The following is a 53195-nucleotide window of genomic DNA, read 5'->3' as shown; positions in this document are numbered from 1 at the left end:
GCCCCCTCGCGCAGGCCGCTGCTGTCCCTGCGTGGCGTTCGCGCGTTTGCCGATGGTCCGCAAAGCGATATCGACGTCTATGAGCATGAGATTCTCGGCATCACGGGACTGCTGGGCGCGGGGAAAACCGAATTGGTCTCTCAGATCGTCGGCGCCAGCCCGCTGATCGACGGCACGGTGACGTGGAAGGGGCGTCCCTTGGTGGTGAGGCATCCGGGCCAGGCCATCAAGCGCGGTATCGGATTCGTGCCTGAGGACCGCAGCCGGCTGGGGGAGATACCCGGGTGGACCATAGCGCAGAACCTCACGTTGCCGGATCTCGGTCGTTATCGCGGACCATTCGGGTTGTTGAGCGCGCGCAAGGAGCGCCATGAGGCGGCGTCCATCATCGACAGGCTGCATATCCGCAGCGGCCGGCCGGATGCGCCGATCGAATCGCTGTCCGGCGGCAATCGCCAAAAGGTGATTGTGGGGCGTTGGGTGGCCGCGCAATCCGATCTGCTGATTTTCGACGAGCCCTTCCGCGGCATCGACATCGGCGCCCGCCGGGACATCGCGCAGATGCTGCATGCTTCGAAAACCGCCATCGTGGTGTCTTCCGACCCCGAGGAAATCATGGAAATCGCCGATCGCGTGCTGGTGTTCGCCAATGGCGGCGTCGTCGGCGACATCGACCCCCGTGAGACCACAACCGAGGAGTTGGCGAGTCTGATCGCCTCTTCGGGACGGTGGGAACCTGTTGACGCCGCTGAAGATCTGGAAGGAGCCGCATGATGCGCAACATCGGAGGATTCGTCAATAGATATGGCCTGATCGTGTTGTTCGTCGCGGTGGTGGGGGTGTTCGCCGCGTTCCAGCCGGCCTTCCGCACCACCGTCAATGCGTTCATCATCTTGCAGTCGGTGGTGGCCACCGCGTTGGTCGCGCTCGGGCTGACCGTTTCATTGACGGTCAACGGCTTCGACATGGCAGTCGGCTCGACGGTTTCGTTCACCGTGATGGTGGCCGCCGCCACCCAGATTTTCCTTGCGTGGCCCTGGTGGCTGTCGCTGGTCGCCGCCTTGCTGGGCGGTGTGCTGATCGGGCTGTTCTCCGGTCTGCTGATCGTGTTGGCGAAAGTGCCGGATATGATCGCCACCTTGGGCACGATGTTCGTGTTCTCCGGACTGTCGCTGATTTTGACCGCCGGCAAATCCGTGTCCAACGGCAACGGGTACAACGGGACCCCGGCCAAGGGCGAATTCGCCCGGGAGTTCCTGTGGATCGGGCGCGGGAAGATCTCCGGCGTGCCGTTCAGCGTGATCGTGCTGGTGGCGGCGACCGTACTGGTGGTTGTGTTTCTGGGGCGCACGCGGACGGGGCGTATCATGCAGTCCATCGGCGGCAACGAGGAGGCTGCGCGACTCGCCGGCGCGAACACCAAGGTGTATCGCGTGCTCGCCTACATGATCTCCGGTTTTCTGGCATCCCTCGGTGGCGTGATCCTGGTGGCGCGCGTGGGCCGTGGCGACGTCAATGTCGGAAGCTCCTATCTGCTCGAGGCCGTGGCCGCCGCGCTGGTTGGCTACACGCTGCTCGGCGCCAACCGGGCGAATGCCCTGGGCTCGGTGGTCGGCGCACTGTTCATCGGCGTGGTCGTCAATGGCCTGACCATGTTCAATGTGCCGTACTACACGCAGGATTTCATCAAGGGGGCGTTGCTCGTGCTGGCGCTGATCGTCAGTTTTTCCACTCGTTCGCATGCCTCGCGTGCGCGTGCGACGTCGGATGAGGAGCAATCCGGACGACGGAAGGCGATTGTCGCCTGACGGTGGCGGCGATCCATATCAAGGAGGAACAAACCCATGAGCGCAGAACTGCTCACCACATCCACCATCGCCGACTACATCGCGTCGCGTCCTGAATTGCGCGACTTGGTGGACACCGCGACGCTGAGCGCCAGGGAAATCGGCGACGGCAACCTCAATCTGGTGTTCCTGGTCGAGGACGCGAGGGATCGTTCGCTGATCATCAAGCAAACCCTGCCGTATGTCCGTTCCGACCATTCGTGGAAGGTCACCGAGGACAGCATTTTCCGCGAGGCCCGGGGGCTTGCGACCAGTGCCAAATACGCCGCCGGATTCAGCCCCGAATATTACGGACTGGATGAGAGTCGTCGTTTGGTCGCCATCGAGGATCTGTCCGATTGGACCGTGTGGCGTTCGGCGCTGGACAACGAGCAGGTGGCGCCCGGCGCGGCATATGACGTCGGTCGGTTCGAGGCGCGCTTCGCGTTCGGCACCTCGTATTTCGCCAACGATCCGCAGTCGGTGCAGCGCGACGCCGCGGATGCCATCAATCCGGAGTTGGAGCAGATCACCGAGGATCTGGTGTTCACGGAGCCGTATTTCGAGCATGAGCACAATTCCTGGGAGCCGGAGGTGACCCCGGAGGTGCTTGCATTGCGCGACGACCATGTGCGCGCGCAGGCCGCCCGGCTCAAGTATGCGTTCCTCACCTCGCCGGAGGCGCTGATCCATGGCGACTTGCATACCAGCTCGATATTCGTCAGGCCCGAGACGCCCACGGCGGCGAACACCGCCGAATTCGCAGGTGGCCGTGACGACGATGCGTCGCATGTGAAAGTCTTCGACTTCGAGTTCGGTTTCTACGGGCCGGTGGCCTTCGACTTGGGCATTCTACTCGGCAACTACGCGCTTGCCCAGGCCCGCGACATCGCCCTGCACACCGCGGAGTACCGGACTGCAGCCGATACGGGCGACCATGCGGCGTTGCCGTATTTCTCGCAGTGGCTGCTCGGCGCCTATGGCGAAACATGGCGGGGATTCTCGTCGCAATGGCGCACGCTGTGGAAGGACCGCGTCGACCCGTTGTTCGGCGATGAGTTCCTGGAACGCTGGCTTGCCGATACCTTCCGCAAATCTCTGGGATTCGCCGGCGCCGAGATCATCCGGCGCACCATCGGCTGGGCGCAGATGGCGGATATCAACACGCTGGACCACGACGGCAAGGTGATTGCCAGTCGCTTCGCGCTCGACCTTGGCAAGGCGCTGCTGGAACGTCATGAAACGGTGTCCGCCAGTCGGGCCTTCGCACGTCTGGTGATGCACCATGTGCCGCGTTGACCGATGCGACGACGTTCGGGACGATAAGGAGGACATATGACGGCTGATGGGGAAATAGGCGAACTGCACGCCATTGACTGGGACGCCTCGCGGCAGGTGCTGCGCATCATCGATCAGCGGCGGCTTCCCGGTGCGTTGGCGTATGTCGATCTGCAATCGTCGGAATCGGTGATTGACGCCATCCGCACGCTGGCCATCCGCGGCGCGAATTCCATCGGAGCGGCGGGAGCCTTCGGATATGCGTTCGCGTTGCGTGAGGGGTTGGCCGAGCGGGAGGCCGGGTCCGTGGTGTCCGGGGCGCGTCCCACCGCGGTCGCGCTACGGCATGGCGTGACGCAGGCAGCCGGGGCGGTCGCCGACGGGAACGACGGCTGGCTGGATGCCGTTCGCGCGGGCATCGCCATTCTGGAGGATGACAGGGCGAATTGCAGGGCGATCGGCGAGTATGGCGCCGATGAGCTTGCCGGACGAAACCGCATCCTGACGCACTGCAACACCGGCATTCTCGCCACTGCCGGCATCGGCACCGCGCTTGGCGTGATCTACACCAAGGCGTGGCGCGGGCAACCGGTGACGGTGTATGCCAGCGAAACGCGCCCCCTGCGCCAAGGACTGCGTCTGACCGTATGGGAGCTGCGCAGGAACGGCATCGACGTCACCGCGCTGGTTGACGCCGCCTCGGCTGCCGCATTGCACGAAGGGCTGATCGACGCGGTTGTCGTGGGCGCCGATCGTATTGCGCTGAACGGCGACACCGCCAATAAAATCGGCACTTTCGCGCATGCGCTCGCTGCCAGGGATGCGGGCGTGCCGTTCTATGTGGCGGCGACGCTGTCGGCGTTCGACCCCTCATTGGCTGACGGGGCGGGAATTCCCATTGAACAGCGCGCCTCGTCCGAGGTCCTTGACGTACCGGGAGTCGATCCGACGGTGCCTGTGTACAACCCAGCGTTCGACGTGACGCCTGGCCGGCTGATCGCCGGCATCATCACCGAAGCGGGCGTGCTCAGGGCGCCGTATGAGGTGTCCATTTCCCGAGCGTTGCAAGCCGCTGGCATTGCAGTGGACGGTGCCGGCCGAGCCGGCAGTCGCGACAAGGAGGCATGATGGCCGACGTCATCACCGCACGATATGTGTTCTATGGGGATCCGGACGAAGCGGAGGCCCGGGCGGAAGCCCTCGCGGTCGAACAGAGTCACGAATTCCCCCGCGCCTATGCGCCGGCCGTGGCGGACCGATCCCTGGCCCACGTGGTGGCGCTGCGCCGCACGGCCGATGATGCCGTCGAAGCGTCCATCGCCTATCCGCAGGAGCTGAGCGCCTACGAAATCCCGCAACTGCTGGTGGTGCTGCTGGGCAACGGTTCGTTGTTGCCCGACCTGCGGTTGGTGGGCGTCGATTTGCCCGACAAGGTGCTGAGGGCCCTGGGAGGTCCTCGCCTGGGCATCCGGGGCGTCCGCGATCTCGTGCACGCCGACGGGCAGCGTGCCCTGCTGGCCACCGCATTGAAGCCGGTCGGTTTGGGTGTCGCCGATCTGGCCGAGGACGCCTATCGTTTCGCGAGAGGCGGCATCGACGTCATCAAGGACGATCAGGGGCTGGGCAACCAGGTATGGGCGCCGTTCGACGAACGTGTGCCCGCGGTTGCGCAGGCGGTGCGTCGCGCGGTGGATGAAACCGGTGTGCCGTCGCTGTATCTGCCCACGTTCAACCCTCCAGCCGGCCAATGGGACCATGCCATCGAACTGGCGGTCGAGTCGGGCGCCCACGGCTTTCTGGTGCTGCCCGGCGTCACGGGTTTCGACTCGGTGCGATATGTGCGCGACCATACGCCGGAGGATTTCGTCGTGTACGCCCATCCGGCGTTCCTCGGCGGGTGGACGGCTTCAAGGCGCCATGGCATCGAGCCGGGGCTGTTGTTCGGCGAGCTGGAACGCCTGGTGGGGGCGGATGCCGTGATCTTCCCCAGCTTCGGCGGGCGGTTCAGTCTCAGCGAGGGGGAATGCCGGTCCATCGCGGCCCATGCCCGGGCAGGCATTCCGGGCATCCGACCGGCTCTTGTCTCTCCTGGAGGCGGTATGAATCTGGAACGCCTGCCGCAGCTGCTTGAGTGCTACGGGCCCGATACGCTGCTGCTCATCGGCGGCGCGCTGCATGCCGACGGGGATGTGGAATCGGCGGCCAGGGCGTTCCGTGCGGCCGCGACGCTGGATTGAGCGTTCGGGAACCCGGCGAATACCTCCACGAACACTACCTCCACGAATATTACCGTCACGAATGTCACAAGCGATGAAGGAGCGATATGGCCGACACCGAATATGGATTTGAAACCCGCGCCGTGCACGCGGGCAATATTCCCGATCCGACCACCGGCGCGCGGGCGCTGCCGATCTACGAATCGGCCGCGTTCGTTTTTGAGAATTCCGATGATGCCGCGGCGAGATTCGCGCTGCGCAAATACGGCGAAATCTACTCACGCATCGTCAATCCGACGGTTGCGGCGTTGGAGGAGCGCGTGGCCAGTCTGGAGGGTGCGTTGGGCGCCGTGGCCACGTCAAGCGGCCTGTCAGCGCAGTTCGTCACCTTTCTGTCGCTGGCCGGGGCGGGCGACCATGTGGTGGCCTCCGCGCAGCTGTATGGCGGTAGCATCACGCAGCTTGACGTGACGCTTCGTCGTCTCGGCATCGACACCACCTTCGTGGATGACGGCGATTCGCAGGCCTATGCCGCGGCGATTCGGCCGAACACCAAGTTCATTCACGTGGAAAGCATCGCGAATCCCTCCGGTGACATCGCGGACATCGAGGGATTGTCCAAGGTGGCCCACGAGGCGGGTATCCCGCTGATCGTCGATTCGACCATCGCCACTCCGTATCTGTTGCGTCCAATGGAATTCGGCGCGGACATCGTCATTCATTCGGCCACGAAATTCCTCAGCGGCGCGGGCACGGTCCTCGGCGGCGTGGTTGCGGAGTCCGGTTCGTTCCCGTGGAATCCCGAACGTTTTCCTCTGTTCTTCGAACCCGTGGCCTCATATAACGGGCTGACCTGGTCGGGTAATTTCGGCAAATACGCCTTCCTGACCAAATTGCGCGCCGAGCAGCTGCGTGATGTCGGACCCGAGTTGTCGGCGCATTCCGCGTTTCTGATCGCGCAGGGCATCGAGACCTTGCCATTGCGCGTCCAGCGTCAGGTGGACAACACCCGTCGGATCGCCACGTGGCTGGAGTCGCATCCGCAGGTCGAATCGGTGGCATGGGCCGGGCTGCCGTCGCATCGTCACTATGAACGGGCGAAAAAATACCTGCCGAAGGGCCCTGGATCGGTCTTCTCGTTCACTATCAAAGGCGGGCGCGCCGCGGGCAAGGCGTTCATCGATTCGCTCGAACTGGTCAGCCATGTCGCCAATATCGGGGATGTGAAGACGCTGGCCATTCATCCGGCGTCCACCACGCACGGCCAGCTGAGCGAGGAGCAGTTGCGCGAGGCGGGCATCGGCGCGGGAACCATCCGATTGAGCATCGGCATCGAGAACGTGGACGACATCATACGGGACATCGATCGCGCGCTTCGAATCAGCGCGAAGGAGGCATGACATGGCGCAGGATGCGAAACCAGGGCTTTCCCTCGACGTGCCGGCGGGCGGTGGGCTGCTGTCGGCGCCGAAGCCGGCCTACGTATGTGAGGTGCCCACGCCGCCCGACCGGCGTCGCTGGATTGAGCCTGGCGCCTCGGTGCGGCGCGACATTCTCGCCAGGGCGCGTTCCATAGCCATCGTCGGGGCGTCGGCGAATCCGGCCCGGGCCAGCTATTTTGTGGCCACGTATTTGCTGCAGTCCACCGGATATGACGTGTACTTCGTCAATCCCACGGTTCGGGAGATTCTGGGGCATCCGGTGTATCCCGACCTGGCGTCGCTGCCGGTGGTGCCGGATATCGTGGATGTGTTCCGCCGGCCGTCGCAGATCCGCCCGATCGTCGACGAGGCCGCCGCCGTCGGCTCGCCGGTGTTTTGGATCCAGCTGGGGATTTGGGACGACGACTTGGCGGAATACGCCGAATCAAGGGGATTGCAGGTGGTGATGGACAGATGTGTCAAAATCGAACACGCGCGGTTCCACCGGGGGCTGCATCTGTTCGGCTTCAACACCGGTTACATCACGTCGAAGCGCTAGCCTCGGCCGTCGTCGACGCATATACGGTGTGGGGACGGCACCTCAACGGGCGTCGCCCCCACACCGTATAAGCTGGCGGCATGCGCAGGCGAACTTATTCGGCCAGCGCCTTGTCGACCACTTCGGTGGCCTCGGCCAGCACCTTGTCCAGCGCGTCGGGGGAGACGAAGGACTCCGCGTACACCTTGTAGATGTTTTCGGTGCCGGAGGGTCGGGCGGCAAACCAGTTGTTCCTGGTGGTGACCTTGAGACCGCCGATTTTGGCATGGTTGCCCGGAGCCTCGGTGAGCTTGGCGGTGATGTCCTCGCCGGCAAGCTGCGTGGCGGTCACGTCGTCGCCGGTGAGCTTGGCGAACTTCTGCTTCTGTTCAAGCGTGGTCGGCGTGTCGATGCGCTTGTACCAGCTTTCGCCGAAGCGGGCGACCTGCTCCTGATGCAGCTGGGCCGGGTTCTTGCCGGTCTTCGCGGTGATTTCCGCGGCCAACAGGTCGGGGATCAGGCCGTCCTTGTCGGTGGTCCACACGCGGCCGTCCTTGCGCAGGAAGGACATGCCGGAGCTTTCCTCGCCGCCGAAGGCCACCTCGCCGGTGAACAGCGGATCGACGAACCATTTGAAGCCCACCGGGACTTCGACGAGCTTGGCACCGATGGAGGCCGCCACACGGTCGATCAGCGAGGAGGACACGAGCGTCTTGCCGATGCCGGCGCCGTCGGGCCAGCCCGGGCGGGCGCCGCCGAAGAGATACTCCACGACCACGGCGATGTAGTGGTTCGGATTCATGACGCCCCAGTTCGGGCAGACGATGCCGTGGCGGTCGGCGTCCGGATCGGTGCCGCCCACCAGGTCGTATTTGTCCCATGCGCCGTTGTTCAGGGAGTCGACCAGGCCCTTCATGGCGTACGGTGACGAGGGGTCCATGCGGATCTTGCCGTCATGGTCGATCGTCATGAACTTCCACGTCGGATCCACCTCGGGGCGGACCACGTCGATGCTCAGGCCGTACTTTTCGTTCATCAGCGGCCAGTAGTTCACGGATGCGCCGCCGAGCGGGTCGATGCCGAGACGCACGCCGGAGGAGCGGATGACGTCGAAGTCGATCACGTTCTCCAGGTCGGAGACGTAGTGCTCGCGGAAGTCGAAGCCCTCGACCAGATCGGATTTGATGGCCTGCTCATACGGCACGCGCTTGACGGACTTGAAATCGCCGAGCAGTTCGTTGGCGCGGGCGGCGATCGCGTTGGTCACATCGGCGGGGGCGGGGCCGCCGGTAACCGGATCGTATTTGAAGCCGCCGTCGGTGGGCGGGTTGTGGGACGGGGTGACCACGATGCCGTCGGCCAGTCCCTCTCCTTCGAAGCGTTGGGTGCCGTCCGCCGCACGGTTGTGGGTCAGGATGGCCTGGGAGACCACCGGGGTGGGCACGTAGTCGCCGCGCGAATCGACGCGCACGTGCACGCCGTTGGCGACCAGCACCTCGATGGCGGTTTTCTCCGCCGGGCCGGACAGTGCGTGCGTGTCGCGGCCGAGGTACAGCGGGCCGGTCACGCCGGCCTTTTTGCGGTATTCGGCGATGGCCTGGGTGATGGCGACGATATGGGCCTCGTTGAACGAGGTCTTGAGCGACGATCCGCGGTGTCCGGAGGTGCCGAACGACACGCGCTGTTCGGGAATGGACGGATCGGGAACGACGTCATAGTACTTGCCGATGACTTCGTCGACGTTGATCAGATCAGCTGGGGTGGCGGGCATGCCCGCATTGTTTGCAACCATGGCCCCATTTTGCCACGCAGAAACGACCGGACGACGTTACAGCGCCATCAGTCCGGTTGGCTTGGCCGGGACTTCGGGCACGCGCACGCACAGAGCCTGCTTCTGGATGGAGAACGCGATGTGCCGCGTCTCGCCCAGCACATCGCCGTCCACCTGTGCGAGCGCCGGTTTTTCCAGTGTGATTTCGGCCCGGATCCCCTTGAACTGGTCGATGGTGGAGTTGGTGGACAGCGGGCTCTGCTTGGCTTTGCCGGTGATGGTCTGATGCACCACGTCGCCGAGGAGGTTCGCCCATCCGATGATGCCGCCGGTGGTGTCGATGATCTCGAAATCCAGGTACCCGTCGTCGCTGACCGCTTCGGGCATCAGGCTCAGCGCGGGGATCCGCCCGCAGTTGCCGGCCATGAAGGTGCGGAACGACAATCCTGTGGTGGTGTGCGCGTTGCCGTGCGGGTCGACCATGGTCACGTCGCCGCGGTATTTGGGCGAGAACAGGTGTTTGGTGGCGGAGGCGAAGTAGGCGAGCCAGCTGATGTTTTTTTTCAGGGTGGGGTTGGTGTCGTCGATCATCAGCGCGTCGAAGCCGATGCCCGCCACGATCAAAAAGCCGTGGTCGTGCTCCGGCTCGTCGGAATCAAGGACGCACAGGCGTCCCATGTCGATGTGGCGCGATCCGTGCGAGGTGGCGACGGTGAGGGCTGCGTCCACGTCGTCGAGTGGGATGCCCATGTTGCGTGCGAAGAGATTGGCGGTGCCGATCGGCACGATGCCCATGGGGATGCCGTCGTATTTTGCCATGGCGCTGGCCACGGTGCGCACGGTGCCGTCGCCACCCACCGCCACCACGGCCGTGGCGCCGCGCCGGATCGCCTCGTGGGCGCAGGCGTTGCCGTCCTTGTCGAGCTGGGTGTCCACGAAAAAGAAGTCGATGGCCTTCTGCGCGCAGAACGTTTCGATTTTGCCGCGCAATTCGTCGGCTGACGGCTTTGACGGATTGATGACGAAGGCGTATCTGACTTTCTCGGCGTCGCCGTCGCGCTGCTCGACCACGGCGTTGAGCCGCCGGTGCCTGCGCAGTTTGAAAAGCGCCACCGCGATGACGGCAAGCGCGGCGACGGCGACCAGGGCGGCGATGGCGAGCGGAAGCGGTTTGGGCATGTCTCCCATTGTGGGACGCGCCCGTGGCCATGTCGCCGATTGCGCGTCGACGTGAACAGTACCTGCACCATTGGAGGGCGAATATCCGCATCGGGCATGGGGTCGCCGAAGTGTCGGCTTGCGGCACTAGTCTGGGCATCATGCTTGATATTCAATTCATTCGTGAACACGCTGACATCGTCAAGGAGTCCCAGCGCAAGCGCGGCGAGTCCGTCGAACTGGTCGATGAAGTGCTTGCCGCCGACGCCGCCCGCCGCGACACCCTGAAGGAATTCGAGGCCGCCCGCGCCCAGCAGAAGGAGATCGGCAAGAAGGTCGCCGCCGCTCCCGCCGATCAGAAGGCCGCCCTTATCGCCGAGACCAAGGAACTTGCGGCCAAAGTGTCCGAGTTCAAGGCCATCGCCGACAAGGCGACCGGCGATTACACCACCGCCATGTGGAAACTGTCCAACATCGTCGAGCCGGAGGCCCCGGAAGGCGGCGAGGACGATTACGTGGTGGTTAAGAAGGTCGGCCAGATCCGTGATTTTGCGGCCGAGGGATTCGAGCCCAAGGACCATCTGACGCTTGGCCGTGGTGTGGCCGGCATCGATATGGAGCGCGGCGTGAAGGTCGGAGGCTCCCGGTTCTACTTCCTGCGCGGCGCCGTGGCCCGTCTGCAGATCGCCATGCTCACCATGGCGGTTGACCAGGCCGAGGAGCACGGCTTCGTGCTGGCCATCACCCCGACGCTGGTGCGCCCCGAAGTGATGCGCGGCACCGGCTTCCTCAACGCCCATGCGGATGAGATCTACCGTCTGCGCGAACCCGACGACCAGTATCTGGTGGGCACCTCCGAGGTGGCGCTCGCCGGCATGCATGAGAACGAGATCCTTAATCTTGAGAACGGTCCGTTGCGCTACTGCGGCTGGAGCTCCTGCTACCGTCGCGAGGCGGGCGCGGCCGGCAAGGACACCTCCGGCATCATCCGCGTGCACCAGTTCGACAAGGTTGAGATGTTCGTGTACGCCAAGCAGGAGGATTCCTACAAGGAGCATGAGCACCTGCTGGCCATGGAGCAGGAGATGCTCGGCAAGGTCGAGGTGCCGTACCGCATCATCGACACCGCCGCCGGCGACCTCGGTTCCTCCGCCGCTCGCAAGTTCGACTGCGAGGCCTGGGTGCCGACCCAGGGTCGTTACCGCGAGCTCACGTCCACCTCGAACTGCACCGAGTACCAGGCGCGTCGTCTCAACATTCGCGAGAGGACCGAGGATGGTTCCACCCGTGCCGTCGCCACGTTGAACGGTACGCTGGCCACCACTCGCTGGCTGGTCGCGATCCTCGAGAACCATCAGCAGTCTGACGGTTCCATCGAGATTCCGAAGGCCATGCGTCCCTACATGGGCGGCCGTGAGGTGATCGAGCCGACAAAGTGGGAGGCCTGACGGCCGTCGTCACCGACGTGTCGATGACGCATTCCGAATACCTGCGCGACGCGCCGTTGTGCTATCATCGGTAGGCGCGCAAATGGACAGATGTCTGAGCGGTCTAAAGAGACGGTCTTGAAAACCGTTGAGGCGCAAGCCTCCGCGAGTTCGAATCTCGCTCTGTCCGCAATCCGGGGTTCCGGGCACTTGGTCTGCTCGGAACCCCTTTTGTTTTTTCGGCCGGGTAACCATAAAACAACGTAGTTTTCCGGGCTTTCGGCGTCCGTGGATCGTTGGCGCCCGCCCCATCAGCCCGGTCCGCCCTGTCGTGTCCCGCTATGCCCCGCCGCGACCTGCCGCGGTTACCAACCATTAATATTCATCTCCGCTTGTTAACTGCAACGTAACAGCTTCAGGGCGCCGCCATGACCCTGCGCCTGCCACAATCTGAGATATCGATTTTGAAATGATCGGCCGATCGCGCCGGAGGCGGCTGCGTCGGCCGGTCGCGAGCGACCTTGTGGCCGGGACTGGAGAACGCAATGGCACAGCAGTTGATGAGCTTGCTCGACACACCCACCGTGGCGGTGAGCCTCGATACCTTCGCCGGCTTGAAGAAAGGCGATCCGGCGCCCTTCTGGCTGTTCCAGGGTGTGTGCGGCGCGTGGGGCATCGACCACAGCCGCGCCGAGCTCAACCTGATCACCGTTTCCGAAAACGCCACCTTCGTGCTGCTGCTCGACGGCAAGCCGGAGGGCGTGGTGCGTGTGTCCCAGCCCGGTTACGTGGGCGGCCCCGAGGCCGTGGCGTCCGAGATCAGCTGGCTTAACGCGCTGCATGATATCGACGGCATCAAACTCATCAACCCGGTGCCGACGGTGCGCGGGACCTTCGTGACCAAGATCCACGACGCCAATGGCGTGGCCTGGACCGTCATCTCCACCAAGTTCGTCGTCGGAACCGTGCTTGAGGATCTGGACAACCCGGCGCCGTACTACGTGACCATCGGCCAGTGGGCCGCCAAATTCCATGCCCTGTCCCGCACCTGGCAGCCGCCGTACGGTTTCACCCGCTTCAATTGGGATATTTCCAACATGGTCGGACCGTCGCCGCGCTGGGGTCGTTGGGAGACCGCCGATCTCACCGATGCGGAGAAGGAGCTGTGCAACAAGGCCCTTTGGAAGGCTTTGGACGTGATGATGAAGGTTCCCCGCACCAATGAGACCTGGGGGCTGATCCACGCCGATCTGCGTCCGAGCAATGTGATCAAGGGGCCGGATGGCAGTCTGACCATCATTGATTTCGACGACGCCGGGTACAGCTGGTATCTCTACGACTACGCGAGCTCGCTGAGCTTCATCGAGCACAAGCCGTACGCGCCGCAGCTTGCCAAGGCCTGGGTCAGGGGCTACCAGTCGGTGGCCGGCGACTTCACCGATGACGAGTTCGAGGCCATGAGCGCGCTGTCGATGATCCGCCGTCTGCAGATGCTGGGGTGGACCACCAATCACCGCGCCGACGCCCTGCCCGATGGCATGGCGGCCGAGGAGGCGCCCGGCAGCGTGATGTGCGCCCGGCGCTATCTCGACGATTCCCTCTGGCTGCTGCGCTGACCGCCGGTCGGAGTCGAGGCTTTCAAGATTTCACAACTGAACATCGATCCATCATCCACTGAATCATCAAGGGCATTATCGGCCATATATCGACCATATAGAGAGGAAGGCGATCCGTATGTCCGCGACAACAACATCGGGTTCCGGTCTGGGCAGTGTCACCTATCGGGCCACTGACAAGGATTATTTCGAAAAGAGGCAGCTCAAGCGGACCGCCGGGGCCTTCGGACTGTGGTCCATCGGCGTCGCGGCCGTCGTGTCGGGCGATTTCTCCGGTTGGAACGGCGGCATCGCCCAGGCCGGCTGGGGCGGCATGCTCATCGCCGCGATCGTGGTGTATCTGATGTATGTGCTGATGCTGAATTCGATTTCCGAAATGGCGTCCGCCATGCCGCACACCGGTGGCGCGTACTCCTTCGCCCGGGCCGCGATGGGACCGTGGGGCGGTTTCTTCACCGGGCTGGCGGAAACGATCGAATATGTGATGACCGCAGCCACCATCGTGTACTTCTCGTCGGCATATGCCGACGCCATTCTGGCGGATCTGACCGGCTACTCGCTGGACGATCATGGCATGCAGTGGGTCTGGTGGCTGATTCTCTACGTGGTGTTCGTACTGATCAATTGGGCCGGTGCGGAAACCTCCTTCCGCTTCGCCAGCGTGGTGTCCATTGCGGCGCTTGCCATTGTGGCCATTTTCGGTATCGGCGCGTTCGTGTCCGGCAAGGTGGATTTCTCCACGCTGCTCAACATCGCTCCGCAGGCCGGCGGCTCCAGCTTCCTGCCCTTCGGCGCGGGGGCGATTTTCTTCGCGATGCCGTTCGCCATGTGGCTGTTCCTCGGCATTGAGCAGCTGCCGCTGAGCGCCGAAGAGGTGCGCGACCCCGAACGCAACATTCCGAAGGCGTCGCGTCTGTGCATTTTCACGCTTGGCCTGTCCGCGCTGATCATCGTGTTCCTCAACCCGGCCGTGGTGGGCTCCGAGGCGCTTTCCGGTTCCGACGAGCCGCTGCTGGACGGCTATCGTGCGATTCTTCCGGGCAATCTGGCGTCCGTGCTGTCGATTTTCGCGCTGGTGGGGCTGCTCGCCTCCGTTCAGGGCATCATGTACGCCTATGGGCGCAACCTGTACAGCCTGTCTCGCGGCGGTTACTATCCGGCCTTCCTGTCGCTCACCGGCAAGCGCAAGACCCCGTACTGGGGCTTGATCGTTGGAGCGATCATCGGCTTCGCCGCCCTGTTCATCATCGCGTATGGCGGTGCGGGCGCCGGTTCCGTGGTGTTGAACATCGCCGTGTGGGGTGCCGTACTGGCCTATCTGCTGCAGATGGTCTCGTATGTGCTGCTCAGGAGGAACATGCCCGATATCGAGCGCCCGTTCGTGTCTCCCTTCGGCGTCGTCGGCGCCGTGATCGCGGGCCTGCTGGCCCTCTGCATCTTCGTGGCGGTGCTGCTCAATCCCGATTATCGTCTGGCCGTGTATGCGATGGTCGCCATCTATGTGCTCGCCACGATTTTCTTCGCGGTGTATGGGCGCAAGCATCTGGTGCTCTCCCCGGAGGAGGAGTTCGCCGCCTCCGGTGGCAAGGCCGTGTACCATACCGACGACTGACCGCTGCCGTGCCGGGAGGCCCGGCACGGGTGGAATCCTGACGTGTTCCGCGATTCCCTGACGGGGGTCGCGGAACCGTTGTATGCGTGCCGGTGCGATATGTCAACCAAATATCGCACCGGCAATCTGTTTAATGAACCAAATCGCAAGGAAATATGCGAAAAGGTTTGTTTCGCTGCTGTTATGAGATCCGCGTTGGCGGCAACATAGCGGCGTTAGCGTAAAGGGGTCATCAGCCAAGCGAACGAAGAAGGAATCATGGCAACGCGTTCGACGATTATGGATACCAACAGCTTCCGCCCGGAGATGGCGGCGGCGCTTGATCCGGAAACCCGCAAACTCACCGAGGAACGCGAGGTGCTGGGACCCGCGTACCGCCTGTTCTACCGCAAGCCCGTCCACCTGGTCAAGGGCGTCGGCTCGCATCTGTGGGATGCCGATGGCGTGGAGTATCTGGATGTGTACAACAACGTGGCGTCGGTGGGCCACTGCCATCCGCGCGTCGTGGAGGCGCTGAGCCGCCAGGCCGCGCTGCTGAACACCCACACCCGCTATCTCCACGAGAACGTGCTGCATTACGCCGAGGACATTCTGACCACCATGCCGGACGAGCTCGACCGCGTCATGTTCCAGTGCACGGGCTCGGAGGCGAACGACCTCGCCGTGCGCGTGGCCCAGACCTATACCGGCGGCGAAGGCGTCATCGTGACGCATGAGGCGTACCACGGCAACTCGGCGCTGACCTCCAAGCTGTCCCCGGCGCTGGGAACCGCGCAGACCCTGGGCCTGACGATGCGCATGATCCCGACCCCCGACACCTATCGACTGGTGATCGACGGCAAGCCCGCCTCCGAATGCACCGCCGAGGAGTTCGGCAACTGGATGGCCGGCGAGGTACGCAAGGCCGTCGCCGACATGAACCGCCATGGCATCAAATTCGCCGCACTGCTCGCGGACTCGATCTTCTCCTCCGACGGCGTGTATCCGGATCCGGTCGGCTATCTGAAGCCTGTTATCGACACGGTCCACGAGCTCGGCGGCGTGTGGATCGCCGACGAGGTGCAGCCCGGTTTCACCCGCACCGGCGATGCCTTCTGGGGCTTCGAACGTCAGGGCATCGTGCCGGATCTGGTCACCTCGGGCAAACCGATGGCCAACGGGCTGCCCACCTCGATGATGGCCGCGCGCCACGAGGTGCTTGAACCGTTCGCCGGTTCGATCCCGTATTTCAACACCTTCGGCGGCAACCCGGTGTGCATGGCCGCGGCACAGGCGGTGCTCGACGTGATGCGCGACGAGGACACCATGGGCAACGCCAAGCGCGTGGGCGCGATCTTCAAGAAGGCCGTGGCCGACCTTGCCGCCGAGCATCCCTGCATCGGCGACGTACGCGGCGCGGGCCTGTACATCGGCTGCGAAATCGTCAAGCCGGGCACCAAGGACCCCGACCAGGCCGCCGCTCTTGATATTCTCGAAACCCTGCGCGAAAACCGCATCCTCACCTCGGTGTGCGGCCGCTTCGGCAACATCCTCAAGCTTCGTCCGCCGCTGGTGTTCAGCGAGTCCGATGTGGACTGGTTCATCGACGGTTTCACCAAGACGCTGAACACGTTGGGTCTGTGAGGAACCGCCATGGCACGACTTGATTCCGAACGCAGGCGTATGGTCACCAGCGAGATCATATACCGTTTGCGCGCGATGATTCGCGACCATGGCTTCCTTCCCGGGGAGAAACTCGGCAGTGAGCGCGGATTGGCGGAAGCCATGGGCATTTCGCGGTCCGATCTGCGCATGGCGCTCGCCTCGCTGGAATCCTCGCATGAGGTGATACGGAAGATCGGGCGAACCGGCGGCATTGTCGTGGCCGACGATCGACTGGAGCGCAATATCAACACGATTGAATCGCTGCCGGTTATCGCCCGCCGACAGGGATTCGTGCTCACCTCCAAGGTGCTGGGCGCGGTTATCGCCCCGGCGTCCGCCGCGGACGTCCGGTTGCTGGGACTGGGGGGCGTCGGTTCGTCCTCGCGGGCGGCGTCCGTCGACCGCGGCGGACGGTCCCATCCCATGATCTACGACGTCACCAGGCTGCGGTCCATAGAGGACCGGCCCCTGTCGCTGGAGATCAGCCATCTTCCCGCCGCGTTGTTCCCGCAATTCCTGACCCGCGACCTCACCGAGCCGTTCTATGAGATCTTCGAACGGCAATACGGCGTGGTGCCGGCCAATGTGGACGAGACGCTGGAAACCGTGGTCGTGAGCGGACCGATGCTCGAGGGGGTGGACGTCTCGCCCCTGCAGGTGCCGGACGGCACGCCATTGACCCGTATCAGGCGTGTGGCCCGGGACGTGTCCGGACGCCCGTTCGAACTGGCCACGGATCTGTACATCGCCTCCCGTATGCGGTTCACCATGCACCATTCCGGATATGTGCGGCTGTCCGCCACGCGGCGCTGAGGGCGCGCTCGTGGCCTGGGATGCGAATGGTTGCAGGTTCCTTGACGATTGGATGATATGCGCTACGCCGATGTGATTTTCGACTTTTGCGGCGTGCTGGTTGATTGGCAGCCGGCCGCCGCCCTTGAGGGACGGTATCCGTCCGAGGTGATCGACGCGTTTCTCGATCCCGACGACGAATGGGGATTCTGGCATTACGACCACTGTTCCGATATGGGCATGGGCGAGCCGGATATTCTCGAGGAATATGCCGGTCACCATGACCCTTCGCTGGCGCAGGTGTTCCGCGTGTATTTCGAGCGGTATCGTCTGGCGTTGCGCGGCATGATGCCCGGCATGGCGGCCCTGCTGCGCGAGCTGGACGCTGCCGGCGTGCGCTGCTGGGGGCTGACCAATTTCACCACGCCCTATGTCGTCGCCGCGCGTGAGCGGTTTCCCGCGCTGGGCGTGCTGCGCGACGTGGTGATCTCCTCCGAGGAGCGTATCGGCAAGCCCGACCCGGTCATCTATCGCCGTGCCGTCGCGCGGTTCGGCGTCGATCCGGCTGCCGCGGCCTTTGTGGACGACAGGCGGGTCAATGCCGAGGCCGCTTCGCTGGCGGTTCCCGGTCTGACCGGCATTCTATTCGCCGATGCCGCCTCATTGCGTGCCAGGCTGGTGTGAGGTTTTGGCCTTGGCTACCTGAGCGCACGCGGATGCGGGCGTCTGTCACGTGATGGGGATGCCGTATAGTCCCCAGAACGCCAAGGCTCCGGTGGCCATTGCCGCGCCGAGCAGGGTCGTCGCGCACACCACCCAATGGCCCGCGCCTCGCACTGCCCCGGTATTGCAGTGCCGGCGCGCATCCCGATACTGCAGCAGCAGCTTCGCCCACAGGGCCGCCACCAGCAGCGACAACACACGCATCACCGTCCAGCCGCCTTGGAACAGCATCCGGTTGGTTTCCAACTGCATTGCCTGGGTGATCACCGCCGCCAGATAGGCGACGGTGATCGCCAGTGTCATGGCGACGCCGCCGCCCAGCATCCAGAGCGATCGCGCCAGACCGGGGGCGAATCCTCCGCGAGGGGGCATGCCGCGGCTACGACGCTTGCGGGCATATGCGACCAGGGGGATTGAACCCAGCGCACCGCCGAGCAGCAATACCGCGCCTCCGCCCATCAGCACCGCAATCTGAGTGAGGGAACGCGGGGACAGCGGTCCCCCGGAAATGCCGGCGTCGATGGCGAACCGCTGGTTGGGTTGGGCTCCGGCGGTCATCGGCGTCGCCCAGCCTTCGGCCGAGGTGCCGGCGACTGCGGAGTCTTCTGCGGTCACGGCATTGATCCACGAGGCCACATCGCGGGTGTAATGCTCGTCCAGCGGCAAGCCGGGCTTGCTCAGGGCCGATCCCGTGCGCATCTGGTGGTTGGTGGGGTAGTAGCGCAGCGTGATGTTGTCGTTGCCGGAGCCGGTCGCCGCTTGGCTGCGAATCTCCTGGGCTCCCTGTTCCAGCGGCATGGACGCGTCAAGCGTGCCGTAGGCGATCAGTGTGGGCTGCGTGAGCTTGCGGTAGTAGTCGAGCGCGTTGAAGTCCGCGTAGTCGAAGTGGATCAGCGAAAAATCCAGCAAGGCGAGTTTGGGAATGTCGCTGGTGATCGCGGATGGCACGCCGGTTTGCGCAAAGTACGTGCTCGCGGCCATGGTCATCTGCTGCCGGCCGGAATATACGGGCGCGGAGGCGATGATCGAGAACGCGAGATCCTGGCGCTCGGCGGTGATGACGGAGCTGATCCAGGTGCCTTCGGATTCCGCGTACACGCCGAGCCTGGTCGCATCCACATTCGGCAGCGAGCCCAACAGATCGAGTTCCTTTTCGTAGTCGTGGGCCATGCCCACGTAATCGCGGTGCAGCAGCGTGTAATTGTCCAGTCGCTTGTCCGGCACCAAGGTCACAATGCCGGCGCTGGCCAATTGCGGGCCTATGTCGCCGTACGCCTCGGTGGTTTTGCCGGTTCCCGCGCCGTGGATCAGCAGCACGGCCGGGCGTTTGCCCGGCGCGTTCACCGGTTCGCGCAGCAGCGCCCGCACGGTTACGGTATCGGTCAGGGGGATGTCGATCATGCGCTCGCGGACTTCGTAAGTGCCGATCGGCGCGCCCGCGCCGGTTGGATCCGAAGCTGTAGGCTGTGAGGCGATGGTGGTGTCGGACGTTTCGACGGTCACATGGTCGGTACATGGCCGGGGATGCCAAGGGGAAGTCATGGAGAGGCCGATCAGTGCGCAGATCAGCCATATGACGATGGCGCCCGCCACCATTTGTGGAATTCCTGCCGCTTGTTTCACGCACTCCACCCTAGCAGTGCATGGGTGGTGGCGCCGGTGCCTCTTACAGCGAGGCCTCGGCGTCGGCAAGGTCTGTGAACCCGCCAATCAGCACCGTGTTGAGCAGGGTCTGTTCGGTGATGTTCTCGCCGGCGGCGCGCTTGGCTTCGATCATCGCCTCATACAAGGTGAAGGTGCGATCGGAGTACGTGCCGAGTTCCCCGCGCAGATAGGTTTCGAACGAGGTCTTCTCCTGCGTGTCCTCGGCTGTGGTGAGCACGCGCATGGCGCCGCCGAGTTTCGGGTAGCGTTCGCGAAAATCGGCGGCCCACTGCACCTGTTGCGAAATAACCCGCTCCTGCCGTGCCACGCGATCCTCGGACAGTTTGGGAATATACGGTTCGATGGTCTCGTGAAACTGGTCGGGCCAGGTTGAGGCCATCATGCGTCCGTATTTTTCGGCGACGAGATTGCGTCCCACGGCATCGGCGTCGTCAAGATCCCCGGCGTAGCTGGTTTGCGGTTTTTCGGGCCAAGTGAGGAATTGCGCCAGCCTCATCTGGTGGAACACCGGCCAGTTGCCCTGGCAGGACGCGCGTCCACCCTCATTGTTGGTGTGCTGGAACTGGTTCCATTCGTGCCGCACGATCGCCTCGGCGAGGGCGTTGTCGTTGCTGTTGATGTCGTTGTTGTCGTTATCGTTGTCGACGGTCATACTATGCCTTCCATAGCGGTGTTCCGGATGTGCGCAATCGCTTGATGCGCTGGAATCACAGGCTTCTCAGCACCGGATTGTCGCTTTCGATGCGTTGCTCGACATATGGGCGTTGCCATTCCAGAAAAGTCTCGTCCGAATCGGTCAGTCCTTCACGCTTGAGGGTTGTGACGATTTCGGCGCAGATGCGTCCGATGATCTGATCGATCTGGCGTATGGCCGGCGCCGCGCCCTTGCCTCCTTCGCCGAATCCGGCGCCGCCGTAGCAGGCGGCGGAACTGAGCCGCAGCAGCGTCTCCAGCTGCTCCGTGACGTCGGGCAGCACGGTGGCGATGCGACGGGAGAGCTTGCGCAGGGCGGCGAACTGCCATTTGTAATACGGCAGGTATCCCACGGACGTCGGGTTGTTGAGCAGGAAGACCAGCGAACCAGTGGCTTTGACGAACTCGTCGATCGACAGCCAGGCCGCGGCGCCGTCGCCTCGCTTGAGCATGCGCGGCACATTGTACTGACCGGCTTGGGCGATCATGCCGAGCCGACGTGAGATCAGCGAGACGACGACGTCCCGTGGCATTTGCTTGAACCCTTGGCGCACTTTGGAGAAGCGGCCGAGCGGATCCGCGAAGATCTGGCCGTTCGTCGCTGCGGCCAGCGTCGCCTCGTCGAGCATCAGCCATTCGTGCGGCGCATCCTCGGAGGGCGCTTCGCTGTATCCCGTGATCGATTCGAAGAACGCTCCGATCTCGAATACGCCGTCGCGCCGTGACGCTCCGGTTGCGCGCGCCGTGGACTTGCAGGGGCCGTATCCCTGGAACACTTTGGGGAGCGCTTCGTAGTCGGCCTGCAGCCGCTGTCCGATCGCGGCGTAATCCTCGGGCGTGAGCCACAGGCAGAACCGCGGCCCGAAGTCATGGTCCCATGAAATCTCGTCGTCGAATCCGTAGCATTCCGAACCATGGCCCACCAGACCGGCGGCGATGCGGTCCTTGTACTGCGGGTATTTGTCCACGATCAAGGGTTTGCCGTAGGCCTCCCAATACGCTTTGGCCAGTTGAAGGCCGGTCAGCTTCGGGCGGGCCAGCGGCGTTTCCTCGTCGGGGGATCCGAAGTCGATGACATGCGCGTCGGCGTTGCGCGTCCCCGTTCCCGTCTCGGATGCCGGCTGTGCGGCGCCGGAGGATGGGACGCTGCCGCCGGCGGCGTCGGTGACGGTCCAGGGGTCCTCTTGCGGGACCTTCATGCCCAGTTCGCCGGCGGCCTTGATCGCGTCCTTGAGGTTGTCCGAAGTGACTCGATAGTAGTCGTTGTCGGTGCCGTAGCATTCGCGGATCACGGCCAATGCGTGACGGTAGGCGTCCACGGCGTCAACGAAGAGCGAATTGTGATAGCAGACCTGGGCGTATCCGGCCAATGCCGAAGCGTAATGCGCACTGTGCTCCAGGTGGCCGGTTTTGTAGATGTCCAGCGCCTTCTTGGCGTGCCAGGTCGCGTTTTCGGTTTTTCCTTCCTGCAGCAACGTGAGGGCGAGGTTGGTGTGGGTGGAGGCCACGTCGAGATCCGCGTCGGCGTCCACGGAGGAGGATTCGAGAATGCGCAGCGCCTCGCGTAATTCGGCTTCCGACTTGCCGAGGCGTCTGGTTTCCGAGTAGAGAATCGACAGGTTGTTGTGCAATGCGGCCAGACGGCGGTCTCCGGGGCCGTAGTTGTTCAACGCCGAATCGAGGGCCTGATGGTACAGGTCTTCGGCCTGGTCGTATTGCTTGGCGGCCCGCATGCTGGTGGCGGCGTTGATCAGCGTGGTGGTCCAGGCTTCGGAACCGATGATGCCCATCCGGGCGGCGAGCTCGATGGCCCGCTGCACCATCCACTGATTGTCCTTGTGGCGGGATTGGGAGCGGTAGAATCCCATGATTTCATTGAGCACGGTGAGCTGTCCGGCGTCATCGTGCGCATTCTCGGCGTCGGTGAGCGCCTGCAGCAGATACGGTTCCGCTTCCTTCGCCTGATGGTGGGCGTCGAAAATGGCGTCGAGTCCCTTCAAGAACGCCTGAACATCGAATTGTTCCGCCATGACTGCCTCCTCGATGAACGTCGTGGGCGGTCCCGCATTCGGGTGCCCCGCCAATCCACTGATCAGTCTAGGGGCGGGATTATCGCGGCGCCATGGCGATCCCGGCGTGTGCGTTGTGAACTTGCCCACATCCCGCGATGTCAGACATGAACCTCCTGCATGCGGTGGATGGCGCCCGTGTTGGATTCGCATCGGAACGAATAGAACGCCAGCAGGCCGACGGCGACGGCCGCGAGCGGCGCGCCTCCCAAACCGGTGTAGTGGTAGTTCATGGCGAATGCGTTGAGCATGGCGCCACCGACTATCGATCCGACGGCATTGCCGGCGTTGAACGCCACCTGCACGGCTGCTCCGGCCACCAGCTCGCCGCCTCCCTCACCGGCTTCGACCATCAGCAGCTGCTGCGGCGAGGAGATGAAGAACATGCCGAAGGCGATCCAGAAGGTGAGCATCGCCGTGATGCCGTGGTTGCCCGGCAGCAGCAGCACCATCACAAGTCCCAGCATGGAGAAGAGCTGGCCGAGGGCCGCCGTGCCGGCATGGCGCCATGCATCGCAGACCTTGCCTCCCAGCAGGCCGCCGCACACCATGCCGAATCCGGCGAGCACCATCAGCATCGGCACCACGGTGGAGGTCCATCCGCCGGCGTGCTGCAGCCACGGGGACACGTAGCTCCACCAGCAGAACACACCCGCGTTGCCGGTGAACACGGCGGCGAGAATAACCCAGGGGCCGCGATGGGTAAGGAATTTGAATTGGCCGGCGATGCCCACGTCCTTGACGGCCGCGATCCGAGGCACCCACGCGATGGTAAGCGCGATGGTCATGGCGGCCCATGCGGCGAGGAACGCGAATGCCGCGCGCCATGACAGGAACTCCGCCATCACCGTGCCGGCCGGCACGCCCAGCATGTTGGCCACCGTCTGGCCGAGCACCATCAGGGAGACTGCCTGTGCCTCCTTGCCCTTGTCGGCGACGGTTTTGGCGATCAGCGTCGCGGTGCCGAAGAAGGCGCCATGCGGCAGGCCCGAGATGAAACGCGCGGCGATCAGCATGGGGGAGTTGATCGTGCCGGCGGACAATGCGTTGCCCACCAACGCGGTCGCCATGAACAGGATGACGAGTTGCTTCGGCGGAATACGGCGGCCGAACACCAAAATCAGCGTGCCGACGCACACGCCGATCGCATAGGCGGAGATGTAGTTGCCCGCAAATGGGATTGAGACGTGCAGTGTGTCGGCAACCTGCGGCAGGATGCCCATCATGACGAATTCGGCTGCGCCGAGAATAAATGCGCCGGCCGCCAGCGCCAGCAGACTTTTCTTCATATGCGGTTCCTCGGTATCGGTTGTGGTTATGGCTTGCGGACGGGTCTGCGTCGGCGTCGATGAGGCGGGCGGACTGTGAATCGGCGCCAGCATGAAGAAAGGGAACCACCGAAACTCAGTGATTCCCTTTATCTGGTCGGGCTGGCGGGATTTGAACCCGCGGCCTCTTCGTCCCGAACGAAGCGCGCTACCAAGCTGCGCTACAGCCCGTTTTGGCAACGTCGGCTATACTACAACCATCCTTACGACAATTGCAACACGGCGCGTCGCGGTCGTGTCGCTGCCTGATATGCCAATGCATAGGGGGATGCCGGTCACCCTGAAGCCGTACACTGTGTGCCTATGGCAGAAGATGTAGAACGCAATGACAACAGCGACAACGGGGACGAAACCCCCTCCGTGCCGCAGATGACTACCGTGGAACGGGCCGAGATGCTGCTGGCGCAGGACGCCGCCATCCGCGCGAAGATCAACGGGGGCGCGACCCTTGACGAGGCCGTGGACCCCTCCAACAAGGAATTCGGCCCGCTGGCCCACCCCGAGCAGGTCCAGATGCGCGTGGCCAAGCGCGCCATGATGCTCCGGAGCGGCATCCCGCCCTATCCGGTGCATCTGGACGTCACCACCACCATCGAGGCCGTGCGCGCCAAGTACGACGGCAAGCTCGAAGCCGGTCAGGAAACCGATGACATGGTGGGCATCGCCGGTCGCGTGCTGTTCCTGCGCAATGCCGGCGGTCTGTGCTTCGTGCAGCTGTCCGCGGGGGACGGCACCAAAATCCAGGGCATGATCTCCAAGAAGGAGATCGGCGCCGATTCCCTCAAGCAGTTCAAGCAGCTGGTGGATCTGGGCGATCACCTATATCTCAAGGGCCGTGTGATTTCCTCGAAGACGGGCGAACTGTCCGTGTTCGCCACCGAATGGGCGATCGCTTCCAAGGCGCTGCAACCGCTGCCCGCCCTGCACAAGGAGCTGAACGAGGACACCCGCACCCGCAAGCCGTACATCGGCATGATCGCGGACGAGAGGATCCGCAACATGGTGCGCAACCGCTCCAAGGCCGTCGCCTCGCTGCGCCGCACCTTCGACGACCATGATTTCATCGAGGTCGAGACCCCGATGCTGCAGACCCTGCATGGTGGCGCGGCCGCCCGCCCGTTCACCACGCATATGAACGCATTCGACCTGGACCTCTACCTGCGCATCGCGCCGGAACTGTTCCTCAAGCGCTGCCTGGTGGGTGGCATCGACCGCGTGTTCGAGATCAACCGCGACTTCCGCAACGAGGGCGTCGACGCGACGCACGCCCCCGAGTTCACCATGCTCGAGGCGTATCAGGCGTATGGCACCTACGACACCATCGGCGAGCTGGTGAAGGAGCTGGTGCAGAAAACCGCCAAGGACGTGTTCGGCTCGTATAAGGTGACGCTGCTGGACGGCACGGAATACGACTTCGGCGGCGATTGGAAGTCGATTTCCATGTACGATTCGCTGTCCGAGGCGCTGGGCGAGCAGATCGTGCCCCATGACCCAGAAAACCCGGAGCCCAACGGCACCTCCGTGGAACATCTCGGCGAGATCGCCGACAAGCTCGGTGTCGAGCGCGACGAGGTGGAGAACCACGGTAAGCTCGTGGAACACCTGTGGGAGCATTTCTACGAGGACAAGCTGTACGAGCCGACCTTCGTGCGCGACTTCCCGGTCGAAACCTCCCCGCTGGTCAAGGGCCATCGCACCAAGCCCGGCGTGGTCGAGAAGTGGGACCTGTACGTGCGCGGCTTCGAGCTGGCCACCGGCTACTCCGAGCTCAACGACCCGATCGTGCAGCGCGAACGCTTCGTGGCCCAGGCCAAGGACGCGCTCGCCGGTGACGAGGAGGCCTGCGACATCGATGAGGACTTCCTGGAGGCCCTCGGCGTGGGCATGCCTCCGGCGGGCGGCATGGGCATGGGCATCGACCGTCTCTTGATCGCGCTGACCGGTGCCACCATCCGCGAGACCATCACCTTCCCGCTGGTGAAGCCGCTGAATTAAGCAAAGTTTAATTCAATAACGGCTTCACGCGAAGCTGGATAAGTGGACAGTCCGGTGGACTGTCCACCCAGCGTAGCCCTCCGTTGAGTCGGCCAATAGGCTACCAAGTTCTTATTTCAATTCATAATGGTTTCACATGGAGTCGGATCAGCTGGCAGTCCGGTGGACTGTCCGCCCGACGGAATCCTTCCTTTTAGTCGGCCAACATGCCTCCTCGCGCAAATCTCTCTAGGCCCAGCCCGTGGCGGCTGGGCTTTTCTCGTATTTTCGATGTATCGTAGATATTGAATTCGCGCTGTAACGATGCAGCACGGATAGGGAGCAAGAAAGGGGATCCTCATGACCGATCCAAATCAGACGTCTCAGCCATCCGGCGTTCCCGCGCAGCAGCCTGCGCAGTCTCAGAATGTTCAGCAGCCCCAGTCCTTTCAGGCCCAGGCCGCGCAATCGCAGCAGCCGTATCAGCCTTATCAGCAATTCAATCAAACCGCCCCGAGCGGTGGCCCCGCGCAGCCCCAGTCCGGTCCCAATGCGTTGAACACCGCTCAGCTGGCCGACAAAGCCAGTGAACTCAAGCGGCAGGCCACTGGCTTCGCCCGGCAGCTCGAGGGCAAGCAGGTGAATGTCGCCGGGCAAAGTTTCAATTATTTGTCGCTTATCACGCTTGTCGGTGCCGTCGTCATCGCGGTTTCCGTGTTTCTTCCGTTCGCCTCGGCCTCCGCGTTCGGCATCAGCGTCAGCGCCAGCCTGATTGATGGCGGTGACGGTTGGATTCTGCTGGTGCTGGCTGTGGTTACCGGCGTGCTGGCGTATCTGAAGAAGCGGGTTCCCGCATTGGTGCTGGCTGTGATCAGTTTTGCGCTTGTATTGTTCGAGATGGTGCATTCCTCTTCGGCGATCTCCGGATACGGCAGTTTGGGGATTGGCGCTTGGCTGCTGCTGCTCGCTTCCGCGGCGATGCTGGCTGGTACGGTGTTGACCTTCCTGAATGAGAGAAACAAGGCTGCAAAGAACGCTCCGAACGCTTCGGCTCCCGTCAACGCCAATGGTGCAGTCGATCCCGGTGCGCCCTTTGCGGCGCAGCAGCCTGCGCAGCCGCAGACTCCCCAGCCGCAGACATATCCGGCTCCTGTCCAGCAGCAGGCGTTTGCGTCGCCGCAGCCCGTTCCCGTTCAACCGACCGCGCCCGTGCCGATGGCCCCGTCCGCTCAGCCCGTTCAGTTCGCGCAGCAGCCTGCTCCAGCTGCGGTTCCGCCGGTTGAAACCCCCATGGCCAATCCTTCCGCGTCCGCGGTTCCGCCAATGCCGCAGGTTTCGTCGCCGGCGCAGTGGCAACCGCCGCAGCCCTCGTCGCAGCCTCCGGTGCAGCGGTCGACGGACCAGTCGGGGCAATAGTTCCGAGATTCCCGCCCTCCCGAAGAGGGAGGGCGGTCGTACTATAGCGGAATCGTGGTAAACAACGATTCTTCGTCTTCGAACATCAGCCTGGCCCTGTGGGTGGGTGGCGCTCGTCCTCGAACGCTGCCGCTGGGGCTTGCCCCGGTGCTGATCGGGGCGGCCGCCAGTTGGCGATGGGGGGCTTTGGGCGGTATGCGGCCGTGCCCTGCATCTGCGGGGCGAATGGTGGAGAAGTGGGATGGCGCGTCTGCCGACACGTTGACACACTGTGCGTTTTCATGGCCGTGGTTTGCGGTTGCGGTGGTGTTGTGCATCGTGGTGGCGGTTGGTCTGCAGATCGCGGTGAACTATCTCAACGACTATGCGGATGGCGTGCGTGGCACGGATGTCGGACGAGATGGCGAGGTCACCGGTCCACGTCGGCTGGTCGCCTCCGGGGCGAATCCCAGACAGGTATTGCTGGCTGCCGGAATTGCCGCCATGATCGCCTGCGCGGCAGGGCTCGCCGTCATCGGCATAACTGGCCGCTGGTGGATGATCGCACTTGGCGCGGTTTGTCTGCTGGCTGCCTGGGGGTATACCAATGGGCGGCATCCCTACGGGTATCGGGGATTGGGGGAGCTGGCCGCGTTCATATTCTTCGGCTTGGTGCCGGCTCTTGGCACGCAGTATGTGCTCAGCGGATCGATCACCGTGACGGGAGCGGCCGGTTCGGTGATCTGCGGTTTGCTGTCCGTCGGTGTCATGATGGTGAACAATCTGCGCGATCTCAACGATGACGCCGCCCATGGCAAACGCACGCTGATGGTGCGCGTAGGCGAGGAGACGGGTAAGTGCTGGCATGCGCGGGTGATGAGATGGGCCGAGGTCCTGACGGTGATATTCGCCATGCCGGTGCCCGTGTATGTCGCGCTGCTGGGCTGGCTTGTCGCCGTGCCTGCGCAAGTGGATGCCGAGCGTGCGTGTGTGGAGTATGGGGTTGATTGCGGCGGTGGGATGTGGGGTGTTGCCGGGTGGGCGGGCCTTGCGGCGGTGATCTGCATTGCATGCTGCATTGTTCTGACTTCGCGTGCCATTGCAGCCGTCCGACGCGATCAATGGCGTCAGGCGCTGCCTCTGTGCTCCATGACCGCACTGGTCGTCGCCTGTGCGTTTGTGCTCAATGCCTGGCAGGCGAGTTTCATATAGATCACGGCGCCCCGCTTGCCGCGCGCCGCCTTTTCTCGAATATTTCGCAGGCGAGCACGGTATGGTCGCAGCCGCTTATGATTCGTCCGTTACCTCGCATAGACTGCGGGGTATGACTTACAAACTAGTACTGCTCCGTCATGGACAGAGCGCATGGAATAAAACCAATCAGTTCACCGGCTGGGTGGACGTTCCGCTGACCGAGAAGGGCGAAGCTGAGGCCAAGCACGGAGGCGAGCTCCTGAAGGAGAAGAACGTCCTTCCGGATATCGTCTTCACCTCCCTGCTGCGTCGTGCCATCAACACCGCCAACATCGCCCTTGACGCCGCCGATCGTCTGTGGATCCCGGTGGAGCGCAGCTGGCGTCTCAACGAGCGTCATTACGGCGCCCTGCAGGGCAAGAACAAGACCGAGATCCGCGAGGAGTACGGTGACGAGAAGTTCATGCTGTGGCGCCGCTCCTACGCCACCCCGCCGCCCGAGATCGATCCGAACGATCAGTATGCCCAGAACGGCGATCCTCGCTACACCGGTGATCCGGTGCCGGAAGCCGAGTGCCTGGCCGATGTGGTCAAGCGCGTCGAGCCGTATTTCAAGTCCGACATCGAGCCGCAGCTCAAGGCCGGCAAGACCGTGCTGATCGCCGCCCATGGCAACAGCCTCCGCGCCATCGTCAAGATGCTCGACAACCTCTCCGAAGAGGAGATCGCCAAGGTCAACATCCCGACCGCCATCCCGCTGTTGTATGAGCTGGATGAGAACTTCAAGCCGGTCAAGCCGCGTGGCGAGTACCTCGATCCCGAGGCCGCAGCCGCCGGTGCCGCCGCCGTCGCCGCGCAGGGTCAGAAGTGACGCTTCGCTAGAACGGGTGTTTTTCTACTAAGGGGCAGCCTCCGGGCTGTCCCTTTTCGCTATGAGCCCGCCATGCGCGTCCATGGCGGTCCATGTGGTCGGCTCATGTCACTACGTGAGACACAGCCATGTTCCTGCGGTCCGACAATGTATACAGTACGCAATTGTAGGTAGGCGCCGGAGTCCCCAAGACGTTGGGGCGACGGCGTGTATCGCGAGAATGAGCGAAACGATCCGTATACGGGAATCCGGGAGATGCAAGGGATGAACATGGCACGATGGAACAGGGCGAAAAGGACGCTGACCGCAATGTCGGCTGCGCTGGCTTCACTGTTCTGCATGGCGGGGTGCGGCACTGCGGTGCAGAACAACAGTCTTGGGGCTCAGGCCTCGCAGGCGGCGGGCAACGACGTCCTGACGATTCCCGCCGACGGCAAGAAGATCCAGGAAGGCGGGACGCTGACCCTCACGCTGAGCTCCGATCCCGACAAGCTCGACCCCACGACCACGTCGTCGCTTGCCTCCACCCAGGTGCTCAACAACATTTGCCAGCCGCTCTACACGGTGGACGCCTCGGGCAGCACGGTCCCGCTGCTCGCCGCCGCCGAACCGAAGATTTCCGAAGACGGCAAAACCTACACCTTCGCGGTGAAACAGGGCGTGAAATTCGCCGATGGCACCGACCTGAACGCCGACGCCGTCGTCAAGACACTCGAGCGCAACCTCAATCTGCAGGGATCGGCCCGCAAATCCGATCTCGGCCCCATCTCCCAGGTGAAGGCCCTGGACGAATCAACCGTGGAAATCGATCTGAGCGAACCGTACGCACCGCTCGTCTCCACGCTGGCGGGCCGGGCGGGCATGATCATGAGCCCCAAGGCGCTTGATGAGTCCGGGGACGACTTCGGCACCGCTCCGGTGTGCGTGGGGCCGTTCAAATTCGACAGCCGCGTTTCGTCCACATCGGTTACGCTCGTCAAGGATCCGAATTATTACGATGCCGCGAATGTGCATCTTGACAAGGTGGTGTACAAGGTCATCACCGATTCCGCGATCCGCACGCAGAACCTCAAGTCCGGCGACGTGCAGCTTGCCGACAATCTGACCCCGCAGGACGTCGTGTCGGTGAAGGACGACGATTCCCTCACCGTCATGTCCGCGCCCTCCTACGGATATCAGGCGCTTGAGATCAACATCGCCAATACGGCCGGCGTGGGGAAGCCCGGCAGCCAGATCGACACCCCGATCGCCAAGCAGAAGGTCGTCCGCCAGGCGCTTGCCATGTCCATCGACCGCGACCAGCTGGTGGAAAGCGTCTTCGGCGGATTGTATTCCTCCGCCTGCTCCTTCGTGTCGGATTCCACTCCGTTCGCCTCCGAGTCCTCCAAAACCTGCCTGCCCCATGATCCGGCCAAGGCCAAGCAGATGCTGGAGGATGCGGGCGTGACCACCCCGTACACCGTGAAGGTCTCGGTGGCGAACAGCCCCGCCCAGCTGCAGGTCATGCAGGCCATTCAGTCGCAGGCCAAAGAGGGCGGCTTCGACATCCAGATCGAGCCGGCGGAATCCACCACCGTGCTGTCCAACCTCAACGCCGGCAAATACGATGTCACGCAGCTTGGATGGTCCGGAAGCCTGGATGCCGATCAGAACGTTTCGCTGTTCCTGCAGTCCAACGGCTCGATGAACTTCAACGGCTATGCCAACCGGCAGGTGGACCAGCTGCTTGACCAGGCGAAGACCACCGCCGACACCTCCAAGCGCGCGGAGCTGTATGGCCAGGTGGCCGATTTGATTCGTGAGGACAGCCCGATCATCTATCTGTATCGGATGCGCTATCTCACCGCCGTGTCGTCCCAGGTGGCCGGTGTCAGCGTGTACGGCGACGGGATCATCCGTCTTGCCAACGCCGCGCTTGTGGAGCGGTGATGCCGTTTCGCTTCGATACGATTTGGGAGAACGCCCGCATCCAGACATTCGATCCCGCCCATCCGTGGGCTCACGCCGTTGCCGTGTCCAATGGGCGCATAGCGGCGCTGGACGATGGGATCGAGGGTCTCGGGGCGCGGGAGCGCATCGATCTTGGCGGGCGGTACCTGTGTCCCGGATTGAACGACGCCCATTGCCATCTGTCGGTGCTGGGCCGCAATCTCAATGAGATCAACCTCTCCGCCGCCTCCGTCGGCGATCTTGAGGGGTTGTACGATGCGATCGCCCGTGCCTGCCGGTCGGCGGAACCCGGGCGTTGGGTGATCGGATGGGGGTTCAACCAGCTTGATCTGGGCGGCTATCCGACGCTGGCGAAACTGGATGAGATCTGCGCCGGCCATCCGGTGTATTTGGAGCATCTGTCGCATCATGCGGCTGTGGTGAATTCCCGGGCGTTTGCCCTGGCTGGTTTCCCGGATCCCGACGCCATGGAGGGATATGGTCCGGACCAGTTGGTACGCGACGCCGGGGGTCATGTAACCGGCTTGGTGTGCGAGCATGCCGCGAGGGTGTTCAAGCGTCTGGTGTCCGATCGGGACGAGAGTGAGCTGGTCGAGGATTTGCGCGTGGCGTCCGACTATGCGCTGTCGATGGGGCTCAGCAGCTATGCCGAGGCGGGCGTCACCAGAATCGATGTGTTTCAGAAGGCCGTCGAATGCGGCGCGATGCGGCTTCGCGGCACGCTGATGCCGCTGTATTCCAAGCTTCATGACGTGGATGGGCTTGGGCCGGGTCCCGCCTCGTTCGGGTTGGATCTCGGGATGCGTACCGGATTCGGCGACGACATGCTGTCGATTGGCGCATGCAAGATCGTGCTCGACGGCGCGTTCAGCAGTCGTACCGCCAGTCTGTCCGAACCGTATGAGGGGGTGGGCGGCCATGGCGTTCTGCAATGGGATCGCGATGAGGTGGTCGACGGCTTTGCGCATCTGCATCGCGCCGGATGGCAGGTCGCCGCGCATGCCATCGGGGACAATGCGGTGAGGCTGGCCCTTGACGCCATCGAGCGGGCGCAGCGGCTGTTCCCCCGCCGCGATGCCCGTCATCGCATCGAGCATTGCGGCCTGATGAGCGACGATATGATCGCCAGGCTCGTGGCCGACCATATCGTGCCGGTGCCGCAGGGGAGTTTCATTCCCGATTACGGGGACGGCTATGTCAAGGTCATCGGCATGAGGCGCGCCATGATGGCGGACCGTGCGGGGTCGTATGTGAGGCTGGGGGCCGTCATCCCCGGCAGCACCGATGCGCCAAGCGCCAGATTGTCGCCGTTGTGGGCGATCCAGGGGGCGGTGACGCGCCGGACGAGGTCCGGTCTGGTGCTGGGAGGACCCGGTGAACGCCTGAGTCTGGATGAGGCGTTGCGGGCCTATACCTTCGGCAGCGCCTACGCCTCGCATCATGAACGCGAGGTTGGAACCATCCAGCCGGGGAAGCTTGCCGACTTCACCATTCTGGAGAACGATCCGCATGTCGTGCCGGTCGGGGAGATCGCGAATATCGCAGTGGATGCCGTGGTCATCGGGGGCGAGACGCAATTCGAGCGGTGACGGCGGCTCACACAGTGAGACGTTACATTTCCATAACACAATCAACCAAGAAAGTGTATACAGTACACAGTTACGAGAGGCGAGTGAGAGGAACATATGACTGACAGTCACGAGACGGCGCTTACGCCACGCAACGTCCTGGTCATGGCCGGCGTGGGCGTGCTTGCGGGATTCCTATCCGGATTGTTCGGCATCGGCGGAGGCACAATCATCGTGCCGACCCTGGTATGGTGCGGCATGACGCAGCGTAATGCCGCGGCAACCTCGTTGGCCGCGATCGTCCCCATCTCCATCGTGGGCGTGGGCAGCTACGCGGCGCGCGGCAACGTCGATTGGGTGGCCGCGATCCTGCTGGCCGTGGGCATTGTGATCGGCGCCCAGATCGGCAGTTGGCTGCTGTCGCGATTGCCGGAAAAGATCCTGCAGTGGGCTTTCGTGGTCTTTCTGCTCCTGGTGATCGTCCAGCAGTTCATCTTCATTCCCTCCCGTGATTCCGTGATCCACCTGACCGTGCTGTCGGGCGTCGCGCTGGTCGCCTTCGGCGTCGTCACCGGAATCCTGTCGGGCATTCTGGGCATTGGCGGCGGCACCATTCTCGTCCCCGCGTTGTCGCTGCTGTTCCAGGCCAGCGATCTCGTCGCCCGCGGCAGCTCCCTGCTCGCGATGTTTCCCGGGGCCATTTCGGGCACGGTCTCCAATGCCAGGCGCCGTCTGGTCAACGTAAAGGTCGGCCTCATCATCGGCGTATGCGCCTGCGTGATGACCCCGCTCGGCAATCTCGTCGCCTCCGCCGTCTCGGCCCGGGTCAATGCAATGCTGTTCGCCGCCTACCTTGTCTTCCTACTGGTGAGGAGCTTGTGGGTGGCGGCGAAGAAATCCAACAACAAGTGAGAACAAGGAAAGAAGGGAACCATGCGTAAAACAGGTTTGAGGGTTCTGTCGGCAATCGCCGCGGTCGCCACGCTGGTAGGCGTGGTGTCCGGCTGCGGAACCGCAGTGCAGAACAATTCGCTGAGCGAACAGGCGAAATCGGCGTCCACGGACGTTACCAGCATTTCGCTGGACGGCAAAAATGTCCAGGAGGGCGGCACCCTGACCATGGGGCTGAGCTCCGACCCGGACAAGCTCGACCCGACCCTGTCGTCGTCCCTCTATTCGCGCTACGTCTTCGCCAATTCCTGCGAAAAACTGTACGACATCAATGCGCAGGGCGACACCGTGCCGCTGCTGGCGGCCTCGGATCCGACGATTTCCGAAGACGGCAAGACCTACACGTTTGACGTCAAACAAGGCGTCAAATTTGCCGACGGCACCGATTTCAACGCCGCGGCCGTCGTCAAAACGCTCGAAAGGGACCTGAATCTCAAGGGATCGGCCCGCAAGTCCGAACTCGGACCGATCACGGATGTCAAGGCGACGGGCACATACACGGTGGAAATCGACCTGTCGTCCCCCTATGCGCCGCTGACCGCCGCCCTGGCCGATCGCGCCGGCATGATCATGAGCCCCAAGGCCCTTGACGAGCTCGGGGACAACTTCGCCTCAGCGCCGGTGTGCGTCGGTGCCTTCAAGGTCGTCGAACGCGTCCCCTCGACGAGCATCACGCTCGAAAAGGATCCGAACTACTATGACGCCAAGAACGTGCACATCGACAAGATCGTGTACAAGATCATCAAGGACGCGGCGATCCGCGCCCAGAATCTCAAGTCCGGCGACGTGCAGGTGGCCGACAATCTGACCCCGCAGGACGTCGCGACGCTGAACGAGGATCCGAACATCACGATGATGTCGGTCAGTTCGCTGGGTTTCCAGGGACTGTATGTCAACGTCGGCAACGTCAACGGCGTAGGACAGCCCGTCGGCGATCTCAACACCGATTTCGCCAAGCAGAAGGTCATTCGCCAGGCCTTCGACATGTCCGTCGACCGTGACCAGCTGGTTCAGAGCGTATACGGCGGTTTGTACGAAAAGGCCTGCTCGTTCATCTCCGACAGCAGCCCCTTCGCCTCGGAAACCTCCAGAACCTGCCTGCCCCACGATCCGGCCAAGGCCAAGCAGATGCTGCAGGACGCCGGCGTTAGCGTGCCGCTGACCGTCAAGGTCCAGGTCTCGAACACCCAGTCCAGCCTGCAGATGATGCAGGCGCTGCAGTCGCAGGTCAAGGAAGGCGGCTTCGACCTGCAGATCGAGCCGGTGGAATACACCTCGCTGCTCGAGAACATGAACAACGGCAACTATGACGACGCCGCCCAAATGGGCTGGTCCGGCCGCATCGATCCGGACGGCAACTCCAAGGCGCTGTTCACCACCGGCGGCTCGATGAACTACGACGGCTATTCCAACGCGAAGTTCGACGATCTGATCAAGCAGGCGTCCCAGGTGTCCGACACCGCGAAGCGCGCCGATCTCTATGGCCAGGCCATTGATGTGATGCGCGATGACATGCCGTACATCTTCCTGTACCGCCAGCGGTATCTGACGGGCGTCACCCATTCCGTCGCGGGCGTGGACGTGTATGGCGACGGCGTGGTGCGTCTGACTCATGCCGCATTCGTGCAGTGAGTCCGGGCTGTAGCCCATCCGATCGATAAGAAGTAAGGAACCGCATATGCTGAGATACGCCTTGACGAGATTGTGGCAGTCGGCCATAGCAATTGTTGTGTCCTCGATTCTGGTGTTCCTGGGGGCGCGTCTGCTTCCGGGAGATCCGGCGTTGGCGTTGGCCGGTGAGGAGGCGACTCCGGAGCGCCTGGCCGAGGCGCGGGCCCAAATGGGGCTCGACCAGCCGTTGTGGGTGCAGTATGTGCGGTTCGTCAATCGCTTCGTGCACGGTGATTTCGGCCAGTCGCTGCGCACTGGAACGTCGGTGAAGTCGATGCTGGCAACCACGATTCCCGTCACCGTCGAGCTTGCGTTGTTCGCGATCACGCTGGCCGTCATCGTGGGATTGGTGTTCGGCGTGATCGCCGAGCGTTATGACGGTCGCTGGCCGTCCTGGATCGTGGGGGGTCTTGCCGTGGCGGGCCTGTCAATCCCGAACTTCTGGCTCGGCATGCTCGCGATTCAGGCGCTGTGCGTTGGCTTGGGCTGGTTCCCGGCCTCGGGGTATGTCTCGCCGGGCGTGAACTTTGGCGATAGTCTGTATCATCTCGTCATTCCCGCCAGCGTGCTGGCGTTCCAGCTGATCGCCTCGATCACCCGTCAGACCAAGAGCTCGATGAGGAAGACCATGCGTTCCGACTTCATCGTCACGGCCAATGCCAAGGGGCTGAGCCCGGCACGTGTGCTGCTGCGCTACGGCGTGCGCAATTCGCTGGGCGTGGTGGTTACGATTGTGGGACTTCAGCTTGGCGGGCTGCTCGCCGGGGCGGTGGTCACCGAATCGATTTTCGGTCTTCCGGGATTTGGAAAGATGATCCTCGACTCGGTGTTCTCCCGCGACTATCCGGTGATTCAGATCGTCGTCATGCTGATCACCGTGACGTATGTGGTCATTAATTTCATCGTCGATATCCTGTATTCGTTCCTTGACCCGCGTATCAAGGTGGGAGGCCTGCAATGAGTTCAGCAACGCTCCATACGACACCGGCAGCCGAATCCCGCGACAAGGGCTTGCGGCGTGTCAAACCGAAAGGATTCTGGGGGCGCCTGGTGTCAAGGCCTTCCGGCGTCGCGGGACTGGTCCTGTGCGCGCTGATTGTGCTGACGGCTGTTCTCGCGCCCGTGCTGGCGCCCTATACGCCCGAGCAGACCGACTTCGGCGCGGTGTTCCAGGTGCCGGGCACCGTCGGCTATCCCCTCGGCACCGATAACCTCGGGCGGGATATCTTCTCCCGCATACTGTTCGGCATGAGGGCCTCGCTGATCGTCGGCATACTCACCGTGGTCTTCTGCCTGGCGATCGGGGTGCCCCTGGGCCTGGCAGCAGGGCAGTGGAAGGTGGCGGACGGCATTATCTCGCGCGTCACCGATGTCATGCTGTCGTTCCCGTCGCTGATCATCGCTGTCGCCCTGGCCGCCATCTACGGCGCGAATCTGACGAATGTGGTGATCGCACTGGGCATAGCCCATGTGCCGCAGATGATTCGCATCGTCCGAGGCGAGGTGCTTCGCGTCACGGCCCTTGACTTCGTCACGGCTTCGTATACGTTGAATTCGACGAAGCAGCGTACCTTGGTCCGCCATGTGCTGCCGAACATCCTGCCCGCCGTGATCGTGCAGTCCACGATCATCGTGCCCGCCGCGGTTCTCGGCGAGGCGGTGCTCTCGTTCCTGGGACTGGGCATCCAACCGCCGACGCCAAGTCTCGGCGTGATGCTGTCGGATGCGCAGCAGTTCATCAGCGTCGATCCGTATATGGGTGTTTTCCCCGGTCTGGTGATCGCGCTGATTTGTCTGAGCTTCAACATTCTGGGCGACGCGGTCAAGGACTGCCTGCAGTGAAAGGCGAGAACATGAATGATGCAACCAAGAGCAACGCCCCGCTGCTCTCCATTCACGGCTTGAAGGTCGCCTATGGCGACAAGGAGGTGTTGCACGGCATCGATCTTGACGTGAATCCGGGCGATATCTATGCCGTTGTCGGCGCTTCGGGTTCGGGCAAATCCACGCTGATCTCCACGCTGCTGGGTCTGTACGCCCCCGGGGAGCACATCACCGCGGGAGGCGTTACGTTGGCCGGTGTGGATCCGAACTCCATGCGCCCCAAGGATTGGCGCGTATTTCGCCGCGGGCGGCTCGGCTATGTGCCCCAGGATCCCATGACCAACCTCAATCCCTCGATGAGGGTTGGCGATCAGATCGCCGATGCGATCCGCGCGGGTGGCCTCACGAAACGCAGCGAGGTGCGCCGGCGCGTGATCGATCTGATGGAGGAGGTCGGCATCGACGAGCCTGAGCGTCGCATGCGCCAGTATCCGCACGAGTTTTCCGGCGGCATGTGCCAGCGCATCCTCATCGCCATCGCCCTGTCCCGCGACCCCAGCCTGATCGTTGCCGACGAGCCCACCAGTGCGCTTGATGTGACCGTGCAGAAAACGATTCTCGACCATATGGTCAAACTCGTTGCCGAGCGTGGCGCAACGCTGCTGTTCATCACGCACAACCTGGCGCTTGCCGCGGAACGCGCCGACCGGATCGCCGTCATGCACGATGGCCGTATTGTGGAGAACGGCGTCGCCGAGGAAGTGGTGTTGCATCCCGGCGATCAGTACACCCGTCGGCTTATCGCGGCGGCTCCCGGCCTCATCGAGTCGCAGGACTGGGGAGAGGGCAACGGAAACGGCTCCGACGGGACTGTTGCGCTTGAGGTCGACGACATTGTCAAGGAATATGCCGTGCGAGGCGCCCGCAATCGCAAGCTGACGGCGTCCAACCACGTGAGCTTCCGCGTGGCCAAGGGCACCACCACCGCATTGGTGGGCGAGTCGGGATCCGGCAAAACCACCCTTGCCCGCATGATCCTTGGACTGGAGACGCCAACCTCCGGTCGCATTATGGCGAATGGCGAGCCGGTCGACGCCGGCGATCATGCACGCATGCACGATATCCGTACGTTTGTGCAGCCGGTCTTCCAGAATCCGTACGCAAGCCTCGATCCGACATGGACCATCGGTGACGTGATCCGCGAGCCGCTGGACGTGGCCCGTCGGGGCACCGCGGAAGAGCGCGCCGCACGTGTGCTTGAGCTGCTTGACGACGTGGACCTCCCCGCCGAAACGGCCGCGCGCAAACCCAGCGAGCTGTCGGGAGGCCAGCGCCAGCGCGTCGCCATCGCACGCGCCCTGGCCATCGAGCCTCAAATCCTCATCCTGGATGAGGCCGTCAGCGCACTTGACGTACTGGTGCAGGACCAGATCCTCGCGCTGCTTCGCAAACTTCAGCGGGAGAAGGGGTACACGTATCTGTTCATCACGCACGATCTCGGCGTCGCCCGCCAATTCGCCGACAACGTTGTGGTGCTGCGCCACGGTACGGTTGAGGAACAGGGACCCATCGAGGACGTCTTCGACCATCCGAAGGCCGACTACACCAAACAGCTGCTAACCGCCATCCCGCACCCCGATTTCGGCCGTGCGAACGCCTCGTCGACGCATCGGTCCCGGTAGTGGTTTTATCCTAGCGTTTTTTATCATTGGGAGGAACATATGTTTGATCCATTGGCGCAGCGGTATCCATCGCAGCGTTTTCCGCTGTACGCCCGTAAAGCCATGGTGAATTGTTCGGTGCCTCAGGCGTCCGCGGCCGGTCTGCAGGTCATGCTCAAGGGCGGCAACGCCTTTGACGCGGCCGTGGCGGCCGCCGCCGCTCTTACGGTGGCGGAGCCGACCGCCAACGGCATCGGCGCCGACGCGTTCTGCATCGCGTGGAACGCCAGGGAACAGCGTCTGGTCGGCCTCAATTCCAGCGGTCCGGCGCCCCGGGGCATTTCGATCGACAAACTCCGTGAGGATGGCAATGTGGATCATGGCCACATGCCGGTGCTCGGCTGGAGTCCCGTCACCGTGTCTGGAGCGCCGGGCGCCTGGGCGGCCATCAATGGGCGGTATGGCAGGCTTAGTCTTTCCGAGGATCTGGCACCTGCGGTCGACTATGCGCGCAATGGGTATGCCGTCGGGCCCAATCTGGCGTATTTCTGGAAGCGCGCGGCGGCCAAATACGCCTCCTGCAATGAGGACGGCCGTTTTGACGCGTGGTTCGACACCTTCACCAGCAACGGCGCATGTCCCCAGGTGGGTGACGTCGTCACCCTGCCGGATCATGCGGACACGCTTGAGGCGATCGGGGAGACCCAGGCCCGCGCCTTCTACGAGGGGGATCTCGCGAAGGCCATTGACGCCGCCAGCCGCGCCGCCGGAGGATATCTGCGCTATGAGGATCTCGCGTCCTATAGGCCGCAATGGGTCGAGCCTCTGAGGGTGTCCTACCGTGGCTACGAAGTGTGCGAGATCCCGCCGAACGGGCAGGGCATCGTCGCGTTGATGGCATTGAACATCCTGAAGAACTTCAAGTTCACCTCCAAAGAGGATCCACAGACGTATCACCGGCAGTTTGAGGCGATCAAGATCGCCTTCGCGGACGCCTTCGATTCGGTTACCGATCCCAATGACACCGATGTGGACTATGCTTCGTATCTCACGCCGGAATATGGTGCCAGAAAGGCTTCGGAGATCGGCGATCATGCCGAGATCCGCACCACCCGGACGCCGTCCAGCAGCGGCACCGTGTATTTGTGCTGCGCGGACGGCGAGGGGAATATGGTGTCGTACATCCAGTCGAACTACATGGGATTCGGCTCCGGCATCGTCGTGCCGGGAACGGGCATCGCATTGCAGAACCGCGGCGCCGACTTTTCGCTGGATCCCACGCGGGCCAACGCGCTCAAGCCGGGCAAGCGCAGCTACCACACCATCATCCCCGGATTTCTCATGAAAGACGGGCTGCCCGTCGGTCCGTTCGGTGTGATGGGCGGCTATATGCAGCCTCAGGGGCATGTGCAGGTGGCGACGAATTACATCGACTTCGGCCTTGATCCGCAGCAGGCGCTTGACGCGCCCCGCTGGCGCTGGGACCACGGTAACGCGGTGCGGGTGGAATCCCGTTTCGATCCGCATATCGCCGCTTCGCTGGGCCGCTTGGGGCATGAGATGATGATGAGTCTCGAACCGGCGGATTTTGGGCGTGGCCAGATGATTGTGCGCAACGAATCGGGCACCCTGATAGGAGGTACCGAGTCGCGCACCGACAGCAATATCGCATGTCTCTGATCCGCATAGCGTGCGGCGGAAGGGCAGTATACTGAGAGAAAATCGGCTGCACGGCGATCGTCGTGCAGCCGACACAGTATATGGTCGAGGGGATTGGAATGGATGCGCGGGATTCGTCGAGGCATGTGGCTGAAGAGCCGTCGGCTGGGGCGTTGCTCGACGCGTTGCCCATCGAGCCTATTCCCAAAAGACAGAATCTGCGCAATCAGGTTGCCGACCAGATTACGGAACTCATCGTTTCCGGGGCATTGCCGGCGGGGACTCGCCTCACCGAGCTTGGCATGGCCGAGCGGCTCGGCGTCAGCCGCGTTCCCGTTCGCGAGGCCTTTTTGATTTTGCAGGGAGACCAATGGGTTGACATCCAGGAGTCCCATGGCGCCAAGGTCCATGTGCCGCATCCCAGCGAGGTGGAAAACATATACGAGGTGCGCATGGCATTGGAGTCAAGCGCCGCCGCTCTGGCATGCAGGGCGGCCGATGATGCGGCCATCGCCGAATTGTCCACCATGGCCAACTATGGGCGTGAGGTCTTTCTCAAGGACGGCGGCGGGGACGTCAAGCTGATTTCCAACGTCAACGAGCGCTTTCATGACCGTATAGCGCAGCTATCCGGCAATCCCATCCTTCGGCGCATGATAGATCTGATGATCAAAAAATCCCGTATGTATTTCACCGCCAATATCGCGCATCCTCGCGGCGTCGACGCTTGGAACGAGCATGTTGCCATCGCCGATGCCATTGAGCATGGCGAGGCCGAATCCGCTGGCCGACTTATGTATGAGCATATTCGCCGTTCCTGGCAGCATTATCACGATGAGGTCGCCGGTCAGCCGGACGCGTAGCAGCGGGATGTGGCGACAGCGTGACGGGTATGGCCGGACGCGACATGGAAAAACCCCGTCGGCTGCGAGAGACCGGACGGGGTGTGAGGTTATGGGAACGGTGACGAGGAGCCGTCAGCCGGTTCAGTCGATGTCGGTGCCCTCGTCGGGGCCGGGCTTCTTGCTGGGGTCGAAGCCGGAGACGATATAGGTGACGCGACGGGCGGCGGAAACCGCGTGGTCGCCGAGACGCTCCAGGAAGCGGCCGATCAGCACCATGTCGATGAGCTGCTGCTTGGTGCCCGTCCACTTGTCGGAGAGCATGAGCTCGAAGGTTTCATGGTGCAGCTCGTCAAGCTTGTCATCATCCAGAATGATCTTCTCCGCGACCTTGGCATCGCGATCGGCAAGCATGATGGTCAGCTTGTCGGCCGTGGTGTTCAGGAATTCGACCATTTGCGTGACGATGGCCTTGGCCTCGTCGGGCAGGGCGGATTGCGGATAGGTGCGACGTGCCGTTTCCGCCACATGCTTGGCCAGATCGCCCATGCGTTCGAATGTCGCCGCCAGACGCAGCGTGGAAACCACCACGCGCAGGTCGGTGGCGACCGGGTTCTGCTTGGCCAGCAGCTTGACGCACTGGTCGATGATGCTGGTTTCCAAAGCGTCGATCTCGATGTCGCCGTCAATGACGGTCTGGGCGGCTTCGACATCGGACTTCATGAGCGCGGCCCCGGCGCCCTTGATTGCCTTGGTGACGTCTTGGGCCATACGGTCGAGGTCATCGGCGACGTTCTTCAGCTCCTCGTTGAAAATAACGCGCATTGCTAAGCCTTTCCTCTCGGGTTATACCTGATCCATTGTATGAGGCGACACTGTTTGCCGCCAACATTGGCGGGAAAAAGAAACCGCGCGTTGGCTCAATGTTCATGAAACTGTTTACCTGCGATTCATATCGGCTCGCTCCATGGCGTGTCCGCCCATAGCGGTGATTGTCGGTCGTGTCGTTGGTGTGCGGGCTGCGACGATCTGCAACAATGAAACCATGACGAATAATTCAGGGGTCTCCGCCGTCATATTTCTCGTGTTCGGCATGATCGGCCTGGCCGTGCTCGTGAGCATCGCGTTCGCGGTTTGGGGCGTGGTGCACGACAAACTGGCCGAAAGAACGGGCAATGTGCCGCTGGGCAGTATGGCTGACGCGTGGTGGCATCGCTTCAGAAAAGCCCACGGCATGATCTCCCAGCATCGGGAGTCGACGGTTGACGACCTGGATGATGATACGGCGGCGTTGCTTTCGATGCTGCCGCTGTGCCCAATCGTGGTGGACGCGGACGACAGTGTGGTGCGCTGCGGTCCTGAGGCGTATCGTTTCGGCCTGGTGCGCGACGACGAGATAGTGGACGATCGGGTGCTGGAGACGATTCGGGCCATTCGCGGGACCGGCGGCAAAACCAGTCTTGACATCACCACATCGACGCGCAGCGTGGTGCCCGTCGGCGCTGATGACGAGCAATCGGTGTCGCATGGCTACTGGCTGAAGGCGACGGTCGGCCGGCTGGGCGAGCATTTCGTCGTGGTGCTGCTTGAGGACGTGACCGATATGGTGATGTTCGCCCGTACGCGAGAGGCCTTTATCGAGAACGTCTCCGAACAGTTGATGAAGCCGACGCGGCAGCTCAATGCGCTGGCCCGCGATCTGCGGGACAATGCGCAGAACGCCGATCGCGTTATCGGGGACGCCGATGCCGTGCGCGGGATGGGTCGGCGTATGAGCCGCATGGTCGCCGACCTGTTGCTGCTGATCCGCGCGCAGGAGCCGATTGTGGCGTCAAGCGCCAACCGTCTGTCGCTGCTGAGCCAGGCTCGCAGCGTGGTGGACCGGTGCATGCCCATGGCTAAACAGCGGCATATACGCCTGTCGATCTGCGGTGACGGGGGGCTGACGGTGAACGGTGACGGCGACCAGATCCGCGCGGCCATCACCAAACTGGTGGAGAACGCCATCGCCTACTCGCATGAGGGCGGCTCGGTCAGTGTGGCCGTTACCGCCTCCTCCGACGGTGGCCATGCGGTGGTGCGTGTGATCGATCAGGGGTGCGGCATCCCCAAAAGCGAGCAGGAGCATATCTTCGAGCGCTTCTATCGGGGCAAGGAACAGAATGAACGCACCGGTGCCGGCATCGGATTGGGACTTGCCATCGTCAAGCATGTGGCGCTCAGCCATCATGGCGCCGCCTCCGTGTGGAGCAGCCCCAAATCGGGCTCGACCTTCAGTCTGTCGTTGCCTGTGGCCCGGTGACGGGGGAACGCGGCGCATCCGGTTGCATCATTTGCCCAGGCGCCGGTAGTCCCAACGGTGGAAGTGCTCCCAGATCAACAGCAGAATGCCGATTCCGGTGCCGGACACGCATACGATCAGCGGGCGGATGCCGCAAATCTCCAGCGCCATCAGGATGGTGACCGCCGCCAGGGCGATCACCCACAGCGTGGTGACCGCCAGAAACGCCTTCTGCAGATCCACCTGCATGGGTTTGGGGGCGGGGTTGCGGACCGCGGGGTCGAATATGGGCGCCAACTTCATGGACTTCACTGTATCGCGCGGGGTAGGCTTAGTGAGTCGAAAGGAGTCCCGAGCGTGATTGCGATTGAAGCCGTGCCGAAACGCTATGCCTGGGGGTCCTATGATCGCCTGCAGCGACTTTTCCGCGACTGCGGTACGCTCGGACCGGCCGGCGAACCGGGCGTTCCAGGTCCCCTGGCCGAGATGTGGTTCTCCGGCCATGCCGGTTCGCCGTCGCTGCTGCATGACGCCGATGCGCCGGACATCCCCGGGCCTGTGAATCTCGACGATGCGATCCGCGGACATACCGACTATATGGTTGGCCCAACGGCCTCCCGCATGTTCGGCCCGGTGCTGCCATACCTCTTCAAGGTGATTTCAGCCCGCATCCCGCTGTCGCTGCAAGTGCATCCGATTGATTTCGAGGCCCGGGCCGGCTACAACCGCGAGCAGGACGCCGGGGTGCCGCGGCAATCCCCGGAGCGGTCCTTCAAGGACATGCTGGCGAAGCATGAGATGGTCGTCGCGCTGGAGCCCTTTGAGGCGTCGGTGGGTTTTATGCCGGGCGCGTTGCCCCGGCGCATGCTGAAACTGGTCGATCACCCTGTGGCCGCGGATATGGTCGCCGACCTGTCCGGGGACAAGCCGTCACCGAATGCCGTCGTGGCTGATGCGATGATGCCCGTTGCCAGCCGCTATTGGACGTCATCGCAGCGGCGCATATTCCGGGCGTTTCATCTGGCGGTCACAGCGCCTGCTGATCGATCCGCCGGGGTAGCGGATGCGCTGTGCGACGCGCTGACGCGTTTGGCGGACTCGGAGGGTTCACCGCTGCAGCCGTCGCGTCGGACCATGCGATTGGCGTTCGACAACGCATGCAAGGCCGCAGCGGCGTTCCCGGATGATCCCAGCGTGCTCGCCCTGCTGCTGATGAATCCGGTGCGGCTGGGTCCGGGGGAGTCGGTGTTCATTCCGGCTGGTCTTCCGCATGCCTATATTCGCGGCACCGCCGCTGAAATCATGACGAATTCGGATAATGTGCTGCGCGCCGGCATGACGCCCAAGCATAAGGACATTCCCAACCTGCTGCGTTCGCTGAACTGCAGTCCCGCGGTTCCGGTCGATCCTCGTGCCGCGTCGTTCGGCACCTTCGTCACCCGTGACGTGGCGACGTACCGGCCGCATGTGAATGAGTTCATGCTGGCGTACGGCCGCGTGGGGGCGTCGGAGGGCCAGTCCGAGTCCGTCTGGCCGGTGTTGCGTCGTCTCGCCGCGCGCTATGGCGATTCGGTGATTCGTCGGGAGTCCCGGCGGATTGCCCTGCCGTCGCAGGGGCCGCGTGTGCTGCTGTGCTGTTCGGGGCTGTTGCATTGCGCCGACGATGAGGGGGATCGCGTGTTGCGGCAGGGGCAGGCCGTATTCGTTCCCGCCGCGGCCGGACACATACGAATTGAGCCCGTCGGCAATGCGGCGGGCTCGTTCCTGCTGGCGTCAACGCCATTCTGACATTGTCCTAGAGGCGTTCCACCACATAGTCGATGCACTGTGTCAGCGCGGCCACGTCAGACGGCTCCACCGACGGGAACACGCCGAAGCGCAGCTGGTTCCGTCCGAGTTTGCGGTACGCAAAGGTGTCGACGATGCCGTTCTCGCGCAGCAATGCCACCACCTGCGAGGCGTTCACCGACGCATCCAGGTCGACGGTGACCACCGAACGGGAGCGAATTGACCCGTCGCTGACGAACGGGTGGGCGTAGTCGCTGTGCTCGGCCCAGGAATAGAGCAGGGAAGCGGATTTGGCGCAACGCGCGGTGGCCCATTGCAGACCGCCGTTGTCGTTCAGCCAGCGCACTTGGTTCTCCATCATGATGAGCGTGGCGACGGCGGGGGTGTTGAGTGTCTGGTCCTTGCGTGAATTGGCGATTGCGCTGGTCAGAGACAGGAACGGGGGCACCCAGCGGCGGGCTCCATCCAGTGTGGCCGAGCGTTCCACGGATGCCGCGCGTTCCACCGCTTCCGGGGAGAGTACGGCCACCCACAGGCCGCCGTCTGAGCCGAAGGCTTTTTGTGGGGAGAAGTAGTAGGCGTCGGTTTCGCGAATGTCCACCGGGAGCGCGCCGGCTGCGCTGGTGGCGTCGATGAGTGTGAGCGCCCCCTGCTCCTTGCTTCCCGGAACGCGGCGGATCGGCGCCTCGACGCCGGTGGAGGTTTCGTCGTGCGCCCAGCAGTATGCGTCCACGCCGTCGGTGAATTCAGGCAGGCGGCAGGTTCCGTATTCGCCGTCATACACCGCCGGATCTTCCAGGAATGGCGCTTTGGCCGCCGATTGGGCGAATTTTGCGGAGAATGAGCCGTAGACGCCGAACGCGGCGCGGCGGTTGATGAGTGAGGCGCATGCCACCTCCCAAAATGCGCTGGCGCCTCCATTGCCGAAGGCGATCTCATAGTCGGCGGGCATGGAGAAGAAGGCGGCGAGTCCTTCTTTGATGGAGGCGACCAAATGTTTCACGGGCGGTTGGCGGTGTGAGGTTCCGAGCAGGTATTTGCTTCCGGCGTCGAGCGCGGCGACCTGTTCGGGGCGGATTTTGCTGGGGCCGGAGCCGAAGCGTCCGTCCGCGGGTAGCATCGCGGCGGGAATGGTCAGTTCTTCAGTCATGCCCCCCACACTAGCCAGTGCCGGGGATGGGCGGAAGATGAACGCTATATAATGGAACGCCTTCGTGTCGTGGGCACCGCGGTGGCCGCTCGATGGAGCCGATGTGGATTGTGGATATGTGGATGCGGCTGCATGCGACACGCCGGCCCCGGCCCTGATCGCGAAGATCGCGGCATATGTGGCTGATGCGTCTGCATCGCTGTGATTTCGGGAAACGACGTGTGGCGGGATGGTTCGGTGCACGGATGTGCCCGCGCCGATCGACACAATACCATTCTTCCTGCCGGTGTACAGTAGCCACGGGTGTAGTGGTTGTGTGGCACCCTTCGAAGTTTGACGTTCCCGGCACCGCAAGGAGTGATTGGTTATGAGGCATGCAGCGCATAAGGCCGGTTCGGCCCGCAGCGCCCGGCGCACGGATTCGTCTTCCTTCTCGGATTATCTCGCCGGTGCCAGGGGGAGGCGCGGCGCCGCGGCCGTCGAGGCCGCTGGCTCCGGCTCCGCAATGGCGTTCACGCCGGTTGTCGACGCCGCATTGGCCGACAAATTGAATGAGGTCGCACCGCAAACCCGTCGGGCCATGCGTCAAGCCGCTAAGGCCTGCGCCCGGAAAAACCACATCATGGCAGGATCCGCTTTGGCCGTGCTGTTCGGCGCCGCGGCGGGCGCCGTTGCCTTCGCCAACCCCTTCAGCGGCGTTGACGGCGGAAGGCTGGCCGTGGCCGACGCCCGGCAGTCCGCCGTCCAGGTGACGAATGGCTCCACCGCCGATGCGGCTTCCCGTTCCCAGTCCCGTGCCGCCTTGGACGGCGACGGGGCTGAGGTGTCCGCGGCGAATGTCGATGGCGATCAGTCTCAGGATTCGACCGACGTGCTGGATGATTCATTGGTCGATGGGTCTTCCGACTCCTCCAATGGATCATGGTCGTTGGGGGATTCCAACACCGAACTCGATGTCAGCCAGATGTCCAAATCCCTGGCCGACAATCCACAGGTCGCCGCGCTGATGGAGCAGAACGCCGCCGACATTCCAGCTGGTTTCAACCCGAACCATGCGACGAACGATTATGGCTCGTCCTATGCCTTCAGCCAGTGCACCTGGTGGGCGTACACCCGTCGCCATCAGCTGGGGCTGCCCGTCGGCACGCATTATGGCAACGGTTATATGTGGGCCGACAGCGCCCGTTCGCTTGGCTATTGGGTTGATGACACTCCGCGTAACGTGGGGGATATCATGGTCTTCCGTCAGGGGCAGGAGGGTGCGAGCTCCGCGTATGGCCATGTGGCCATTGTCGAGGCGATCAATCCGGATGGTTCGATCACCACTTCCGAATGCGGTGCCAGCTATCACGGCAAAACCTTCAGCCGAACGTTCACGAATGTGCACGATTTTCAGTACATCCACTACTGATCGGGCGCGAGCGGCGGTTGCCGCGGTGCGTCGATCGCCGTCGGCTGTGCATGGCGTGTCGCCTGTTCTCCCTATGGGCCTGTCTATGGGACGTTCCGTTCCGGGGTCTCATGTCAATATTCGTATGGTATTGTGTGGAAACGATGAAGAATTTACGCATATCTTTTTCAGCACTGGCTTCAGTCCTCGCCGTGGTCGCCTTGACTGCCGGCGTGGTTCCTGCGGCGGTTGCCGATGATTCCGCCACCGTGGTTACATCCATGCGCTCCTTCCCCAAGGTTGACGCGTCGCGTGTTGATCTGCTGGTCGAATCCGCCGCCGTTTCAGTGGACAACGATGCCGCATGGGGCGGCGTCGAAGACCTGAATGTGCCGCAGACCCAGTCGCAAGCCGAGAAAGACGCCGCGGCGCAGGCGGCGGCCGCGGAGCAGAACCGGCAGGCATCCTCTGCCGCCGCGACGCGTCAGCAGAGTGCGTCGCGTTCCTCCCAGCGTTCCGCCGCATCAACCGGCACAACCACGACGAATGCGACCACGAAGACGAATTCGGGCGCTTCGTCCGATGGCAAGTCGACCACGTCGTCTTCGCAGAGCGTGGTCGCCAGTGGCAGTGCCGCGGCGGTTGTGGCCTATGCCCTGCAGTTCCAGGGCGTTCCGTATGTGTATGGCGGCACCACTCCCTCCGGCTGGGATTGCTCCGGCTTCACCTCATACGTGTTCGCTCATTTCGGCGTGACGCTGCCGCATTCCTCCGAAGGACAGCGCGGCGCAGGCACCAAGGTGAGTGATCCTCAGCCCGGCGATCTCATGTGGAAGCCCGGACATGTGGGCATCTACATCGGCAACGGCAAGATGATTCATGCCTCCACGCCGCGCACCGGTACGCTGGTGGCCAGCACCAGCTGGTATTCGGGCTGGGAGTACTACCGTCTGATCGGCTGAAATCCCGGGCGTTGTTTGTAAGGTGCCGCGGTTCCTAGGTGTTTCCTAGAGACCGCGGTATTCTGGTATCGAGGGGGCGCATCGTGGCGTCGCCCGCATAACAAGGGAGGTCATCATGACGAACGATAAGGCCATTCTCGTCGGCGTCGATGGATCGGACGCCAGCTACAAGGCCACATGGTGGGCGGCCAACTATGCCAAGCACGCGGGGTTGACGCTGCAGATTGTCTGCGCGTATTCGTTGCCCAGCTATGCCGCGGTGTCGTTCGACGCCACATACACCGCGATGGGGGATGACAACGCGGCCCACGCCGACGCGCAGGAGATTCTCTCCCGAGCCAAGGCCATCGCCGATGAGCAGGGTGTCGAGGCGGCGACGCTGATCGTCACCGGTGATCCGGCTTCGGTGTTCGTCGAATTAAGCCGTAACTACAATCTCATCGTGATTGGCAATCGCGGCAAGGGCGGATTGGCCGAGCGTCTGCTGGGCACCACCTCGTCGTCGCTGCCCGCCTATGCCTACTGCCCGATTGTGGTGGTTCCCTACACCGATGACGACGGCAACCTCATGCACCTCAACAACACCATCACCAAGGTGGCGGTCGGATCGGACGAGTCCAAGTGGGGGCTCAAGGCACTGGATATCGCCGCCGCATTCGCCGACAGCTGGGACGCCGAACTCGATGTGATCTCCGCAGTGCCGAAGGTGGATGGCATCACCGGCTCCGACTCCGAGGAGGAGCAGGGTGTCATGGGCTCGTATCTCGATGATTTGGAGGTTCGTATCAAGCCATTGCAGAAGGAGCATCCGAATCTCAGCATCAACAAGTGCGTGGTGCCCGGTTCCGCCGTTAATGCGCTGACCGAGGCCAGCCATACGCATGATGTGGTGGTGGTGGGCTCGCGCGGACGCGGCGGTTTCACCGGTTTGCTGCTGGGCTCCACCAGCCAGGGGCTGTTGCAGCATGCCGTGACGCCTGTGTACGTGGTGCCGCGCAAGTATGTTGAGGCCGCCGAGAAGCAGCTGGACACCGTACCGGCCTCGCCCGCCGATGTGGCTCCGAAGGCGCTGGACGACATCCAGGGCGTTGAGAAGGTTCCCGTGGCCAAGGCCGATCCCGAAGTCGCCCAGTCCATCGAATCCACCATCGATCCGCTGCACTGAGGCGCGACGGGGCCGCTCGGGATTGGGCGGGCTTCGCCCATATATGCGTCAGCGGGCCGGGCCGCCATCAATCGTGGCGGCCCGGCCCGCTGCTGTCTATGGGAGGGCGATCAGTGGCGCACGGTTACGTCCATGCGTACCGGAGTGGCCTGCTCGTAGGTGTGCTTCACCGTGCATCCCTTGTTGATATGCGCGGTGATGCGGGCCTTGAGCTTGTCGGCTTCCTCATCGCTCAGGCCCGCGTCGATGGCGTCCACCACAACCTGTTCGTTGAAGTTGAGGTAGGCGTCGTTATCGGCGTCGTAGGTGCCGTCCACCACCACGCGGGCGCCTTTGTCGTCGCCCAGGGCGGAGGTCACGGCGAAGCTGCTGGACAGGGCGGCGCATCCGGCCAGCGCGATCTTCATCAGGTCTCCGGGGGTGAATACGCCGGTGCCCTTGCCGAACTTGATGTGTGCGCCGTCGTCGCTGAAAGCGTCCCAGCTGCCGTCCTTGTTCTTCTCGACCCACAGTCGCTTGCCCATAATGCGCTCCTTCGAAGATGAATTGGTCGCTATCCAATGTAGCGTGGGAGCTCGTCAGTGTGGGCCCCTGATTCATCGGGAGGCTTTCGCTCATGCTGAGAGCGCAATGCCCGGACCGGTCGGCGCTGCCGAGCGCAGGAGCGATAGACTAAGCGTCATGGCTTTGACTTCACAACAGCTCGCGGATATCCGCGACCGCATTCCTGCCCGCCCCGAGACGGATATCCCCATGCCCTACGAGGATCTGGTGCGCAAGATCCTGACTGAGGGCACGCTGAAATCCGACCGCACGGGCACCGGCACCATATCGCTGTTCGGGCAGCAGATGCGCTTCGACCTGAGCTCCTATTTTCCGCTGCTGACCACGAAAACCGTGTTTTTCAAAGGCTTGGCCTATGAGCTGTTGTGGTTCCTGAACGGTTCGGACGGCGGCAACATCAACTATCTGCTTGAGCACAATGTGCATATCTGGGACGACTGGGCGGACGAGAACGGCGATTTGGGCCCGGTGTACGGCGTGCAGTGGCGCAGCTGGCCCGCGCCGACCCCTGAGGATCCCAATCGCACCATCGACCAGATCGCCAATGTGCTGGATCTGATCAGGCATCATCCCGATTCCCGGCGTATGGTCGTCTCCGCGTGGAATCCCGCCGAGGTGGAACAGATGGCGCTGCCTCCCTGCCATGCGCTGTTCCAGTTCTATGTGGCCGACGGGCGTCTGAGCTGCCAGCTGTACCAGCGTTCGTGCGACATGTTCCTGGGGGTGCCGTTCAACATCGCCTCCTATTCGCTGCTGACGCTGATGATGGCGCAGCAGACCGGGTTGCAGCCGGGGGAGTTTGTGTGGACCGGCGGTGACTGCCATGTGTACGACAACCACATCGATCAGGTGCTGACCCAGCTGGGGAGGGATCCGTATCCGTACCCCACGATTGAGATCGATAGGGCCAATTCGCTGTTCGACTATCGGTATGAGGATTTCCACATCATCGGCTATCGGCATCATCCCGCCATCAAGGCTCCGGTGGCGGTCTGAGCCGGCCGATAGACTGTGGCCCAGTCCTGAATACCGCATTCAAGAGGTGAACTGAAATGGAGCATGACAGTAGCAGTCGCAGTGGCTATCACGAACCTGAGCCCGGCGAGTCCGGGCCTGGCGAGACCGAGGATTGGGGCGACGATATGCTCAAAACGTTCTCGGTGAATTTGATTTGGGCTGAGGCGACCGATAGGGACGGTCGCGCCGGCGCCATTGGTTTTGAGGGTGGCATGCCCTGGCACTGTGCGGAAGATATGCGGCATTTCAAGAATCTGACCGTTTCCCATCCGGTGATTATGGGCCGGCGTACGTGGGAGTCTTTGGATGTGAAGTATCGCCCGTTGCGCAGTCGCGACAATTTCGTGGTATCGCGCAATCCCCACTATGTCGCGCCCGGCGCCACGGTGGTCGACAGTCTTGATGCCGCGCTGGATCTGGCTCGTCAGGAAGCCATTCCGGATGACGGCATTGAACGTTCCGAGATATGGGTGATTGGGGGCGCTCAGTTGTTCCGCGAGGCGCTGCCATTGGCGGACAAGGCGTATGTCACGATGCTGAAGGCCGAGGTCAATGCCGATGCGTATGCGCCTGATATCGCCGCGCTGGTGGATGCCGGGCTGTGGAGGATCGTCGATAAGACCCCGTGGCGCACTCCTGAGAGCATCGACGACGGTGTGGCCGCATATCGTTTCGTCACCTTTGCAAAAACACGCTGAGAGGCCGATTATGACCGTTGCTAAGCCATATACCATCATGACCGTGTGCACCGGCAACATCTGCCGTTCTCCGATGGGTGAGATCATTCTTCGCCATGTGGTGAAGAAGCGCGGACTGTCGTCGAAGATCAGCGTTGAATCCTCGGGTGTCTCCGACGAGGAGTGGAGCCATCCGATCGATCCGCGTGCCGTGCGTGTGCTGAAGGAGCGCGGCTATGGTCCTGAGATCCCGCAGGATCATTTTGCGCACCGCATCACCCCGGAGGAGATCGAGCGCACCGATTTGTTCCTGCCCATGACCGCTTCGCATATGCGGGCGTTGCTGCGTCAGCTGCCGGCCGGCAAACGCGCCGAGGTGCATATGTATCGCAGTTTCGACCCGCGGCTGCCCAAGCCGCAGCCGGGTCGTGAGGACGCCATAGATCTGGTGGACCCATGGTACGGCGGCATGCGTGAATTCCAGGTCGCCATCGATCAGATTGAGGCTGTGGCGCCGTACGTCATCGATTGGGTGGAGCGGAGGATCGCGTGAATCGCCGTGCGTGCGCCCGCCCGACGGGGCGCGGTGCACGCCTGATGCCGCCTGATGTCTTATGGCATGCGGCATGACTTGAAGCGGGTGGCCGGGAGAAAGAATGGGGAAACAAAAAAACCTCGCTCAAAGGCGAGGTTTCGTTGGTGGCTCCGAGCGGCATCGATCCGCTGACCTAGCGATTTTCAGTCGCTCGCTCTACCAACTGAGCTACAGAGCCAGTGAACAGTTGAAAAAACCCGGCAGAACCGGGTTTAACCATTCCAGCGACCCCGGCCGGACTTGAACCGGTGACCTCCGCCGTGACAGGG

General features: G+C 63.0%; 44 protein-coding genes and 3 tRNA genes. 35 read left to right on the top strand and 12 right to left on the bottom strand.

Going from position 1 to position 53195, the window contains the following annotated elements; translation table 11 throughout:
- The 7 genes from B2994_RS00800 to B2994_RS00770 all read left to right on the top strand — a co-directional run.
- Window positions 1-774: ATP-binding cassette domain-containing protein (locus tag B2994_RS00800; RefSeq protein WP_291526514.1), on the top strand; the 774-nt coding region annotated here is incomplete at its 5' end.
- Window positions 771-1808, top strand: coding sequence for an ABC transporter permease (locus B2994_RS00795; protein ID WP_291526513.1), 1038 nt, complete (start codon window positions 771-773; stop codon window positions 1806-1808). The genes B2994_RS00800 and B2994_RS00795, both read left to right, overlap by 4 nt.
- A gap of 36 nt (window positions 1809-1844) precedes the next feature.
- Window positions 1845-3125 (top strand): phosphotransferase, encoded by a 1281-nt coding sequence (locus B2994_RS00790; RefSeq protein ID WP_291526512.1) that lies wholly within the window; start codon window positions 1845-1847, stop codon window positions 3123-3125.
- Window positions 3126-3161: 36 nt separating this feature from the next.
- A complete protein-coding gene (gene mtnA / locus B2994_RS00785) occupies window positions 3162-4232 on the top strand; it encodes an S-methyl-5-thioribose-1-phosphate isomerase (protein ID WP_291526511.1) in 1071 nt (356 codons plus the stop codon).
- Window positions 4232-5341: a RuBisCO large subunit C-terminal-like domain-containing protein gene (locus B2994_RS00780; protein WP_291526510.1), complete on the top strand. Its 1110-nt coding sequence runs from the start codon at window positions 4232-4234 to the stop codon at window positions 5339-5341. The genes mtnA and B2994_RS00780 overlap by 1 nt, the downstream gene beginning before the upstream one ends.
- Before the next feature lie 86 nt (window positions 5342-5427).
- Window positions 5428-6720: an O-acetylhomoserine aminocarboxypropyltransferase/cysteine synthase family protein gene (locus tag B2994_RS00775; protein ID WP_291526509.1), complete on the top strand. Its 1293-nt coding sequence runs from the start codon at window positions 5428-5430 to the stop codon at window positions 6718-6720.
- A 1-nt stretch (window position 6721) separates the two neighbouring features.
- The gene (locus B2994_RS00770) at window positions 6722-7300 is read left to right on the top strand and encodes a CoA-binding protein (RefSeq protein WP_291526508.1); all 579 of its coding nucleotides are present in this window, start codon (window positions 6722-6724) and stop codon (window positions 7298-7300) included.
- A 94-nt stretch (window positions 7301-7394) separates the two neighbouring features.
- On the opposite strand, the gene pgm is transcribed toward B2994_RS00770, so the two are convergent.
- On the bottom strand, window positions 7395-9071 hold the full coding sequence (gene pgm / locus B2994_RS00765; RefSeq protein ID WP_291526507.1) for a phosphoglucomutase (alpha-D-glucose-1,6-bisphosphate-dependent): 1677 nt from the start codon (window positions 9069-9071) through the stop codon (window positions 7395-7397).
- Between the two features lie 36 nt (window positions 9072-9107).
- Window positions 9108-10238, bottom strand: a complete 1131-nt coding sequence (locus tag B2994_RS00760) for a diacylglycerol/lipid kinase family protein (RefSeq protein ID WP_291526506.1) — start codon at window positions 10236-10238, stop codon at window positions 9108-9110.
- 131 nt (window positions 10239-10369) lie between these two features.
- Between B2994_RS00760 and serS the strand changes: the two genes are divergently transcribed.
- The 7 genes from serS to B2994_RS00725 all read left to right on the top strand — a co-directional run bounded on the left by serS (window position 10370) and on the right by B2994_RS00725 (window position 17983).
- A complete protein-coding gene (serS, locus tag B2994_RS00755) occupies window positions 10370-11656 on the top strand; it encodes a serine--tRNA ligase (RefSeq protein ID WP_291526505.1) in 1287 nt (428 codons plus the stop codon).
- A gap of 84 nt (window positions 11657-11740) precedes the next feature.
- Window positions 11741-11825 (top strand) — tRNA-Ser (locus B2994_RS00750).
- Between the two features lie 355 nt (window positions 11826-12180).
- A complete protein-coding gene (locus tag B2994_RS00745) occupies window positions 12181-13251 on the top strand; it encodes a phosphotransferase enzyme family protein (RefSeq protein ID WP_291526504.1) in 1071 nt (356 codons plus the stop codon).
- Window positions 13252-13369: 118 nt separating this feature from the next.
- Window positions 13370-14863 carry an amino acid permease gene (locus tag B2994_RS00740; protein ID WP_291526503.1) on the top strand — a complete coding sequence of 498 codons (1494 nt, stop codon included), beginning with the start codon at window positions 13370-13372 and terminating at the stop codon, window positions 14861-14863.
- Window positions 14864-15121: 258 nt separating this feature from the next.
- Window positions 15122-16486, top strand: coding sequence for an aspartate aminotransferase family protein (locus tag B2994_RS00735; RefSeq protein WP_291526502.1), 1365 nt, complete (start codon window positions 15122-15124; stop codon window positions 16484-16486).
- A 9-nt stretch (window positions 16487-16495) separates the two neighbouring features.
- Window positions 16496-17320, top strand: coding sequence for a GntR family transcriptional regulator (locus B2994_RS00730; RefSeq protein ID WP_291526501.1), 825 nt, complete (start codon window positions 16496-16498; stop codon window positions 17318-17320).
- 57 nt (window positions 17321-17377) lie between these two features.
- Window positions 17378-17983: an HAD-IA family hydrolase gene (locus tag B2994_RS00725; protein ID WP_291526500.1), complete on the top strand. Its 606-nt coding sequence runs from the start codon at window positions 17378-17380 to the stop codon at window positions 17981-17983.
- Between the two features lie 45 nt (window positions 17984-18028).
- On the opposite strand, the gene B2994_RS00720 is transcribed toward B2994_RS00725, so the two are convergent.
- From B2994_RS00720 to B2994_RS00700, 5 genes are all read right to left on the bottom strand, one after another.
- Window positions 18029-19525 (bottom strand): alpha/beta hydrolase family protein, encoded by a 1497-nt coding sequence (locus B2994_RS00720; RefSeq protein WP_291526499.1) that lies wholly within the window; start codon window positions 19523-19525, stop codon window positions 18029-18031.
- Between the two features lie 163 nt (window positions 19526-19688).
- On the bottom strand, window positions 19689-20339 hold the full coding sequence (locus B2994_RS00715; RefSeq protein ID WP_291526498.1) for a DUF4125 family protein: 651 nt from the start codon (window positions 20337-20339) through the stop codon (window positions 19689-19691).
- Between the two features lie 55 nt (window positions 20340-20394).
- Complete coding sequence (locus B2994_RS00710; RefSeq protein WP_291526497.1) at window positions 20395-22410, bottom strand: DUF4037 domain-containing protein; 2016 nt, start codon at window positions 22408-22410, stop codon at window positions 20395-20397.
- Between the two features lie 140 nt (window positions 22411-22550).
- Window positions 22551-23738, bottom strand: coding sequence for an MFS transporter (locus B2994_RS00705; protein WP_291526496.1), 1188 nt, complete (start codon window positions 23736-23738; stop codon window positions 22551-22553).
- A 133-nt stretch (window positions 23739-23871) separates the two neighbouring features.
- Window positions 23872-23948, bottom strand: a tRNA-Pro gene (locus tag B2994_RS00700).
- 132 nt (window positions 23949-24080) lie between these two features.
- On the opposite strand from B2994_RS00700, the gene lysS reads away from it, so the two are divergent.
- The 13 genes from lysS (at window position 24081) to B2994_RS00635 (ending at window position 41358) form a co-directional block, all read left to right on the top strand.
- A complete protein-coding gene (gene lysS, locus B2994_RS00695) occupies window positions 24081-25772 on the top strand; it encodes a lysine--tRNA ligase (RefSeq protein ID WP_291526495.1) in 1692 nt (563 codons plus the stop codon).
- 339 nt (window positions 25773-26111) lie between these two features.
- A complete protein-coding gene (locus B2994_RS00690; protein WP_291526494.1) occupies window positions 26112-27167 on the top strand; it encodes a hypothetical protein in 1056 nt (351 codons plus the stop codon).
- A gap of 54 nt (window positions 27168-27221) precedes the next feature.
- The gene (menA, locus tag B2994_RS00685; protein WP_291526493.1) at window positions 27222-28358 is read left to right on the top strand and encodes a 1,4-dihydroxy-2-naphthoate octaprenyltransferase; all 1137 of its coding nucleotides are present in this window, start codon (window positions 27222-27224) and stop codon (window positions 28356-28358) included.
- A gap of 112 nt (window positions 28359-28470) precedes the next feature.
- On the top strand, window positions 28471-29211 hold the full coding sequence (locus B2994_RS00680) for a phosphoglyceromutase (RefSeq protein ID WP_291526492.1): 741 nt from the start codon (window positions 28471-28473) through the stop codon (window positions 29209-29211).
- 270 nt (window positions 29212-29481) lie between these two features.
- Window positions 29482-31140, top strand: coding sequence for an ABC transporter substrate-binding protein (locus B2994_RS00675; RefSeq protein WP_291526491.1), 1659 nt, complete (start codon window positions 29482-29484; stop codon window positions 31138-31140).
- Window positions 31140-32750 carry an amidohydrolase gene (locus B2994_RS00670; protein WP_291526490.1) on the top strand — a complete coding sequence of 537 codons (1611 nt, stop codon included), beginning with the start codon at window positions 31140-31142 and terminating at the stop codon, window positions 32748-32750. Before B2994_RS00675 ends, B2994_RS00670 begins: the two co-directional genes overlap by 1 nt.
- Before the next feature lie 96 nt (window positions 32751-32846).
- On the top strand, window positions 32847-33641 hold the full coding sequence (locus tag B2994_RS00665) for a sulfite exporter TauE/SafE family protein (RefSeq protein WP_291526489.1): 795 nt from the start codon (window positions 32847-32849) through the stop codon (window positions 33639-33641).
- A gap of 21 nt (window positions 33642-33662) precedes the next feature.
- Window positions 33663-35312, top strand: a complete 1650-nt coding sequence (locus B2994_RS00660; protein ID WP_291526488.1) for an ABC transporter substrate-binding protein — start codon at window positions 33663-33665, stop codon at window positions 35310-35312.
- A gap of 46 nt (window positions 35313-35358) precedes the next feature.
- Window positions 35359-36312: an ABC transporter permease gene (locus B2994_RS00655; protein WP_291526487.1), complete on the top strand. Its 954-nt coding sequence runs from the start codon at window positions 35359-35361 to the stop codon at window positions 36310-36312.
- The gene (locus tag B2994_RS00650) at window positions 36309-37193 is read left to right on the top strand and encodes an ABC transporter permease (RefSeq protein ID WP_291526486.1); all 885 of its coding nucleotides are present in this window, start codon (window positions 36309-36311) and stop codon (window positions 37191-37193) included. The genes B2994_RS00655 and B2994_RS00650 overlap by 4 nt, the downstream gene beginning before the upstream one ends.
- Before the next feature lie 11 nt (window positions 37194-37204).
- The gene (locus tag B2994_RS00645; RefSeq protein WP_291526485.1) at window positions 37205-38857 is read left to right on the top strand and encodes an ABC transporter ATP-binding protein; all 1653 of its coding nucleotides are present in this window, start codon (window positions 37205-37207) and stop codon (window positions 38855-38857) included.
- Between the two features lie 39 nt (window positions 38858-38896).
- Window positions 38897-40516 (top strand): gamma-glutamyltransferase family protein, encoded by a 1620-nt coding sequence (locus B2994_RS00640; protein ID WP_291526484.1) that lies wholly within the window; start codon window positions 38897-38899, stop codon window positions 40514-40516.
- A 98-nt stretch (window positions 40517-40614) separates the two neighbouring features.
- Complete coding sequence (locus B2994_RS00635) at window positions 40615-41358, top strand: GntR family transcriptional regulator (RefSeq protein ID WP_291526483.1); 744 nt, start codon at window positions 40615-40617, stop codon at window positions 41356-41358.
- A gap of 123 nt (window positions 41359-41481) precedes the next feature.
- On the opposite strand, the gene phoU is transcribed toward B2994_RS00635, so the two are convergent.
- On the bottom strand, window positions 41482-42162 hold the full coding sequence (phoU, locus tag B2994_RS00630; protein WP_291526482.1) for a phosphate signaling complex protein PhoU: 681 nt from the start codon (window positions 42160-42162) through the stop codon (window positions 41482-41484).
- Between the two features lie 220 nt (window positions 42163-42382).
- Between phoU and B2994_RS00625 the strand changes: the two genes are divergently transcribed.
- Complete coding sequence (locus B2994_RS00625; protein WP_291526481.1) at window positions 42383-43639, top strand: sensor histidine kinase; 1257 nt, start codon at window positions 42383-42385, stop codon at window positions 43637-43639.
- A 27-nt stretch (window positions 43640-43666) separates the two neighbouring features.
- On the opposite strand, the gene B2994_RS00620 is transcribed toward B2994_RS00625, so the two are convergent.
- Window positions 43667-43921 (bottom strand): DUF2530 domain-containing protein, encoded by a 255-nt coding sequence (locus B2994_RS00620; protein WP_291526480.1) that lies wholly within the window; start codon window positions 43919-43921, stop codon window positions 43667-43669.
- Between the two features lie 54 nt (window positions 43922-43975).
- On the opposite strand from B2994_RS00620, the gene manA reads away from it, so the two are divergent.
- Window positions 43976-45406 carry a mannose-6-phosphate isomerase, class I gene (manA, locus tag B2994_RS00615; RefSeq protein ID WP_291526479.1) on the top strand — a complete coding sequence of 477 codons (1431 nt, stop codon included), beginning with the start codon at window positions 43976-43978 and terminating at the stop codon, window positions 45404-45406.
- Between the two features lie 7 nt (window positions 45407-45413).
- Here manA and serC read toward each other — a convergent pair whose 3' ends face one another.
- Complete coding sequence (gene serC / locus B2994_RS00610; protein ID WP_291526478.1) at window positions 45414-46556, bottom strand: phosphoserine transaminase; 1143 nt, start codon at window positions 46554-46556, stop codon at window positions 45414-45416.
- 367 nt (window positions 46557-46923) lie between these two features.
- Here serC and B2994_RS00605 point away from each other — a divergent pair, with 367 nt between their 5' ends.
- From B2994_RS00605 to B2994_RS00595, 3 genes are all read left to right on the top strand, one after another.
- Window positions 46924-47967 (top strand): CHAP domain-containing protein, encoded by a 1044-nt coding sequence (locus B2994_RS00605; RefSeq protein WP_291526477.1) that lies wholly within the window; start codon window positions 46924-46926, stop codon window positions 47965-47967.
- A gap of 191 nt (window positions 47968-48158) precedes the next feature.
- Window positions 48159-48908: a C40 family peptidase gene (locus B2994_RS00600; RefSeq protein ID WP_291526476.1), complete on the top strand. Its 750-nt coding sequence runs from the start codon at window positions 48159-48161 to the stop codon at window positions 48906-48908.
- Window positions 48909-49023: 115 nt separating this feature from the next.
- Complete coding sequence (locus B2994_RS00595) at window positions 49024-50073, top strand: universal stress protein (RefSeq protein WP_291526475.1); 1050 nt, start codon at window positions 49024-49026, stop codon at window positions 50071-50073.
- Between the two features lie 110 nt (window positions 50074-50183).
- Here the strand turns inward: B2994_RS00595 and B2994_RS00590 are convergent, their stop codons facing one another.
- A complete protein-coding gene (locus B2994_RS00590; protein ID WP_291526474.1) occupies window positions 50184-50597 on the bottom strand; it encodes an OsmC family protein in 414 nt (137 codons plus the stop codon).
- A 229-nt stretch (window positions 50598-50826) separates the two neighbouring features.
- Here B2994_RS00590 and B2994_RS00585 point away from each other — a divergent pair, with 229 nt between their 5' ends.
- The 3 genes from B2994_RS00585 to B2994_RS00575 are packed head-to-tail and all read left to right on the top strand — an operon-like array spanning window position 50827 to window position 52884.
- On the top strand, window positions 50827-51633 hold the full coding sequence (locus tag B2994_RS00585) for a thymidylate synthase (RefSeq protein WP_291526515.1): 807 nt from the start codon (window positions 50827-50829) through the stop codon (window positions 51631-51633).
- Between the two features lie 56 nt (window positions 51634-51689).
- A complete protein-coding gene (locus B2994_RS00580) occupies window positions 51690-52352 on the top strand; it encodes a dihydrofolate reductase (RefSeq protein WP_291526473.1) in 663 nt (220 codons plus the stop codon).
- Window positions 52353-52362: 10 nt separating this feature from the next.
- The gene (locus B2994_RS00575; protein WP_291526472.1) at window positions 52363-52884 is read left to right on the top strand and encodes a low molecular weight protein-tyrosine-phosphatase; all 522 of its coding nucleotides are present in this window, start codon (window positions 52363-52365) and stop codon (window positions 52882-52884) included.
- Window positions 52885-53028: 144 nt separating this feature from the next.
- Here the strand turns inward: B2994_RS00575 and B2994_RS00570 are convergent.
- Window positions 53029-53104, bottom strand: a tRNA-Phe gene (locus tag B2994_RS00570).
- Window positions 53105-53195 lie beyond the last annotated feature (91 nt).

This window comes from Bifidobacterium sp. UBA744 (genome assembly GCA_002298605.1).
Taxonomy (GTDB): Bacteria; Actinomycetota; Actinomycetes; order Actinomycetales; family Bifidobacteriaceae; genus Bifidobacterium.
The sequence above is the reverse complement of the archived record's forward strand: the minus strand, read 5'-3'. Positions and strand labels throughout refer to the sequence as shown.

Coding starts and splice junctions, on each gene's coding strand:
- B2994_RS00780 (WP_291526510.1), top strand. CDS start 4,232: ATGGCCGACGTCATCACCGCACGATATGTGTTCTATGGGGATCCGGAC.
- B2994_RS00675 (WP_291526491.1), top strand. CDS start 29,482: ATGGCACGATGGAACAGGGCGAAAAGGACGCTGACCGCAATGTCGGCT.
- pgm (WP_291526507.1), bottom strand. CDS start 9,071: ATGGTTGCAAACAATGCGGGCATGCCCGCCACCCCAGCTGATCTGATC.
- B2994_RS00770 (WP_291526508.1), top strand. CDS start 6,722: ATGGCGCAGGATGCGAAACCAGGGCTTTCCCTCGACGTGCCGGCGGGC.
- B2994_RS00790 (WP_291526512.1), top strand. CDS start 1,845: ATGAGCGCAGAACTGCTCACCACATCCACCATCGCCGACTACATCGCG.
- B2994_RS00670 (WP_291526490.1), top strand. CDS start 31,140: ATGCCGTTTCGCTTCGATACGATTTGGGAGAACGCCCGCATCCAGACA.
- B2994_RS00760 (WP_291526506.1), bottom strand. CDS start 10,238: ATGGGAGACATGCCCAAACCGCTTCCGCTCGCCATCGCCGCCCTGGTC.
- B2994_RS00795 (WP_291526513.1), top strand. CDS start 771: ATGATGCGCAACATCGGAGGATTCGTCAATAGATATGGCCTGATCGTG.
- B2994_RS00660 (WP_291526488.1), top strand. CDS start 33,663: ATGCGTAAAACAGGTTTGAGGGTTCTGTCGGCAATCGCCGCGGTCGCC.
- B2994_RS00680 (WP_291526492.1), top strand. CDS start 28,471: ATGACTTACAAACTAGTACTGCTCCGTCATGGACAGAGCGCATGGAAT.
- B2994_RS00640 (WP_291526484.1), top strand. CDS start 38,897: ATGTTTGATCCATTGGCGCAGCGGTATCCATCGCAGCGTTTTCCGCTG.
- serC (WP_291526478.1), bottom strand. CDS start 46,556: ATGACTGAAGAACTGACCATTCCCGCCGCGATGCTACCCGCGGACGGA.
- B2994_RS00735 (WP_291526502.1), top strand. CDS start 15,122: ATGGCAACGCGTTCGACGATTATGGATACCAACAGCTTCCGCCCGGAG.
- B2994_RS00715 (WP_291526498.1), bottom strand. CDS start 20,339: ATGACCGTCGACAACGATAACGACAACAACGACATCAACAGCAACGAC.
- serS (WP_291526505.1), top strand. CDS start 10,370: ATGCTTGATATTCAATTCATTCGTGAACACGCTGACATCGTCAAGGAG.
- B2994_RS00725 (WP_291526500.1), top strand. CDS start 17,378: ATGCGCTACGCCGATGTGATTTTCGACTTTTGCGGCGTGCTGGTTGAT.
- B2994_RS00635 (WP_291526483.1), top strand. CDS start 40,615: ATGGATGCGCGGGATTCGTCGAGGCATGTGGCTGAAGAGCCGTCGGCT.
- B2994_RS00705 (WP_291526496.1), bottom strand. CDS start 23,738: ATGAAGAAAAGTCTGCTGGCGCTGGCGGCCGGCGCATTTATTCTCGGC.
- B2994_RS00655 (WP_291526487.1), top strand. CDS start 35,359: ATGCTGAGATACGCCTTGACGAGATTGTGGCAGTCGGCCATAGCAATT.
- B2994_RS00775 (WP_291526509.1), top strand. CDS start 5,428: ATGGCCGACACCGAATATGGATTTGAAACCCGCGCCGTGCACGCGGGC.
- mtnA (WP_291526511.1), top strand. CDS start 3,162: ATGACGGCTGATGGGGAAATAGGCGAACTGCACGCCATTGACTGGGAC.
- B2994_RS00580 (WP_291526473.1), top strand. CDS start 51,690: ATGGAGCATGACAGTAGCAGTCGCAGTGGCTATCACGAACCTGAGCCC.
- B2994_RS00575 (WP_291526472.1), top strand. CDS start 52,363: ATGACCGTTGCTAAGCCATATACCATCATGACCGTGTGCACCGGCAAC.
- B2994_RS00590 (WP_291526474.1), bottom strand. CDS start 50,597: ATGGGCAAGCGACTGTGGGTCGAGAAGAACAAGGACGGCAGCTGGGAC.
- B2994_RS00730 (WP_291526501.1), top strand. CDS start 16,496: ATGGCACGACTTGATTCCGAACGCAGGCGTATGGTCACCAGCGAGATC.
- B2994_RS00620 (WP_291526480.1), bottom strand. CDS start 43,921: ATGAAGTTGGCGCCCATATTCGACCCCGCGGTCCGCAACCCCGCCCCC.
- B2994_RS00585 (WP_291526515.1), top strand. CDS start 50,827: ATGCCCTACGAGGATCTGGTGCGCAAGATCCTGACTGAGGGCACGCTG.
- phoU (WP_291526482.1), bottom strand. CDS start 42,162: ATGCGCGTTATTTTCAACGAGGAGCTGAAGAACGTCGCCGATGACCTC.
- B2994_RS00740 (WP_291526503.1), top strand. CDS start 13,370: ATGTCCGCGACAACAACATCGGGTTCCGGTCTGGGCAGTGTCACCTAT.
- B2994_RS00605 (WP_291526477.1), top strand. CDS start 46,924: ATGAGGCATGCAGCGCATAAGGCCGGTTCGGCCCGCAGCGCCCGGCGC.
- B2994_RS00690 (WP_291526494.1), top strand. CDS start 26,112: ATGACCGATCCAAATCAGACGTCTCAGCCATCCGGCGTTCCCGCGCAG.
- B2994_RS00710 (WP_291526497.1), bottom strand. CDS start 22,410: ATGGCGGAACAATTCGATGTTCAGGCGTTCTTGAAGGGACTCGACGCC.
- B2994_RS00745 (WP_291526504.1), top strand. CDS start 12,181: ATGGCACAGCAGTTGATGAGCTTGCTCGACACACCCACCGTGGCGGTG.
- lysS (WP_291526495.1), top strand. CDS start 24,081: ATGGCAGAAGATGTAGAACGCAATGACAACAGCGACAACGGGGACGAA.
- B2994_RS00595 (WP_291526475.1), top strand. CDS start 49,024: ATGACGAACGATAAGGCCATTCTCGTCGGCGTCGATGGATCGGACGCC.
- B2994_RS00645 (WP_291526485.1), top strand. CDS start 37,205: ATGAATGATGCAACCAAGAGCAACGCCCCGCTGCTCTCCATTCACGGC.
- B2994_RS00665 (WP_291526489.1), top strand. CDS start 32,847: ATGACTGACAGTCACGAGACGGCGCTTACGCCACGCAACGTCCTGGTC.
- B2994_RS00650 (WP_291526486.1), top strand. CDS start 36,309: ATGAGTTCAGCAACGCTCCATACGACACCGGCAGCCGAATCCCGCGAC.
- B2994_RS00625 (WP_291526481.1), top strand. CDS start 42,383: ATGACGAATAATTCAGGGGTCTCCGCCGTCATATTTCTCGTGTTCGGC.